Below are 57,671 nucleotides of genomic sequence, written 5' to 3' on the forward strand. Positions count from 1 at the left end.
TCGTCGCGGCCGGGGCCGTGGCGGCCGGCGGACACGCGGCGTGGGTGAACGCGCAGTGCGCCCGGGAGACGCTCGCCGACGAGGGTTTCGGCGCCGACATCTGGGCCGCCGCCGACCGCGGGGACCTCACCGTCGACCAGGCCCCGCTGGTGGTCCGTTCGCTGCTCTCGGCGGGGGTCGACACCACCGTGCACGGTCTCGGCTGGGTGCTCCACGGCATGGCCACGCACCCCGACCAGTGGGACCGCTACCGCCGCGACCCGGCCCGACGACGGGTGTGCTTCGACGAGGCGGTCCGCTGGGGCTCCCCGGTGCAGACGTTCTTCCGCACCGCCGAGGTCGACGTGCCGATCGGCGACACCGTGGTGCCGGAGGGGTCGAAGATCCTCATGTACCTCGGGTCGGCGAACCACGACCCGCGGCACTGGGACGGCCCGCAGCGCTTCGACCTGGACCGGGACCCGTCGGGCCACGTCGGCTTCGGGTTCGGGCTGCACCAGTGCGTCGGGCAGCACGTCGCCCGCCTCGAGGCCGACGCCCTGCTCGCTGCCCTGGCCGACCGCGTCGAGCGGATCGAGCCCGCGGGCGACCCGGTGCGGCGGGCCAACAACACGATGCGGGAGTGGGCCTCGCTGCCGCTGCGGCTGCACCCGTCGTGACGGAACCGCCGACGGTCGCCGCGCCGTGGTGGAGACAAGGGGAATCGAACCCCTAACCCCCGCCTTGCAAAGGCGGTGCTCTGCCAATTGAGCTATGTCCCCGTGGAGGGTCAGGACGCGCGCGTCGCCTCGCGCCAGACCTCCGCCGCCGGGCGCTCCTGCTGCTTGCGCCGCACGAGGTGGGCCACCCCGTACGCCGCCGCGACGATCACGACCAGCTTCTTCACGCCACCACGCTAGCAGCCCCCACCGGCACCCGTTCTGCGATAGGACTCGGGGGACGACGACGTCGACCGCCCCGGGAGGGCTCATGGCGCACGCCTACGTGGTGGGCACGTTCGACACGAAGGGCGACGAGCTCCGCTACGTCGCCGACGCGATCCGGGCCGCAGGGCACGAGGTGACGGCGGTCGACGTCGGGACCTCGGACCCCGACGCCCGGCGGGCGGACGTGACGCCCGCCGAGATCGCCGATCGCAGCGCCTTCACGGGCGACCGGGGCACGTCCGTGGCCGCGATGACCGAGGCGTTCGAGCGGTGGCTGCCGGAGCAGCACCCCGACGGGGTGATCGGGCTCGGCGGCTCCGGCGGCACCGCGCTGATCACGCCGGCGCTGCAGCGGCTGCCGGTGGGCGTCCCGAAGATCGTGGTGTCGACCGTGGCCTCGGGGAACACCGCGCCGTACGTCGGCTCGTCCGACATCACGCTGATGTACTCCGTCACCGACGTCGCCGGGCTCAACCGCATCAGCCGCGTGGTCCTGTCGAACGCCGCGCACGCCCTGGCGGGGGCGTTGTCCGCGCCGCCGGTCGAGGCGGTCGACAAGCCGGCCCTGGGGCTGACGATGTTCGGGGTCACCACGCCGTGCGTCACGGCCGTGACCGAGCAGCTCGCCGACGCCTACGACTGCCTCGTCTTCCACGCCACCGGCACCGGCGGGCGGGCGATGGAGAAACTGGTCGACGACGGGCTGGTCGCCGGGGTCGTCGACGTCTCCACCACCGAGATCGCGGACCTCGTGGCCGGCGGGATCATGGCGGCGACCGAGGACCGCCTCGGAGCCGTCGCCCGACGACGGGTCCCGTGGGTCGGCAGCGTGGGCGCGCTCGACATGGTCAACTTCGGGGCGCCCGACACCGTGCCCGAGCACTACCGCGGCCGGACCCTCTACGAGCACAACGCGCAGGTGACCCTGATGCGCACCACCCCCGAGGAGTGCCGCGCCGCCGCGCGCTTCCTCGCGGCGGGGCTCAACGCCTGCGAGGGCCCGGTCCGCCTGGTCTTCCCGACGGCGGGTGTCTCGGCCCTCGACGTCGCCGGCGGCCCCTTCGCCGACCCCGAGGCGACGACGGCACTGCTCGAGACCCTCCGGTCCGCACTGCGGCAGACCGACGACCGGCGGCTCGTCGAGACCGATCTGCACGTGAACGACCCGGCGTTCGCGGCGACGCTGGTCGAGAACCTGCACGACGTGATGCGAGAGGGAGCCGAATGAGTCGGCAGGAGATCGTCGAACGGTTGCGCGAGAAGGTGGAGCGCGGTGAACCGATCGTCGGAGGCGGCGCCGGAACGGGGTTGTCGGCGCGGTGCGAGGAGGCGGGCGGGATCGACCTCATCGTCATCTACAACTCGGGGCGCTACCGGATGGCGGGCCGCGGATCGCTCGCCGGACTGCTCGCCTACGGCAACGCGAACGAGATCGTGGTGGAGATGGCGGCGGAGGTGTTGCCCGTCGTCCGACACACCCCGGTACTCGCGGGCGTGAACGGCACCGACCCGTTCATGCTGCGTGGCCGATTCCTCCGTGAACTCGCCGACCTCGGCTTCGCGGGAATCCAGAACTTCCCGACCGTCGGCCTCATCGACGGCACCTTCCGCGCCAATCTCGAGGAGACCGGGATGGGGTTCGCCCACGAGGTGGACCTCGTCGCCGCGGCCCGCTCCCACGACCTGCTGACCACGCCCTACGTCTTCTCCGCCGACGACGCCCGCGCGATGGCCCGGGCCGGGGCGGACGTGGTCGTCTGCCACATGGGCCTCACGACGGGCGGATCCATCGGCGCGGAGACCGCGAAGTCGCTGGACGACTGCGTCGCCCTCACCGACGAGTGGGGCGCCGCCGCCCGCGAGGTCCGCGACGACGTCCTCGTCCTCGTGCACGGCGGCCCCGTGTCCGCGCCGGCCGACGCCGCGTACGTGCTCGAGCGCGCGACGACCTGCCACGGTTTCTACGGCGCCAGCAGCATGGAACGGCTGCCCACCGAGGAGGCACTGACCGCCCGCACCCGGGAGTTCACGGGACTTCGCCTCCCGACGAACTGACAGCGCGTCCGGCTCGTGTGAGGCTCACGACTCCCGCATTTCGTGCCACTGACGGGTGAGATACCCCCGGCCGCTCGCGTGGTGGCGAATTCTTGCTAATGTGAAAGTGTCGGATTCCAATTCGGCCGCATTTCCCCCCGCGAGCACGACCATGACTTCCGAGGAGTACCGCCAGATGGCCCAGAAGACCGTCGTCACGTTGGTGGACGACCTGACCGGTGAGGAGTCCGAGGACATCACGACGGTCGAGTTCGCACTCGACGGCGTGACCTACGAGATCGACCTCGACGACAAGAACACCGCCGAACTGCGGGACACGCTCGCGCAGTACGTCGCGGCGGCACGGCGCACGGGGGGACGTCGCGCCGGCGCCACCGGACGGCGACGCTCGGGTGGTGCCGGGACCGGCACCCCGCGCGCCACCTCGCCCGGCGGGTATGACCGCGAGACCTCCAAGCAGATCCGCGAGTGGGCCCGGAGCGAGGGGTTCGAGGTGTCCGACCGCGGCCGCGTCCCGAACAACGTCGTGGAGGCCTGGGAGGCCCGCGGCAAGAACGGCACCACGGCAGCCGCGTTCTCCGGCTGACACGCCGAACGCCGAAGGGCCCCGGAGCACGGCTCCGGGGCCCTTGGGCGTGTCTGCGGGGAGTGGGCCCAGATGGATTTGAACCATCGACCTCGTCGTTATCAGCGACGCGCTCTAACCAACTGAGCTATGGGCCCGAACGGTGACGAGGTTACCGGAGGGTGTCCGGGTCCCCCGCCACCGGGGGTGGTCCTCAGTCCCGCTCGGAGAGCGTGACCTCGATGCCGCCGGCGACGTCGGCGGAGATGTTGTAGATGAACGCCGAGACGCTCGCGAGCGCGGTGAACAGGATCGTGTTGACGACGCCGACGATCGCCGCCACGCCGAACACGCCGCCCGCGGTGATCAGCTGTCCCCCGCCGCCCCCGTCCGAGGTGAGGTCCTGGTAGGTGCCGTTCAGCTGCGCCCAGACGCCCATGCCGTCGAGGACCGCGTAGAGCACGCCCACCGCGAACATCCAGACGAAGAACAGCGCCACGCCCAGCACCAGGGCGAGCTTGAGGACCGACCACGGGTCGAAGCGCTTCACCTGCAGGCTCGCCCGGCGGGGCACCTTGCCGCGGACCGGCCGGGCGCTCGGGAGGTCGTCGTCGTCGAGCGCGTCGAATTCGGGCTCCGGCTCGCGGCGCGATCCGGTCCGCATGCCGAGCTGCTCCGGGGAGAGCTGGTTGGTCGGGGCGTCGATGAGCGCCGTCGAGGAGCGCTGACCCTGGCCCCCCGCCGGACCCTGACCCGGTCCCCCGGGCCGCGGCGTGCCGGCGGCCGGGGTGCCCGGACCGGGGGCGGTGCCGGGGGTCGACGAGGGCGGGGCACCCGTCGGGAGCGGGCCCGTCGGCGGACGCCGGTCCGACGCCGGGGCCTCGCCCCGCGGCTCGCCGTCGCGGCCCGACGACGGGGCCGGTTCCGCCGTGCCGCGCGCGCCGGAGCGCTGCCACGGCGGCGGCGGGCCGCCCGCCGGGGCGGACCCGCCCTTGCCGGGCGCGTCCTCACCCGTCGCGCTGGTGACGATCGTGTCCTCGGCGGAGGCGGTGCCCTTGCCGGCCGGTGCCGCTCCGCCCTTGCTCTCGTCCGGTGTGCTCACGTGGCTCGTTCCGTCGTCGGGTCGGGAGGAGGGTCCGGGGCCGGCCCCGTCCCTCACAGCAGCGTGTCGGGCGCCTGGTCCGGGCCGCCGACGTCCGGGTCGGTGGCGTTCTCGGCGTTGCGGGCCACGGCGAGCAGGGTGGCGTTCTCGCCGAGGTTCATCAGGCGGACGCCCTTGGTCTGGCGGCCGGCCTTGCGGACCTCCCGTGCCGTGGTCCGGATGACGCCGCCGCTCGAGGTGATGGCGTACAGCTCGTCCTCCAGCTCCACGATGAGGGCGCCGACCAGGGTGCCGCGCCGCCGGTCGTACTGCAGCGTCAGCACGCCCTTCCCGCCGCGGCCCTGCACCGGGTAGTCCTCGATCGGCGTCCGCTTCGCGTAGCCGCCACCGGTCGCGACCAGCAGGAACGTCCCGTCGCGCACCACGCCCAGCGAGAGCAGCTCGTCGCCGGAGTTGAAGCGCATCCCCATCACGCCCGATGTCGCGCGGCCCATCGGGCGCAGAACCTCGTCGGTGGCCGAGAAGCGGATCGACTGGCCCTCGGCGGAGACGAGCAGCAGGTCGTCGTCGCCGGAGCAGAGCACGGCCCCGACGAGCTCGTCGTTGTCCCGCAGGTTGATGCCGATCAGGCCACCGGAGCGGTTGGAGTCGAAGTCCGAGAGCTTGGACTTCTTCACCAGGCCGCTCTTCGTGGCGAGCACCAGGTAGGGCGCCGCCTCGTAGTCGGTGATCTGCATGACCTGGGCGATCTGCTCCTCGGGCTGGAACGCGAGGAGGTTCGCCACGTGCTGGCCGCGGGCGTTGCGCGTCGCCTCGGGCAGCTCGTAGGCCTTGGCCCGGTACACGCGGCCCTTGTTCGTGAAGAACAGCAGCCAGTCGTGCGTGGAGCAGACGAAGAAGTGGGCGACGATGTCGTCCTGCTTGAGCGTCGCGCCCTGCACGCCCCGGCCGCCGCGCTTCTGGGCGCGGTAGAGGTCGGTCTTCGTGCGCTTCGCGTAGCCGGTGCGCGTGATGGTGACGACGACGTCCTCGACGGCGATGAGGTCCTCGTCGGCGACCTCGCCGTCGTAGCCCAGGAGCCGCGTCCGGCGGTCGTCGCCGTGCTTCTCCACGATCTCGCCGAGCTCGTCGCGGACGATCTGCCGCTGGCGCTCGGGCCGGTCGAGGATGTCCTGCAGGTCGCGGATCGTCTCCTCGATCTCGGCCAGCTCGTCGATGATCTTCTGGCGCTCGAGGGCGGCGAGGCGACGCAGCTGCATGTCCAGGATCGCCTGCGCCTGGATGTCGTCGACCTCGAGGAGCTCCATGAGGCCGGTGCGCGCGACGTCGACGGTCTCCGAGCTGCGGATGAGTGCGATGACCTCGTCGAGCGCGTCGAGCGCCTTGACCAGGCCGCGCAGGATGTGGGCGCGCTCCTCGGCCTTGCGCAGGCGGTACCGCGTCCGCCGGACGATGACCTCGATCTGGTGGCGGATCCAGTGCCGGATCAGCTGGTCGAGCCGCAGCGTGCGCGGCACGCCGTCGACGATCGTCAGCATGTTGACGCCGAAGCTGAACTGCAGCTGCGAGTGCTTGTAGAGGTTGTTCAGCACCACCTTGGCCACCGCGTCGCGGCGCAGGGTGATGACGATGCGGCGGCCCACGCGGTCCGAGGACTCGTCGTTGATCTCGGCGATCCCGGTGACGCGGCCCTCGCGGACCATCGTCGCGATCGACTCGATGAGGTTGTCCGGGTTGACCTGGTAGGGCAGCTCGGTGACGACGAGGGTCGTGCGGCCCTTCGTGTCCTCCTCGACCTCCACCACGGCCCGCATCCGGATGGAGCCGCGGCCGGTGCGGTAGGCGGACTCGATGCCGTCCTTGCCGACGATGAGACCCGCCGTCGGGAAGTCGGGGCCCTTGACACGCTCCATGAGCGCCTCGAGGGTCTCCTCCTCCGAGGCCTCGGGGTGGTCCAGCGCCCACGTGGCGCCCTCGGCGACCTCGCGCAGGTTGTGCGGCGGGATGTTGGTCGCCATCCCGACCGCGATGCCGGCGGAGCCGTTGACCAGGAGGTTCGGGAACCGGCCTGGGAGGACCGCGGGCTCCTGGGTGCGGCCGTCGTAGTTGTCGACGAAGTCGACGGTCTCCTCGTCGATGTCCTGCAGCATGGCCATCGCGAGCGGCGTCAGCCGGCACTCGGTGTAGCGCATGGCGGCCGCGGGGTCGTTGCCCGGCGAGCCGAAGTTGCCCTGGCCGTCGATCAGCGGGTAGCGCATCGACCACGGCTGGGCGAGGCGCACGAGGGCGTCGTAGATCGCCGAGTCGCCGTGCGGGTGGTAGTTGCCCATGACGTCGCCGACGACGCGCGCGCACTTCACGTAGCTGCGGTCGGGGCGGAACCCGGAGTCGTACATCGAGTAGAGGACCCGGCGGTGCACCGGCTTGAGGCCGTCCTCCACCAGCGGCAGCGCGCGCCCGACGATCACGCTCATGGCGTAGTCGATGTAGGAGCGCTGCATCTCCTGCTGGATGTCGACCGGCTCGATCCGGTCGCCGGAACCCGGAGGCAGCGTCGTCTCGGTCACGCGGTGTCCACTCCACTCCTGAGCGCCCCCGGGGCGCGGCCGGTCACCGCGTCGAACACATCAGGGGCGTGCCCGTCCGCCGGACGCCGACACGCCGGGCCCGACACCCTCGATTCTACCGAGCGCGGGGACGATCACGTGGGCGCCCCGCGCAGGTTCCCGCCGGTCAGGTGCCGTGCGTCGGCACGGGGGCCGCCTCCGACCGGACGAGGTCCGCCTCACGCTCGACCGGGAGGAAGAGGACGTTGCGGCACCCGTCGTCGACACGGCGCGGCGCCCACCGTCCCCGCCAGGTGCGCGGGAGGTAGTCGAGCCCGGTGAGCTCGTCGACCACGTCCGCAACCGTCGCCCCGAACCGGGCGAGGTGGCGGTCCTCCAACTCGAGCATGAGGACGGGCCGGAAGCGCTCGAGCGTCGTCGCCGAGCCGGCCAGCAGGGTCGCCTCGGCGCCCTCGATGTCGACCTTCACCAGGTCGAGCCGCTCGAGCCCGGCCCCGGCGACCAGGTCGTCGAGTGTCGTCACCGCGACCGGCACCTCGTCGTGGCGGGCGAACTCGGCGTTCGAGCCGAGACCGACCGCACCCGTCGTCAGGAAGGCCCGGCCGTGGACCGGGAGCGGCCCGCGGCGCGGCAGCGACAGCGCCCCGTTCCCGGCGACCGCGCCGAGCGCGGCGCGGTGGACGGTGACCCGGCCCGCGGCGAGCAGCCGGCGGGTGGCCTCGACGAACGCCGCCGGGCCGGGCTGCGGCTCGACGGCGTGGACGTGCCCGCGCGGGCCGACCAGTCCGGCGAGCGTCCACGTGTAGAGGCCGAACTCGGCGCCGACGTCGACGCACACCGATCCCGGACCGACGAACGCCGCGAGCCCCGTGACCTCGTCCTCGAGGAACCACGCGTGCGGTGCCACCGTCCGTAGCAGTCGGCTCAACCCAGCGGTGGGGTCCACTGCGCCATGCCCTCCCCCCGACACGTCCGGACGGACGCGCCGGGGGGAGGGTAGCGATCGACGTTTCCCGTGGAACGACGCCCGCGACGATCAGACGTCGAGGAAACGGACGTCCTTGGCGTTCCGCGTGATGAACGACCGTCGGGACTCGACGTCCTCGCCCATGAGCACGCTGAACAGCTCGTCGGCGGTGGCGGCGTCGTCCAGCGTCACCTGCATCATCAGCCGGGTCTCCGGGTCCATCGTGGTCTCCCAGAGCTCCTTGGCGTTCATCTCGCCGAGGCCCTTGTACCGCTGGATGCCCTCGTCCTTGTTGATCTTCTTGCCCGCCGCGCGCCCGGCCTCGAGCAGCGCGTCACGCTCGCGGTCGGAGTACGCGAACTCCGGCTCGGCGTTGCGACCGCCCCACTTGATCTTGTACAGCGGCGGCATCGCGAGGAACACGTGGCCGTTCTCGATCAGCGGGCGCATGAACCGGAACAGCAGTGTCAGCAGCAGCGTCCGGATGTGCTGGCCGTCGACGTCGGCGTCGGCCATCAGCACGATCTTGTGGTAGCGCAGCTTCGTGAGGTCGAACTCGTCGTGGATGTTCGTGCCCAGCGCCGTGATGATCGACTGGACCTCGTTGTTCTTGAGGACGCGGTCGATCCGGGCCTTCTCGACGTTGATGATCTTGCCGCGGATCGGCAGGATCGCCTGGAACATCGAGTCGCGGCCGGACTTCGCGGAGCCGCCCGCCGAGTCGCCCTCGACGATGTAGACCTCGCTGCGCGACGGGTCGTTCGATCGGCAGTCGGCGAGCTTGCCGGGCAGGCCACCGAGGTCGCCGGCCGTCTTGCGCCGCACGAGCTCCCGGGCCTTGCGGGCCGCCATGCGCGCCTGCGCGGACCCCACCGCCTTGTTGATGATGGTCTTCGCGTCGGCCGGGTTGCGCTCGAACCAGTCGGCGAGGTGCTCGTTGCACACCCGCTGGACGAAGGACTTCACCTCGGTGTTGCCGAGCTTCGTCTTCGTCTGGCCCTCGAACTGCGGCTCGGCCACCTTCACCGACACGATCGCGGCGAGGCCCTCGCGGATGTCGTCGCCGGTCAGCGCCGGGTCCTTCTCCTTGATGAGCTTCTTGTCGCGCGCGTAGCGGTTCACCGTCGTGGTGAGCGCCGCGCGGAAGCCCTCCTCGTGGGTGCCGCCCTCGGTGGTGTTGATCGTGTTGCAGAAGGTGTAGACCGACTCGGAGTAGCCCGAGTTCCACTGCATCGCGACCTCGACCTGGTGGCCGGTGCCCTCCGCGGTGAAGCCGACCGGCTTCTTGTGGATCGGGTCCTTCGAGTGGTTGATGAAGGCGACGAAGTCCTCGAGGCCGCCCGGGTAGTGGAAGGTCCGCTCCTTGACCTTCGCGACGTAGCCCTCGGCGTCCGGGGTGTCGTCGACCGTCTCCCCGTCCTCGGTCTCGGGCTTGCGCTCGTCGCGCAGGTTGATGGTCAGCCCCTTGTTGAGGAAGGCCATCTCCTGGAGGCGCCGCGAGATCGTCTCGAGGTTGTACGTCGTGGTCTCGAAGATGTCCGGGTCAGCCCAGAACGTGATCGTGGTGCCGGTCTTCTTCGTCTTCCCGGCCTCGGTCAGCTTGCCGGGGACCGAGTGGTCGTAGTGCTGGGTCCAGATCTGCCCGTCGCGGTGGATCTCGACGTCGAGCGCCGTGGAGAGCGCGTTCACGACGGAGACACCGACCCCGTGCAGGCCACCGGAGACCGCGTACGACTTGTCGTCGAACTTGCCGCCGGCGTGCAGCACGGTCAGCACGACCTCGACGGCGGGCTTCTTCTCCACCGGGTGCTCGTCGACCGGGATACCGCGCCCGTCGTCGGTCACCGAGATGCCGCCGTCGGCCAGCATCGTCACCGTCACCGACGAGGCGTAGCCCGCCATCGCCTCGTCGACCGCGTTGTCCACCACCTCCCAGATGAGGTGGTGCAGACCGCGCTCGCCGGTGGACCCGATGTACATGCCGGGCCGCTTGCGGACCGCCTCGAGCCCCTCGAGGACGGTGATGGACGACGCGCTGTAGTCGTTGTTCTTCTTCGCCGCAGCCACGAGCCTCGGAGTCTCCCTACGTCGAGCGCGGGCGAGAGATCGCCCGGACGTCCACTCCAGTCTACTGGTCCACCCCCGCGGGAATGGCCCGGACGGCATGTTGAGCGCGTCGCAGAGCGCCTGGGCGCGTGAGGGGAGGGTCCGGACGGCGGGTCGGGCGGTCATCGGGCGCCTGGGCGCGGTCAACGGGCGCTGAGAGGCCCGACGCGCCATCCGGGTCAGCCGTACGTGTCGCGGGGCCCGCGACCCGACACGTGGCGCGGACCGCGCCGCCAGCTCGGCGCCGTCGGGCCGTGGATGCGCATGGCCTTCACGACGTCGGGTCCGAGGCCGGCGGCGATGCGCCCGAGGAGCTGGCGCTGCAGCAGCCGCAGCTGGGTCGCCCACGCCGTCGAGTCCGCCTGCACGGTCAGCTCCCCGTCGCGCAGCGCCGTGGGCGTCGCGTGCTCGGCCACCTCCTGCCCCACCAGCTCGGCCCACCGCCCGAAGACCGACCCGTTCGCCAATCGGGGCGCCCAGCCCCGCTGGGTGGAGAGCCGGGAGGCGAGCCGGCCGAGCGTCTGCGGGTCGCGGTCGTCCGCGCCCGGGCCGGACCACCGGCGACGGCGACGGCGGGTCCCGTCGGCCGGGTCGCGGCGGGCGGCGCGCCGGGGCCGGCCCGGGGTCACCCCGCGCTCCGCCTGCTGGGCCCGGGCGGCCGCCAGGGCGGCGCGGGCGATGTCGGCGCCGCGCGGACGCTCGGGGTCCGACCCGTGTGGGTCGGTCTCACCGGACTCGATGGGCTCCTCCGTACGACCACCCTCCGTGGCGGACGTTGCTCCGGACGAGGCGACGCGCGGCCCGAGTCGGGCGGGCGGGAGGACGACGGGGTCCGCCTCCGTGGTCGGGGTGTGGACGGCCAGGTCCGCCACGTCGAGCAGCCCCTGCAGGTCATCGGCCGGATCCGGTCGGCTGCGACGTCCCGGACGACGCTTCGGGGCCGAGTTGTCCACAGCATCCACAGGTCTGTCCCCAGCTCGTCCGCCGTCTTCACCGATTCGGCTCATCAGGAACCACCCCCGTCGACCGTCACGACGCCACTCCATCACGCACGGTGCCCGCCTCGATCACGTAGCGTGCACCACTCAGCACGGCGGGCACATCGTCGTCCACCGCCGCCGTCACGAGGACCTGCTCGGCCCGCGCGGCCGTCCGCGCGAGGGCGTCCCGGCGGCGGGCGTCGAGCTCGGCGAAGACGTCGTCGAGGACCAGGATCGGCTCCGACCCCTCCTCGCGGAGCAGCTCGAATCCGCCGAGGCGCAGCGACAGGGCGAGCGCCCAGGACTCGCCATGGCTGGCGAACCCCTTGGCCGGCCCCTCCCCGAGCGAGAGGTCGAGCTCGTCGCGGTGGGGCCCGACGAGGCACACCCCGCGCTCGATCTCCTGGTCGCGCCGTCGGCCGATCTCCTCGAGCAGCGCGATCTCCACCGCGGCGGCCAGCTCCGCGTGGGCGGCGCCCCCGGTGACGTCGTCCTGGCCCTCCACGGTGCCCGCGAGCTCGTCCACCGCGGCGACCCGCGAGCGGTAGCGCGCCCCGACCGGGACGGACTCGGGCGCGACGGAGGCGTAGGCCGCCGTGACGTGGGGGGCCAGCGCCGCGGCCAGCTGGATGCGGCCGGCGGTCAGCGCGGCGCCGGTGCGGGCGAGGTGGCTGTCCCAGACCTCGAGGGTGCCGGCCTCCCGGGCCCCGCGCGCCGACCGGGCCGACTTCAGCAGCGCCGACCGCTGCCGCAGCACCTTGTCGTACTCCGCCCGCACACCGGCCCACCGCGGCGCCCGGGCGACCAGCAGCTCGTCGAGGAACCCGCGGCGCTCGCCGGGGTCGCCCCGGACGAGCGCGAGGTCCTCCGGCGCGAAGACGACGGTGCGGACGATCCCCAGGATCTCGCGGGCCCGGGGCACCGGCGACCGGTTGACGCGGGCCCGGTTGGCCTTCCCCGGCTGGATCTCCACCTGGACGGTGAGCTCCCGGCCACCGTTCACCACGGTGGCCCGCACCTGCGCGGCGGCCGCCCCGCGCCGCACCAGCGGGGCGTCGGACGACACCCGGTGCGACCCCAGCGTGGCCAGGTAACCGACGGCCTCCACGAGGTTCGTCTTGCCCTGGCCGTTCGCCCCGACCAGCACGGACACCCCGGAGGAGAACGTCAGGTCGGCCTGGGCCCACGACCGGAAGTCGGTGACCGAGAGCTCCCGCACGTACACCTGTACTCCCGTCGCTGCGCTCGCCCCGGCGGCGGCCCTAACCGCCCGTCGGCGGCTCGTTCGCGGCCTCGCCCGCCTTGTGCACGGCGTGGCCGCCGAACTGGGCCCGGAGCGCCGCCACGGCCTTCATCGCCGGGGAGTCGACCTGGCGCGAGGCGAAGCGGGCGAACAGCGCCGCGGAGATCACCGGCAGCGGCACCGCGTGCAGGATCGCCTCGTCGACCGTCCAGCGGCCCTCGCCCGAGTCCTCGGCGTAGCCGGTGATCTCGTCCAGGTGCGGGTCGGCCTCGAGCGCGCGGACCATGAGGTCGAGCAGCCAGCTCCGCACCACGGTGCCGCGGCTCCAGGCCTTCATCACCGCGCCGACGTCGGTGACCGGCCCGCCCGCGCTCAGGAGCTCGTAGCCCTCGGCGTAGGCCTGCATGAGGCCGTACTCCACGCCGTTGTGCACCATCTTCGCGTAGTGCCCGGCGCCGACGGGCCCGGCGTGGGCGAAGCCCTCCTCGCGCGGACCCTCCGGACGCAGCGCGTCGAACACGGGCATGAGCCGCGCGATGTCCTCGTCGGAGCCGCCCGCCATCAGGCCGTAGCCCTCGGTGCGACCCCAGATGCCGCCCGACACCCCGCAGTCCGCGTAGTGGACGCCGTGGCCCGCGAGGCGCTCGGCGTGCACGGTGTCGTCGGTGAAGCGGCTGTTGCCGCCGTCGACCACGAGGTCACCCGACTCGAGCAGCCCCGCGAGGCTCTCCACCGTCGAGTGCGTCGGGGCCCCCGACGGGACCATCAACCAGATCGTCCGCGGCGCCTCGAGCGCCTTCACCAGCTCCTCGAGGGACTGCACGTCCCCGGAGCCGTCGTTCGCGTAGCCGACGACCTCGTGACCGGCGGCACGCAGCCGCTCGGCCATGTTGCCGCCCATCCGACCGAGCCCGACCATTCCCAGCTGCACCGCGATCCGCTCCCTGTTCTGACGTGGGGTCGAGCTCCGCTGCGTCTCCCCCGGCGTGGCCGTCCCGGTGTCCTACCCCGGATCGGGGTCCGCGGACCGCGCCGCGGGTCCCGGGTCGGCGGATCAGCCGGGCAGCCGGACCGGCATCAGCAGGTACAGGTAGCCCGGCCGGGGCTCCGGCAACTCGGCGTCCGTCTCCGGCCCGGGCTCGACCGCCGTCGCCCCGGCCGGCTCGTCGTCCGACCCGCCCTCGCCCGGCGCGGTGGCCGGACGCAGCAGCGCGGGCCGGCTCGGCGTGGTGAAGGACAGGTGGGCGTGGTCGGCGCCCAGGGCCCCGAGGCCGTCGAGCAGGTAGCCCGGGTTGAACGCGATCGTCAGCGGCTCGCCGGCGAACGAGCAGGGCAGCTGCTCCTCGGCGCTCCCCTCGTCGTCGCCGCCCGCGGTCAGCCGCAGCGAGCCCTCGTCGAACTCGAGGCGCACCTGCGTGCCGCGCTCGGCCACCAGCGAGACGCGCTTGATGGCGTCGACGAGCGGCGCGATCTCGACGACCGCCGCCGAGGTGTGCTCCTTCGGCAGCAGCTGGCGGTAGCGGGGGAACTCCGCGTCGAGCAGGCGGGTGGTGGAACGGCGGCCGCCCCCGGAGAGCCCGAGCAGCCCGTCACCGCGGCCGAGCGCGAGCTCGATGGTGCCGCCCGCGGAGGTCAGCGTCTTGGCCGCCTCGGAGAGCGTGCGGGCGGGCGCGAGGATCGCCGTGGGCTCGCCGTCCGCACTCGCCGGGTTCTCCCCGGGCTCCCACGTGAACTCCCGGACCGCCAGCCGGAACCGGTCCGTCGCGGCCATCGTCAGCGCGGACCCGTCGATCTCGACCCGGATGCCGGTGAGCATGGGCAGCGTGTCGTCCCGACCGGCGGCGACCGCCACCTGCGAGACGGCGCGGGCGAAGACGTCCGGGGCGAGCTCGCCGACCACCGGCGGCATCTCGGGCAGCTGCGGGTAGTCCTCGGCCGACATCGTCGGCAGGGTGAACCGGGCGTTGCCGCAGCTCAGCGACGCGCGCGGTCCGTCGACGGTGAGATCGACCGGGTGCGGCGGCAGCGAGCGGGTGATGTCGGCGAGCAGCCGCCCGGAGACGAGGGCCCGGCCGCCGTCGCCGATCATCGCCGGGACCTCGACGCGGGCAGAGACCTCGTAGTCGAACCCCGAGACGGTCAGCGTCCCCTCGTCGGACGCGTCGAGCAGGATCCCGCCGAGGACCGGCACGGGCGCACGGCTGGGCAGGCTGCGCGCGACGAAGGCCACCGCGTCGGCGAAGGCGTCGCGCTCCACGCGGAACTTCATCGGTGCTCTCCTGACGTCGGGACGGGCGTGCTGCCTGCAGGCCCCGGAGCTCGTCGGCCCCGGATCCGGGCAGGTCGTCACGGTAGAGCGTGCCAGGGGGGTCCGACACTCCGGCCCTGTGCAGCATCCGGCGGTGCGATCGCTCCCCAACCCCTGTTCTTCAGGAGTTCTCTGTAAGAGAGAGAACAGGAGTGACAGTAGGTCCTGTGGGCGCTGTGGAGCACCGCCGTCGATGCAGGTCGGGTGCTGCCACCCCATGTGGAGCGACGTGGGTCGTCCGTCCCCGGATCCGGGGACGGACCGGCGTGTCAGGTGGACGGAGGTCGGGCACCCGCCGCCGCCCACCGTTCCGTCCACCCACCGCGGCCGTCTGTCCACAGACTTGTCCCCAGCTGTGGGTCGATCGGGAGTCGAACGATCGCGCAGCGCGACGAGGGCGCGATGAGCGGTGATCCACCCGCGGGCGCCGGGCGAGCGGTGGCGCCGATCGTGTCCCGGTGTCGCCCGCCCGGTCGAGGTATGTCCGGTTCGCGCTCACGCACCGTCGATCTGAACCCCGTCCCGGGCGCGCAGCGTGGTCGCGCGCGCCGGGAGGGTGGTGGCAGCCGGTGGCCGGTGCCGCCGGCCCGCCGCGGGACGCGTGTGCCGTCGACGGTGGTCGCAGCGGTGTCGACGGGCGGTGGGACACGCCGTCGGACCGTCGAGACCACCGGATCGGGGGACGGAGCGGCCCGCCGCGCCCGGGCCGCGCGGCGCGAACGGACCCGTCGTCGGGAAGGCTCGTCGAGGCCGGGCTGCGTCCGCTAGGAGAGTGACGGGAGGCAGTCCGACCAGCGCGCCGGGATGCCTGGTGTGCGTCTCGCACGGAAGGCGGGAGGGCCGCATCCGCCGTCGGGGAGCCGTCAGCTGCGGGCGCGCTGCTTGATGCGCGCGGTGAGCTCCTGGACCTGCTCGTAGGTCCGGCGCCGCTCGGCCATCTCCTTGCGGATCTTCTTGTCCGCGTGCATGACGGTCGTGTGGTCGCGGTTGCCGAACATCTGACCGATGCGCGGCAGCGAGAGGTCGGTCAGCTCGCGGCAGAGGTACATCGCGATCTGCCGGGCGAGGGCGAGGGCCTTCGTCTTGCCGGGGCCGGTGAGGTCGTCGATCGAGACCGCGTAGAACTCGGCGGTGACCGCCATGATCGTGGGCGCCGTGATCTCGGACTGCCGGGAGTCCGGGATGAGGTCGCGCAGCACGATCTCGGCGAGCTGCAGGTCGATCGGCTGCCGGTTGAGCGAGGCGAACGCGGTCACGCGGATCAGCGCGCCCTCGAGCTCGCGGATGTTGCGCTCGATGCGGTCGGCGATGAACTCCAGGACCTCCGGCGGGGCCGCCATCCGCTCGCCGGCCGCCTTCTTGCGCAGGATCGCGATCCGCGTCTCGAGCTCGGGCGGCTGGATGTCGGTGATCAGGCCCCACTCGAACCGCGTGCGGAGACGGTCCTCGAGGGTCTCCAGGCGCTTCGGCGGCCGGTCGGAGGAGACGACGATCTGCTTGTTCGCGTTGTGGAGGGTGTTGAAGGTGTGGAAGAACTCCTCCTGGGTCCCCTCCTTCCCCTCGAGGAACTGGATGTCGTCCACGAGCAGGACGTCGACGTCGCGGTAGCGCCGCTGGAAGGCGACCTTGCGGTCGTCGCGCAGCGAGTTGATGAAGTCGTTCGTGAACTCCTCGGTCGACACGTACCGCACCCGCATGCCGGAGAAGAGGCGCTGGGCGTAGTGGCCGACGGCGTGGAGCAGGTGGGTCTTGCCGAGGCCGGAGTCGCCCCAGACGAACAGCGGGTTGTAGGCCCGCGCGGGTGCCTCGGCGACGGCGACGGCCGCCGCGTGCGCGAAGCGGTTGGAAGCCCCGATGACGAAGGTGTCGAAGAGGTACTTCTCGTTGAGCCGCGTCTGCGACCGGGGCGCGCCCCGGGCACCGTCGGAGGGGATCTCGGGCTCGGGGCGCCCCGGGCCGGCCGCGCGCGACGGGCTCCAGATCTCGTGGACGGCGGCGAGGCCGTCGCGGACCTCGTCGACCTCCTCCTCCGGGTGGGAGCGGTCGGGGTTGTTCGTCACCCGCCCCACTCCGGCGGCCGCGGCGATCGCGTCCGCGCGGTGGGAGCGCTCGCCGCCGGTGAGGTAGCCGGTGTCGGGCCCGCCGTCGTCGTAGGCCGGACGGGAGTAGCCGTCCCCGGCGTAGGACCCGGACGCCGGCGTGGCGAGGCGGGGCAGCGGCGAGGTCTCCGGGCCGGTGCCGTGGTCGCCGCCGCGGGAGCCGTGGTCGACGCGCACGGCGAGCTGGACCGGCCGCCCGATGCGCCGCGAGAGGGCGTCGACGATCGGGTCGCGCAGGACCCGTTCGATCGCCTCCTTCGCGAACTCGCTCGGGGCGGCGAGGAGCGCGGTGTCGTCGAGCAGCCCGAGCGGGCGCGTCACGCGGATCCAGGCGCGCTGCTGCGCCGAGAGCGGCGGCCGGTCGGCCGGGTCGGCGGACGGCGCGGTGAGCTCCGCGACGACGCGGGCCCAGGTCTCGTCGAGATCGGAGAGCTGATCCGTCATCGGTGCCCTCCCCTACGGTTCCGTCCCCGGGCGCGCGTCCACAGGCTTGTCCACAACTGTGCACGACGACGGGTCGCCGACCGCGCGGGGCCCCGCCCCTGGGGTTCCCACCGATTACTGCCGCTCGACGCGGCCGTTCCTGCGTCCGGTCCCGCCCGCTGCGCCCGCCGCGTCGCCGGCCACGGGCCGATCGCTCGGCGGTGCCCGGTCCGTCGCGGGGGTGCCGGACGCTAACAAGGGGGCCTGCCCGCCCACAACCTCGGGGTGCGGCCACCACGATCTCCCACGGCTCCCGCCGTCGTCGCAGCCGGGGCCGGGGTCCGGGGCGGGGGTGCGGCTGGGCTACTCTGGTCGGGACCGGATCCGGGTCCGTCGTGCCAGGGGTGAGCCCTGGTCGTCCCGACGTGCCCCGGAACACCCGCGCTCCCCCACGACGTTGGGGTGAGCCGACGCAGGAGTTCTCAGTCGTGGCCAAGGGCAAGCGCACGTTCCAGCCGAACAACCGTCGTCGGTCGAAGACCCACGGCTTCCGGCTGCGCATGTCGACGCGCGCCGGCCGTGCGGTGCTCGCGAACCGACGCCGCAAGGGCCGCGCCGAGCTCTCCGCCTGACCCTCCGCGACGAGCCGGTCGAGGTCCGTGCGTGCTGCCCCCGGCACACCGCGTCCGCCGGCCCGACGACTTCCGGCTCGTCCTGCGCCGTGGGCGCAAGGCGGGCCGTCGTCGGTTGTCGGTGCACGCGCTCACGCCGGACGGCAGCCCGGGCCCGTCCCGGGCGGGCTTCGTCGTGGGCCGTGCGGTCGGGAACTCCGTCGTGCGGCACCGGACCACGCGACGGCTGCGTCACCTCGTGGCGGAGCGGCTCGACGCCCTGCCGACGGGCACGCTGCTGGTCGTGCGGGCGCACCCGCCGGCGGCCGGTGCGACGTCCGCGGAGCTCGCGGACGACCTCGACGCCGCCCTGCGCCGACTGGACCTGCGACCGCGGTTGACCGTGGTGACGTCGGCCTGACGCCGACGCGGGGTCCGGTCCCGACGGCGGGCTCGGCACGCGATCGGGCCGGGATGGTCGCCCTCGACCGCCACCACGGGCACCATGGAGTGCGACCGCGCGGTGGATCGGTGAGAGACGAGGACGACGTGAGCGAGCCCGGGACCGGAGCGGAGGTCGCGCAGGCGCCGACGTCGCCGCGCCCCGGCCCCGCCGCCCGGGCCCTGATCGCCGTCCTGGGCGTCTACCAGCGGTGGATCTCCCCGATGTTCCTGCCGCACTGCCGCTTCCACCCCACCTGCAGCGCCTACGCCGTCGAGGCGCTCCGCGTGCACGGAGTGGTGCGCGGCACCGTTCTCACCGTCGTGCGACTGCTGAAGTGCGCGCCCTGGCACCCTGGTGGCCTGGACCCCGTGCCCCCGCACCGTCGTCGCCGTCCGGAGACCCCTGACTCCGGGCGCACCGCCCCCCGGGGAGCCGGAGCCCCCACCAGCGAGGAGCAAGCGTCGTGCTGAACTTCATCTACTACCCGGTGTCGGCCATCCTGTGGTTCTGGCACAAGGTGTTCGGGTTCGTCCTCGGCGCCGACAACGGGTTCGCGTGGGCGCTCTCGGTCATCTTCCTGGTCTTCACGCTGCGGGCGCTGCTGTTCAAGCCGTTCGTCAGCCAGGTCCGCTCGATGCGGAAGATGCAGGAGTTCCAGCCGCAGATCAAGAAGCTGCAGGAGAAGTACAAGAACGACCGCCAGAAGCTCGCGGAGGAGATGCAGAAGCTCCAGAAGGAGCACGGCGTCAACCCGCTGGGCGGCTGCCTGCCGGTCCTGGTGCAGGTCCCGGTGTTCATCGGGCTCTTCCACGTGCTCCGCGGCTTCCGCACCGACTACGCCTACAACTACATCTTCAGCTACGACGACATCCGGTCGTTCGACAACGCGACGCTCTTCGGTGCGAAGCTGTCCGACGCGATCAGCGGCAACCTGCAGGCGGTCGGCCACTTCTCGCTGAACTTCGGCGAGTTCAACGCCCACGTCATCCCGGTCGCACTGCCGCTGATGATCATCGCCAGCGTCGCGACCCACTTCACCGCCCGCGTGTCCGCCGCCCACCAGTCGCCGGCCGCGGCCGCGAACCCGCAGGCCGCGATCATGCAGAAGCTGACGATGTGGCTGTTCCCGCTCGGCGTGCTCGTCTTCGGTGTCTTCTTCCCGATCGCGATCCTCCTGTACTGGCTCTCGAACAACTCCTGGACGCTGGCCCAGCAGTACTTCGTGTACAGCCGGATCGCCAAGGAGGAGGCGGAGCAGCGGGAGCAGGCCGCGGCCCAGCGCGACCTCCTGGCCCCCCGGCCGGGCCAGAAGCCCAACCGCGTCGCCGCGACCAACGGCCACGTCGCGGTGGACGACGAGCCCGTCGACGCCCCCGCGGAACCCGTGGACGCCCCGGCCGAGAGTGCTCCGAGCAAGCCGCGTCCGGGTGCCCGGCCGGTCTCCGGCAAGAGCAGCGGACGGTCGGCGCCCGGCAAGGTGAACTCGCCCGCGGCGAAGAACGGTGGCGCGCCCAAGGGCCGCGGGTCCGGGCAGCTCGCCTCGTCGCGCCCCGGCAAGAAGTCCAAGAAGCGTCGCTGACGCGTCGGCGCGTCCCAGCACCCAGACCCACCCGCCCGGCGGTCGTCCCTCGCCCCCAGAGGATCGGTCTCCGGGACCCGGAGGGGCCGCAGCACGCGGCCCCGGCGAGAGGAGACAAGCGTGTCCGAGACCCTGGAGTCGGACGGCCGGGCCGGCGAGAACGGCGCCCCCGTCGCGACGGAGGGCGGCCCCACGTCCCAGGACGTGCTCGTCCGCGAGGGTGACATCGCCGGGGACTACCTGGAGCGGCTGCTCGACATCCTCGACTTCGACGGGGACATCGACCTCGACGTCGAGGCCGGCCGCGCCATCGTCAGCATCGACGGCGGCAAGGACCTCGAGAAGCTCGTCGGCCAGCGGGGCGACGTGCTGGAGGCGCTGCAGGAGCTGACCCGGCTCGCCGTCCAGCAGTCCACGGGGACGCGCAACCGCCTCATGCTCGACATCGCGGGCTGGCGTTCCCACCGGCGCTCCGAGCTCACCGACCTCGGGCGGCGGACGGCCGAGGAGGTGCGCGACTCGGGCGAGAGCCAGAAGATGCGCCCGATGACGCCGTTCGAGCGGAAGATCGTCCACGACGCCGTGGCCGGCGTCGAGGGCGTCCACAGCGAGAGCGAGGGCGAGGAGCCGCGCCGGCGCGTGGTCGTCCTCCCTGGCCGGTCGTGACCTCCGGCGCCGTCGCCGTTTCACGTGGAACGGGCGACCGGTCGTGACACTCGGCGAGCAGGACCGTCTCGAGGGCCCGTCCTCGCCGACCCAGGAGGCCGTGGAGCTCTTCGGGGACGCGCTGCCCCGGGCCCGCCGGTTCGCCGAGCTGCTGGCCGGGCCGGGGCGGGAGCAGGGGGTCATCGGCCCGCGGGAGCTCCCCCGCCTCTGGAACCGCCACCTCGTCAACTCGGCGTGGGTCGGGACGGTCGTCCCGGAGAACGCCTCCGTCGTCGACATCGGCTCCGGCGCCGGCCTCCCGGGCATCCCGCTGGCGCTCGCCCGGCCGGACCTCCGCATCACGCTGCTGGAGCCCATGGCCCGCCGCGTGGCCTGGCTCGAGGAGGTCGTCGAGGCGCTCGGGCTCGACGTGGCCGTCCGGCGTGGGCGCGCCGAGGAGCGGGAGACCCGGCGTGCGGTCGGCGAGTTCGACGTCGCGACGGCCCGCGCGGTGGCACCCCTCGGCCGGTTGGCGGCGTGGTCGCTCCCGCTCGTGCGCCCGGGTGGGACACTGGCGGCGCTCAAGGGAGCCAGCGCCCAGGACGAGGTGCGGCGGGACGCCGTGGAGCTCCGGGCGGCGGGTGGCGGCGACGTCGAGGTCGTCACCACCGGCGCGGGAGACGCACTGACGCACATCGTGGTGGTACATCGGACCGAGCGGCGCACGGCTGCCGGCTCGGGGCCCGGTGGTGGGCGCCGTGGTCGTGGCAGGAAGGATCGATCCTCGTGACCGAAGGACAGGCCGTTCCACGTGAAACGCGCTCGCGGCCGGACCGCGGGAGCGCCGAGAAGGTCCGGGAGGCCGTCAGCGAGGCGGTGTCGACCGTCGGCGCGGCCGGGGTGCTCGGTGCGGGCGAGGTGATCTACGGCGACGGGGGCGGCATGACCCCGATCGCCGAGGAGGCCGCCCGGGCCGCCCGCGTGCTGCACCCCGAGGACCACCGGATGCCGCGGCCGTCGCGCCGCCGGGTCATCACCGTCGCCAACCAGAAGGGCGGCGTCGGCAAGACGACGAGCACGGTCAACCTCGCCGCGGCGCTGGCGCTGCACGGTGCCCGCGTCCTCGTCGTCGACCTCGACCCGCAGGGCAACGCGAGCACGGCGCTGGGGGTCGACCACCGCAGCGGGACCCCGTCGATCTACGAGGTCCTCATCGGCGAGCTCACCCTCGACCAGGCCGCGCAGGTCTGCGACCGCTCCGCCGACCTCCTCTGCGTGCCCGCCACGATCGACCTGGCCGGCGCGGAGATCGAGCTCGTGTCGATGATGAACCGCGAGTCGCGGCTGCGGCAGGCGCTGTCCACCGAGGCGCTCGACCGCCTCGACGTCGACTACGTGCTCGTCGACTGCCCGCCGTCGCTCGGGCTGCTCACGCTGAACGCGATGGTGGCCGCGCCCGAGGTGCTCATCCCCATCCAGTGCGAGTACTACGCGCTCGAGGGGCTCAGCCAGCTGCTCAACAACATCGGGCTCGTGCAGTCGCACCTCAACCCGCGGCTGCACGTCTCGACGATCCTGCTGACGATGTACGACGGCCGCACCAAGCTCGCGGACCAGGTGACCCACGAGGTCCGCAACCACTTCGGCGACCTCGTCCTGCGGACCGTCATCCCCCGCAGCGTCAAGGTCAGCGAGGCGCCGGGCTTCGGGCAGACCGTGCTGACGTACGACCCGGGCTCGCGGGGCGCGATGAGCTACCTCGACGCCGCCCGCGAGTTCGCCATGCGGGCGGCCGTCGCCGAGCGGCGCGCCGGCGCGAACGCGGGTGAGCGGGCGTGACCGAGCGGCGCGGAGGACTGGGGCGCGGACTCGCCGCGCTCATCCCGACGGGACCCCCGGACGGCGGCACCGATACGCGGGCCGGCGTCGGCAGCCGCGCGGCCGACGTCGTGATCGGGCAGCGCACGCGGAACGAGGTCCCGGGGTCGGACCGGACTCGCCCGGGCGCCGTGGACGGCGGTGCCGTCGCCGGCGCCGTGTATCGCGAGGTCCGCGTCGACGGCATCCGGGCCAACCCGCGGCAGCCGCGCACCGTCTTCGACGAGGAGGCGCTCGCCGAGCTCGAGCACTCCGTCCGCGAGTTCGGTCTGCTGCAGCCGATCGTCGTCCGCGAGCTGGACGCCCCGATCACGGGCGACGCGGGGGTCGAGGTCACCCACGAGCTCGTCATGGGCGAGCGTCGCTGGCGGGCGGCCCAGCGCGCGGGACTCGCGCACATCCCGGCGATCGTGCGGAAGACGTCGGACGACGACCTGCTGCGCGACGCCCTGCTCGAGAACATCCACCGGGTCCAGCTGAACCCGCTGGAGGAGGCGGCGGCCTACCAGCAGCTGCTGACCGAGTTCGCCGTGACGCACGAGCAGCTCGCCGACCGCATCGGCCGCAGCCGGCCCGCCATCACCAACACCATCCGCCTGCTGCGACTCCCGGTCGCGGTGCAGCGCCGGGTGGCGGCCGGGGTGCTCTCCGCCGGCCACGCGCGTGCCCTGCTGGGCATGGAGGACACGGCGGCCCAGGAGGAGCTCGCGGCGCGCATCGTCGCCGAGGGCATGTCCGTCCGTGCCGCCGAGGAGGCGGTGACGTTGGCGCGCGGCGAGCGCGAGCCGGCGGCCAAGCGGCGCTCGCCCGCCCGCAAGCTCCACGCGCCGGGGCTGCAGGACCTCGCCGAGCGGCTCTCCGACGCCTACGACACCCGCGTCAAGGTCGAGCTGGGTCAGCGCAAGGGTCGGATCGTCGTGGAGTTCGGCTCGGTCGACGATCTGGAGCGCATCGCGGCGCTGATGAACCAGAAGGGCTTCCCGGGCCCGTCACCCTCGGAGTGATCCACGAGGGCTGCAGCGGCGATCTCAGGGCGCCCTGAGATCGCCGCTGCGCTCGCTCGTCAGGCGGACCGCTCCGCCGCCCGACCGACGGCACGCTCCACGAGGAGCCCGAACACCTCACCCAGGTCGAGCCCGGCCGCCGCGATCGCGCGCGGCAGCAGGGAGGTGTCGGTCAGTCCGGGCGACACGTTGACCTCGAGGACCTGGACCCGCCCGTCCCCGTCCACGATCACGTCGGTCCGCGACAGGTCCCGCAGGTCGAGGGCGCGGTGGGCGGCGACGGCCGTGTCCGCCACCCGGGCGGCCACCTCGTCGTCGAGCCGGGCCGGGCAGTGGAACCGGGTGAGGCCGGCGGTGTACCGGGCGGTGTAGTCGTAGACCCCGCTCTCCGGGGCCACCTCCACGGCCGGGAGCGCGACCGGGCCGTCGCCGGTGTCGATCACCGACACCGCGAGCTCCACCCCGTCGACGAACCGTTCCACGAGTACGGTCTCCGAGTAGGCGAGGGCGCCCACCATCGCGGACGGCAGGTCCGCGGCGTCGCGCACCACCTGGGCGCCCAGCGCCGAGCCACCCTGGTCGGGCTTGAGCATCAGCGGCAGTCCGAGCCGCGCCACGAGCGCGTCGAGGACGGCGCCCGCCCCGAGCTCGCGGAACGTGGCGTGCGGCAACGCCACCCACTCCGGGGTGTGCAGTCCGGCCCGCGTCAGCTCGGCCTTGGCGCTCGGCTTGTCGTGCGCCCGGCGGCACGCCCGCCCGTCCGTGCCGACGAACGGCACGCCGAGCAGCTCCAGGACGCTCTGCACCGCCCCGTTCTCGCCCTCCCCGCCGTGCAGGGCGACGACCACGGCGTCGGGGCGGGTGTCGCGCAGCCGGCCGAGCAGGGCGGCGTCGGTGTCCCACTCGTCCACCGTGGCGCCGGCGTCGCGCAACTCGGCGGCGATCCGGCGGCCGGACCGCAGCGACACGTCGCGCTCGTGGGACAGGCCGCCGGCGAGGACGGCGACGGTGCGGTCGATCACGATCCCGGACCCTAGTCCGGGGTCGTGATCCGTCGTCGGGGAGTCAGGCGGTGTCGACCGAGGGGGCCTGCGGCCCCGGCGTTCCCGACGACGGGCGGGCGCCGGTCGCGCCCGACCCCGAGAGCCCGAAGGTGCGGAGCACCTCGAGCTCGCCGTCGAGCACGCCCGCCAGGCGCCGTACGCCCTCCACGATCCGCTCCGGCGGCGGGTAGCAGAACGACAGCCGCATGTGCCGGGCGCCGGAGCCGTCGGCGTGGAAGCCGGTCCCGGACGCGTAGGCGACACGCGCCGAGATCGCCCGCGGCAGCATCGCCCGGGTGTCCACGCCCTCGGGCACCGTGGCCCAGACGAAGAACCCGCCCCGGGGCCGGGTCCAGCGGCAGCCCTCGGGGAGATGCGTCTCCAGGGCGCCCAGCATCGCCTCGCAGCGCTCCCGGTACATCTCCCGGAAGGACTTCACGAGGCTGCGCCAGTCGTGCGTCGCGAGGTAGCGGGAGACGACGAGCTGGGTGAACGCGGGCGGGCACAGCGTGGCCGACTCCGCGGCCAACACCAGCTTGTCCCGGATCCCGTGCGGCGCGAGCGCCCAGCCCACGCGCAGCCCGGAGGCGAAGATCTTCGAGAACGAGCCGAGGTAGACCACGTTCTCCGGGTCCAGGGACCGCAACGACTCGTAGGTCTGCCCGTCGAAGCCGAGCAGGCCGTACGGGTTGTCCTCGACGATGAGCACGCCGTAGCGGCGGCACAGCTCGACGACCGCGGCGCGGCGCTCGGGGGCCAGCGAGACGCCGACCGGATTGTGGAAGTTCGGCACCGTGTAGAGGAACTTCGCGCGCCGCCCCTCGCGGACGAGCCGCTGCAGGGCCTCCTCGAGCGCGGCGGGCACGAGCCCGTCGTCGTCCATCGCGACGTGCCGGACCTCGGCCTGGTAGGCGGCGAACGATCCCAGCGCGCCCACGTAGGACGGCGACTCGGCGAGGACGACGTCGCCGGGGTCGACGAACAGCCGGGTCAGCATGTCGAGCGCAGACTGCGAGCCGACGGTCACCACCACGTCGTCCGGGGCGAAGCCGCCGGTAGCCGCGAGGGAGCCGGCCTCGAAGGCCATGACCTCCCCGATCTGCTCCCGCAGCACGGGCACGCCCTGGGCGGAGCCGTACTGCAGCGCGGCCTGCCCCTCGCCGGCGATCAGCTGGCCCACCTCGACGGCCAGCGAGTCCAGCGGCAGCGCCGCGAGGTTGGGCATGCCGCCCGCCAGCGAGACCACCTCGGGTCGGCTGGCCACGGCGAACAGGGCCCGGATCTCGGAGGCGGTCATCCCGGTGGTGCGGGCCGCGTAGCGGTCCAGGTGGAGGTCGCCGGTCGTGCCCGCCGCCGCGTCCGCTGCCGCCGCCGCGCCGGCCCCGGGGAGGGCGTCGGGTCGGGGGGCGGGGGACGTCGGCGTCATCAGCGACTCTCCGTGATCATCTTCACGACAGGGATCATCGCGACTGTACGCGTCGTGTCCGCGCCCCCGGAGCGAGCGTCGTCACGCCGCGCGGACCATCCGTCGCTCCGCCCGCCCCGGTGCCCGCTTCCCCCGACCCGGGCGCCCGTATTGTCGAGAGCGGCACGGGAGAGTACGCATGCCAACGCCGGGTCGGGAGCCGCAACGCCGCGGGATCCGCACCGGATCGTCGTCGTGGGAACGGGAGTGTCGGTGTCGCGAGAGTGCGTGGGGGTCACCCTCGACAACATCGAGGAGCTCCCCAAGGGCTGCCGTCGATGCGTCTACTGGGAACTCGCACCGCACCTGGGCAGCCAGGCCGAGGAGTTCGGCACCCTGGAGCTGGAGAAGGAGGCCTGGGTCTCCGGCGTCCTGCTCGAGTGGGGCTCCTGCGGTCGCATCGCCCACGTCGACGGGGTCCCGGCCGGCTACGCCTTCTACGCCCCGCCCGCCGCCGTGCCGCGCGCCGCTGCGTTCCCCACCGCGCCCGTGGGCGCGGACGCCGTCCTGCTGTGCGGCCTGCACGTGGTGCCGGACTTCGCCGAGGTGGGGATCGGGCGGATGCTCGTGCAGGACGTCGTCCGGGACCTCTCCCGGCGCGGCGTGAAGGCGCTCGAGGCGTTCGGTGACGCTGCGGCGCGCCCGCGCGGCGAGGCCCACGGCCGCACCGCGGAGGACTCCCCGAGCTGCGTGCTGCCGGCCGCGTTCCTGCGGGCCGTCGGCTTCAAGACGGTCGCCCCGCACCACCGCTGGCCCCGCCTGCGCCTCGAGCTGCGCACCGGGTTCTCCTGGAAGGAGGACGTCGAGGCGGCGATCGCCCAGCTCCTGGGCTCGGTGACGGTGACGACGGCGCCTGCGGCTCCCGTGGGCGCCCCGGCGCCCCGGTAGGCCCTCCCGCCACGCATGAACGGGCCGTTCATCACGGGAGATCGTGACGAACGGCCCGCTCGCGGACGGTCAGGCCCCGATGGGGCTGCCTTCCTCGCGCTGGAGGATGTCGGAGAACGTGAACGTGCCGGTCGGCTTGTCGTTCTGTCCCAGCAGGTAGAGCCGCTTCACCGCCACCAGGATCCCCTCGGCGACGACGTCACGGAACGCCGGGTCGAGCAGGGCCGCCCGGTCGGAGGCGTTCGTCAGGTAGCCGATCTCGACCCGCACGGCGGGCATCCGGGTCAGCCGCAGGAGCTCCCACGGGCGCGGGTGCACCCCGCAGTCGGTCATCCGGGTCCGGGCCAGGAGCTCCCGGTGGATGTAGCCCGCGAGCGCCTCGCCGACGGTGGAGGTGGCGCCGGTCCCGGTGCCGAAGTGGAAGGCGGCGAGCCCGTTGGCGGCCGGGCTCGGGTTCGCGTCGACGTGCAGCGAGAGCACGACGTCGGCGCCCGCGGTGTTCGCGAAGGCCGCGCGCTCGGCGTCGCTCGGGCAGTCCTGCGGGCCGTGGGAGAGCAGCGCCTCCATGCCGGCCGCGGACATCCGGCCCTCGAGCCGGCGGGCGATGTCGGACACCAGCCCGGCCTCGGTGACCTCGCCAATCGCGCCACCGGGGTGCGAACCGCCGTGACCCGGATCGATCACGATGCGCTTGCCGGAGAGCCGCGGCCCCGCCTTGTGCAGGCGCTCCTGCTCCCGCAGTAGGCCCGGACGCCCGCCGGTGACCTTCCGGCCGAGGTAGCCGAGGTGACGCAGCGTGCGGGGCCCGCAGATGCCGTCGGGCGCCATGCCGTAGTCGCGCTGGAAGCTCCGCAGGGCCTGCTCGGTCTGCCGGCCGAACGCACCGTCGGCCCGCCCGGAGTCGTACCCCAGCTCGAGCAGCCGCTCCTGGAGGGCGAACACGTCGTCGCCGGTCATCATGTTGCTCATCTGCAGGCAGAGCATGCGGTCGCCCAGCGACCAACGGGCGTCGCGCAGGGCGCGGTACGTCGCCGGGCCGACGACACCGTCGGTGATCAGGCCGCGGTTCTGCTGGAAGGCGCGCACCGCGTCCTCGAGCGCCGAGTCGAACAGCGCCGCGTCGAAGACGCTGTGCGCCGCGTCGGCGGGCTCGAGCAGGCCCAGGCCCTCGAGCGCTGCGCGGACCTCGGCGACCGCCGGACCGGTGTCGCCGCGGCTGAGCAGCTGCATTCGGTTGCTCCCGTCCTGTCCGGTCACCCATCGGTGGGCCCGACCCTCGTGGAGGCGGCAACGGTGTCGCACCGCCGACGTGTCCCGCCGGTTTCACCCGTGCCTCATTGTGCCCTGCCGCCCCGCACACACCCGGCAGCGGGCCCGTGCCGGAGGGTCACGGTTCGGGCGCGGGCGGCCGCGGACACGACGACGCCGGGCCCGGACGAGGTCCGGACCCGGCGTCGGGGACGTGCGTGGGATCAGGCGAGCACGTCGGAGAGGTCGTTGAGCAGCGCGGCCTTCGGCTTCGCGCCCACGATCTGCTTCACCGGCTTGCCGCCCTGGAAGACGATCATGGTCGGGATCGACATGACCTGGTAGTCACGCGCCGTCGCCTGGTTCTGGTCGATGTCCAGCTTGGCGACGGTGATCTTGTCCCCGTGCTCCAGGGCGATCTCCTCGAGGACCGGGGCGACCATCTTGCACGGACCGCACCAGGTCGCCCAGAAGTCGACGACGACCGGCTTGTCGCTGTTCAGCACCTCGTCGGAGAACGTGGCGTCGGTGACGTTGATCGGGCTGCCCATGGGGGCTCCTTCCGGACGGAACGGATCGGGACGTTTCTCAGGACGCCGGGACGGCGTCGAGCTCGGGGCTGAGCTCGGTGCCGGCGCCGGGCTTCGGCGAGGTGTCCGGGACGGACGTCGCCGGGTTCTCGGCGAGCCAGCGCTCGGCGTCGATCGAGGCCGTGCAACCACTGCCGGCGGCGGTGATGGCCTGCTGGTAGGTCTTGTCGGTGAGGTCGCCGCAGGCGAACACGCCCGACACGTTCGTGTAGGTGCTGGGGTGGGCGACGTGCACGTACCCCTCGTCGTCGAGGTCGACCTGACCCGCCACGAGGTTCGACCGCGGGTCGTGGCCGATCGCCACGAACATGCCGGTCGCCTCCAGGGTGTCCTCCTCGCCGGTCACCAGGTCGCGCACCCGGACCCCGGTCACGGAGTTCTCGCCGAGCACCTCGGTGACCACGGCGTTCGTCCGGAAGCGGATCTTCTCGTTGGCGCGTGCCCGCTCCAGCATGATCCCGGAGGCGCGGAACTCCTCGCGGCGGTGCACGATCGTCACCGATCGGGCGAACCGGGTGAGGAACGTCGCCTCCTCCATCGCGGAGTCGCCGCCACCGACGACCACGATGTCGTGGTCGCGGAAGAAGAATCCGTCACAGGTGGCACACGCGGAGACGCCGTGGCCGAGCAGGCGCTCCTCGCCGGGCACGCCCACGTACCGCGGGGCGGCGCCCATCGCGAGGACGACGGCGCGGGCGGAGTGCTGCTCCTTGCCGACGCTGACCGTCTTGACGTCGCCGGAGAGGTCCAGGGCGTCGACGTCCGCCGGGCGCAGGTCCGCGCCGAAGCGCTCGGCCTGCTTGCGCATCTGGTCCATGAGATCCGGGCCCATGATGCCCTCGGCGAACCCGGGGTAGTTCTCGACCTCGGTCGTGGTCATGAGGGCCCCGCCGAACTGGCTGCCCTCGAAGACCACGACGTCGAGCTGCGCCCGGGCCGCATAGGTCGCCGCGGTGTACCCCGCCGGTCCGGAACCCACGATGATCACGTCGTGGATGGTCTGGTCACTCACGCCCGCTGAAACGTCGCCCACGTCCCCAGGATTCCCCACCCGGTGTCGTCCACCCCACTCACCCGCCCACCGTCACGTCGCCGAGGGTGTCCGGGGACCCCGGGGCGCAGGCCGGACCCACCACGAGGAGGCGGAACCGGGCGGCCCGTCCGGTCGCGAGGACGTAGAGCGTGCCGGGCCGGCCGTCGAGCACGACGGCCCGGCTCCCGAGCGGCACGGTGCCCGCGGGCTCGCCGTGCGCGACGAGGCAGGCGGTGCGGGCGGCGGGAGCGGCCGTGCCGTCCCGGGCACCCAGGCCGGAGCGCAGGGCCCGGGGCAGATCCCCCGAGGTCAGGACGACGGGTGACCCGGTCGCGGGGGCCGCCGTCGGGGCGGCGGCGGGGGGTGTCAGTCCCCCGCCGGACCCGAGCACCACGACGGCGAGCACCGCCGCGGCCGCCGCCGTGCTGACCGCCGCGGCGACCCACCGGCCACGGGGCACCCGGACCCGCCGTCGGGACGGCAGCGGGGACGGCGCCGAGGACGGCGCCGGGGTGCTGGTCGCGGGCCCGGCCGCCCGCTCGGCGGCCACCGCGGCCAGTAGCGAGGCGGTGAGATCGGGCGGGGCCGCCGGACGGGGTGCGGCCGCGAGGTCGGCGCGGGTGCGGTCGAGGGCGGCGAAGAGGTCCTCCTCGCCGGGGCGGGGGGAGCCGCCGTCCCCGTGGCGCGCGGCGGCGTCCGCGGCGTCCCCGCCACGGGCGCCGGGCGCGGGGTCGGTCATCGGTCTCCTCCTGACGGGCTGCGCACCTGGCCTCCCGGGGCTTGGACGCCGCCGGGAGCCGGATCGTTCCCGACGATCCTCGCGCCCGGTTCCCGTGCCGTGTCGTACTCCGGGCGGAGATGGCCCAGCAACTGGGCCAGGCGGTACCGGCCACGGGCGGCGCGGCTCTTCACCGTGCCCTCCTTGATCTCCAGCACCGCGGCCGCCTCCGCCACCGTCATGCCCTCCATGTCCAGGAGCACCACGGCGGCCCGCTGGGCCAGGGGCAGCCGCCCGAGCGCCTCCTCGACGGCCAGGACCCGCTCCCGGTCGAGGATGGGATCCCGGTGCAGCGGCAGGTCGACGGCCTCCGTGAGCGGCTCCGCGGCGCGGGTCCGTCGGCGGCGCAGCCGGTCGAGGCTCCCGTGGTGGACGATGCGGTGCAGCCAGGTGTTCACGGTGGCCTCGCCGCGCCAGCGCGCCGCGTTGCGATACGCCGAGATCATGGCCTCCTGCACGACGTCCGAGGCGTCGTGCGAGTCGCGCAGGATGCGGGTGGCGAACGCCCACAGCCGCTCGGAGTAGCGCCGGACGAGCTCGGGGAACGCGTCCGGGTCCCCGGCGACGTGCGCGGCGAGCAGCGCCTCGTCGGAGCGGGTGTCGGCCACGGGACCGGACGCTAGGCGGCCGGTCCGCGGGGCAGGGGCGGTTCCGGGAAACCGCTCCGCCGGCGGGGCCTCAGCTGCCCCCGATCACCGTCACCTCGGCGATCTGGCTGGCGTACTGGCCGTCGGACTGGCCGAGGGCGGTGATCCACACCAGCAGGTTCGAGGTCGGCGCCCCCGCCTGCAGCGGGATCGTCGTGGTGTCCCCGGAGACGGTGCCGGTGCCGAGCACCTGGGTCTGGGCGAGCGGCAGGTTCGGCGCGGCGGCGGACCGGATCTCGATCGTGGTGCCCGGGCTCGGGGACCGCACGACCACCTGCGTCGGCCGGCTCGGCGTCCGGAACGTGGTCATCAGCCCGATACCGGGCTTGAGGGCCGGGAACTGCTGCCGGTAGTCCGACGTCGCCCACGTGGTCGAGGGGTCGTTGTCGGCGGCGCGGCCGACCCGGTCGGGGTTGTCGGGGTTCCCCGACGGGTCGTAGACGGCGATGCTCGCGAGCTGCACCGGCCCGCTCGGCGCGGCCGGGACCGACGGCACGGCCGGTGCCTGCGACGCGGACGGGGCGGCCGCGGGGGCGGTCGTCGGGATCACGAGCGGCGGGCCGGACGACGGGCCGCCGCCGAGCAGCGACACCGCCTGGAACGCGACGAACGCGACGATCGCCAGGACCGCGACCACGAGGAGCGTGACCCCGATCCGCAGCTTGCGACGGGTCTCGGGGTCGCGCCGTTCGCCGTCCTCGTCGTCGGGGTGCCACACCGCCCCGTCGTCGTCGGCGAGCTGGACGCCGTCCTCGGTCAGCGGCAGGAGCACGCCGTCGTCCTCGGCGCCCTCGCGCAGCTGGCGGACCAGGCCGTGCACCGCGGCGGCCGTCCGGATCCCGCCGGTGGCGTCGAGCGTGCGGTCGACGAGCGCCGCGAGCCCGACGGGCAGGGCGGGTCGCAGGTCGCGCACCGGGGCGACGCCGCCCGCGGCCGTGCGCGGGGCGGCGGTCAATCCGGCCGGGGTGGCGCCGTCGATGGCGGGCCAGCGCCCGGTGAGCAGCAGGTAGAGGATCGCGCCGAGGCCCCGGACGTCGTCGTCGACCTCGGCGTCGCCGCGCGGCATCGGGAACGCGAGCCGGGCGTTGGCGCGGGCGGTGACCCGGACCCGCTGGGGATGGTCGAGCCCGAGGACGAGCCCGGCGCGGTGCGCGTCCGCGACCGCCTGGGCCAGCGGCTCCACCACCCGCAGCGCCGCGCTCGGCGAGAGCGGGCCGCCGGCGACGAGCTCCGCGAGGTCCCGGCCCGGGGTCCACTCGGCCACCGCCGCCCCGAGGACGCCCTGGGGCAGCCGGCTCGAGCCGGGCTGGATGACGTCGAGCACGCGGGCGGCGTGCCGGTGGGCGAAGTGGGCCGACCGGGTCGCGCGGGAGAGCGCCGAGGACGCCCGGGCGTCGGCCTGCCAGCCGCCGACCAGCAGGGTCATGGCCACGTCCCGCTCGAGCGTGGTGTCCCGCGCCTTCCACAGGGCAGCGTCGGCGGCCCGGTCGCGCCCGACCTCGGCCACCAGCCGGTAGCGGTCCGCGATGACGGTGCCGGGCACCAGGGCGCCGCGGGGCCCGACCGGGATCGGTCCGGAGGACGGCGGGCGCGGACCCGGGGGCGGGCTCGGACGGCGGCCGCCGCGGGCGGGGGACTTCGTCCGGCCCCCGGTCCCGCCCCGGCGGGCGCCGTCGGGCAGGAACGTGGTGGGGCCGTCGATGCCGGGCGCGGCCGCCACCGGCGGGACGGCGGTGGTCGGCTCGTCCCCGACGGAGGTCGCGGGCTCCTCGGCGGGTCCGGCCGGGCCCGAGCCGTTCGCGACGGGTGCGGCCGCGGCGCCCGCCCCGGTACTCCCGGGCGTGTCCGCGGCGTCCTTCCCGACGACGGGTGCGTCGGAGCCGGCGGGCGCGGCGCCCTCGGCCGGGTCGGCGACCGCACCGGACCCCGGGCGCCCGGCGGACGGGCTCGGCACGCGCCGTGCGCTCACCGCCTCGTCCACCCCGTCACCTCCGGGCTCGCCCCACCCGCGCCACCACTCCCACCCGGGAGTACGTCACCGGCGAGAGTACGGGACACCGGGTCCCCCGTCGTGGACGCAGGCCCGCGCGCGACACCTGTCACCGCGGCGCAACCCGTCCGTGGGTGGGCGGGTCCGACCGGGGGTCAGCGACCGACGAGCCGCCGCAGCCGCGACACCACCGGGTCCAGCTCGGGCACGCGCAGCAGCCGCATGGCGACGACCAGCACGACCAGCGACACCGTGCCGCCGATGCCGACCGTGAGCCAGGCGCGGGTCACCGCGCCGCCGCCGGGCAGCACCCGTTCCAGCAGGGTCACCAGCAGCACGGCGACGAGGACGGACATCACCGAGGCGAGCCCCGTGAGCAGCATCGTGCGCAGGACCCGTCGGGTGTCGAGGCGGCCGAGGCGGAGCCGGAGCCAGACGTCGCCGACCACCAGGCCCACCACGAACCCGAAGGCGTTGACCGCGGCGAGGCCGAGCACCACCTGGTCGGGCGCCAGGAGCACGGGGCACAGATAGGCCAGCGGCACCTTGACCACCGTCATCACGACCATGATCAGCGTCGGGGTCCGTGCGTCGGCCATCGCGTAGAACACGCGCAGCTGCAGCATCACGACCGCCATCGGCAGCAGCCCGAACGCCGAGCACGCCAGTGCGGTGCCCAGCGTGCCCGCGGACGCGGCCCCGGACTTGCCCAGCGAGAACATGGCGATCCCGAGCTGGGTGCCGAACACCGTGAGGATCGCACTGATGGGCAACAGGGTGACCGTGGACAGGCGCGATCCCAGCGACAGGTCGGCCACCACCTGGTCGATGCGCCCGTTCGCGGCCGCCGCGCTCATGCGGGGCATCAGGGCCGTCAGCAGCGACACCCCGAGCACGCCGTAGGGCACCTGGATCAACAGGTTGGCGTAGGCGTAGATCGCCGGACCGCCGGAGTCGGAGGCGAACGCGACGCGGGTGATCACGGTCAGGCCGATCTGGCTGACGATCACGTACCCGATCACCCAGGCCGCGAGGCCGCCGAAGGCCGACAGCCGATGGTCCCACCCGAAGCGCCACTGCCAGCGGAAGCCGGTGCGGCGCATGGCCGGCAGCATCACGGCCGCCTGGAGGGCGATCCCCAGCGTGCTGCCGACGCCCACCACCAGCAGCTGTGTCGTGGTGATCGTGTCGCCGGGCGGGCTCGGCAGCACCCAGTAGATCGCGAGCGCGATCAGACAGACGACGTTGTTGAGCACCGGCGCCCACGCCGCCGGACCGAACACGGCCCGCGCGTTGAGGATGGCACCGAACAGCGCTCCCATCCCGTAGAAGAAGATCTGCGGGAGGAGCAGGTAGGCGAACCGGGCGGCCAGCTCGACGTCCTGCGGGTCGGAGATGTACGGCCGCACGAGCAGCGGTGACGCCACCGTCGCGAGCGCAGTGGCGCCGAGGAGGACCACCGCGGCACCGGAGAGCAGCTTCTGGGCGAAGGCGTCGCCGTCGTCGCCGTCCTCCTTCGCGGCGCGGACCAGCACCGGGATGACGACACTGGTGAGCACGCCACCGAGCAGCAGCTCGAAGATGATGTTCGGCAGCGTGTTCGCGATGTTGAACGAGCTGCCGACGAGGCCGAGCCCGAGGGTCGCGGCCAGCGCCAGGGTGCGCAGGAAGCCGGTCAGGCGGCTCACGAGCGTCGCGATCGCCATGCCGCCGGAGGCCTTCACCAGCGAGGAGTCGTCGCGGTCGTCGCTCGGGTCGCGGGGGGCCGGGACCGCGGAGGCGTCCTGCTCCAACGGGGGCCGGGGCAGCAGGACGGTCTCGTCGCGCGAGTCGCCGACGGTCCAGGAGGCGAGCGGGGCCGCCCGCACGGTGGCGGCGTCCACCCCGGGCAGCGCGCCGAGCCGGGTGGTCGCCTCCTCGACGCGCGCGGGCGGCCGGCCGGTCCGCGGTGACGGCTCGGTCGGCACCGCGCGGGCGGGCACGGTGACGGCCTCACGGGCGGCGATGGGACGCGTGGCGCCCGCGTCGGGGGGTCGCGGCGGCGCGACGGGGCCCGGGGGCGGGCCGGCCGCGGTGGGGCCGGGCTGCGGAGGACCGGGCTGGGGAGGACCGGGCGGTGGGGGCGCGGCGTGCGCGGGTCCGGGGTGGGCGGAGCCGGGCTGTGCCCGGGGCCGGGTGGCCCCCGGAGGGACCGGGCCGGGCGTCGGGGTGGGGCCGGGCATCGGTGCGGCCCCGGGCGGCGGGACCACCGTCGGGGTGGCCGCTCGGGCCGCCTCCGCCGCGAGGGCCTGGTCGCCGGGCGCCCGCGGCGGGGTGCCCGGGCGGTCCGGCGGGGTCGGTGCCCGGTGCTCGTGGTCGCCGGGGTGCGCGGAGGGACCCGGACCGGGTCGGCCGGGGGGCGGGCCGGCAGGACGTCCGGCGGGCGGGACGGGCGGGCCGGGCGGGCGCACCGGGTCGGGTCCGACCGGGGCGAGCGGGAGCGGGCCGCCGGCGGGGCCACGCGCGGTGGGCCGGGTGCGGGCCGCGGGGTCGTCCCCGGGCGGGCCCGGCGGACGGCGGGGAGGTGGCGCGTCGTCGACCGGGGCGGGGGGCGGGGGCACGACGACGTCGTCCGGGGCCGGGGAGGTGTCCGCGCCGGACCCGGGGCGTACGGGCCGGGCGCTCATCGCGCCTGCAGGGTGCGGTCGTCCGTCGTCGCCGCGTCCGGATCCGTCGGCGTCCCGGGGCGTCGTCTGCGTCGGGACTTGCGTTCCCGCCGCGCCGCGCGGACCCGCAGCGCCACCCGCAGGCTCGCCAGGATCACCAGCACGACGGCTGCGGACGCGGTCAACCACACCGTGATGGTGCCGTAGGCGGTGGATCTCAGCAGGAGACGAGCCGTGGATCCGAGCGACTTGCCGCCGGGTGTGAGGGCGGTCGCGTCGATCGTGAACTGCCCGGCCCGCTCGACGTCGAGCGCCACCTGGAACTGGTAGCTGCCGAAGGCGGGCACCTGGTGCACGGCGACCGGGGAGGCCCGCACCCCCGGCGTCGGTTCGAGGGCCACCGAGACGTCGACCGCCACGGGCAGCTGGTTCTCCACCGTGAGCAGCAGCGGGGCGTCGCTCGAGCCGAGCGAGTAGGTGCCGGCGGGCTGGATCACGCGCACCATGCCGCGCAGCGTGCGCATCTGGGCGACGACGTCGTCGGCCGCCGCCCGCTGGAGGGCCGGATTCCCCCGTCCGGCCGCCGAGAGGCTGCGCAGCAGCGCTCCCGTGAGCGGCTGCACGAACTCGGCCGGGGTGGGGGCGCCCGCCCGGTCCTGGCGACTGGCGGCGAGCAGGTCGCGCTGGTCGTCCCGCACGCCGCGGATCTCGTCGAGCACCGCGCCCGACTGGTCCGACACGGCCGCCCGGTTCCCGGGCCCGAGCGCGACGGCGGGCGTGGCCGGGTCGGCGGCGGCCCGCGCGACGAGGGTGCCGACGTCCACGGGGGCCGCCAGCCCCCGCCGGCTCAGGTCGGTGATCCCGGTGAGCAGGGCCGAGGCGGCGTCCGCGTCGACGTCCCAGACGGCGGGCGGCGCGAGGACGGTCGGGGCGGGGACCGTGGGGGCGGTCACGGAGCGCGGGGTGAGGCCGCGCAGGGCGGCGACGGCGAGGGCGTCCTGCGTCGCGAGGGCGCCGTCCGCGGGCGTCGGGTCCCCGGTGCCGGGGTCCGCGGTCGGGGCGAGCGCGCGGTCCGCCAGCGGATCGGTCCCGACGGCGAGCGGGCTGCTGCCCCCCGTCCCGCCCCCGAACCGGCCGACCCCGCCCGGAGGGACACCGCCGGTGAGCGTGGACCCGTCCACGACGAGGGCCCGGGCGCCGCCGCCGGCGAGGTCGGCGAGGCTGCGCTCGTCGAGCAGCCCGCCGGCCGGGACGGTGGTGTCGGGGACCGGGGTCACCCCGAGGAGCTCGGCGGTGCGCTCGGCCCCGAGGGTGCGGGCGGCCGTGGTCAGGTCGCTCATGTTGCCGCGGCTGGTCGCGAGCAGGTCGGCGTCCGCGTACGGGAGGGCGATCACGCAGCGGCCGACCGCGGCGGCCCGGACGGCCGCCAGCCACTGCCCGGCGACGGTCGCTCCGGCGCCGGGCCGGGGGCCGGTGGGGCTGGTGACCTCGTAGCCCGCGCTCATGTCGCGGGCGGTCTCGAGCAGGTCGGCGTCGACGGCGAGGCAGGTGGCGGCCGCGGCCGGGCTGCCGAGGGGGGCCGCGCGGGTGAGGGCCGCGACCAGCCCGCCGAGGCGACCGGTCGGGGCGAGGGAGGTGGCGAGCGAGTCGTCGGCGAGCAGCGGCGGGGCCCCGGGCGGCACCGGGAGCCGCCGGGGCCGGTCGGTCAGCGGGTAGAGCAGCGAGACCGCGGCCGGGGTCGTCGGGGTCGCCGCCGGCCGGCCCGGGAGCCCGGTGACCGGGAGCAGGAGGTTCTCCGCGGCGACCCGCTCCGGCGTGCCGTTGCCCGGGGTGCCGTTCGCCTCCACCACGAGCGGGTAGACGCCCGGTCCCGGCAACGCCAGCGTCGCGAGCGGGATGCGCAGCGTCACCGGCGCCGAGTCGCCCGGGTCGAGCTGCCCGGCGACCGGCGTGAACGGCGGCGGGGTGGCCGCGGCATCCGGGGAGATCGCCCCGTCGAGGGCCGCCCCGACCTCGGGGTCGGTGCCGACCGCGGCGCCGCGTTGTGCGCGAAGCCCCAGGTCGCGGACGGGGACGGGGCCGCGGTTGGTCAGCCGACCGGTGACCGTGAGGTCCCCCGAGTCCGGCCCGACGACCCGCGGGGCGGCGTCGAGGCTCAGCTCCACCGGTCCCGACGACGGGCCCTGCGCGGGTGCCGGCGCGGAGGCCCGTGCCGGGCTCGCGGCGGCGAGGGGGGCCCAGCCCGCCGTCGTCAGGACGAGCGCCAGCACCGCGGTCACGAGAGACAGGAGGGTCCGCGGGGCCCCTCCTGCGATCACGCGGACTCCTCCAGGATCTCCGCCGCCAGCCGGACGAGGCGGCGCTCGTCGGCGTAGGCGAGACGTGAGCCGAGCTCGGTGAGCGGGACCCAGGCCACCTCGGTGACCTCGACGTCGGCGTCCGAGAGCTCCCCGCCGCGGGCCGCGAGCAGGAAGTGCTGCACCGTCTTGTGCACCCGGCGGTCCTCGGCCACGAACCAGTAGTCGATGCTGCCGAGCGGCGCCTGCACGGCGGCGATGATGCCGGTCTCCTCCTCGACCTCGCGCACCGCGGCCTGCTCGGCCGTCTCGCCCTCCTCGATGTGCCCCTTGGGCAGCGACCAGAGGAGCCGGCCGCGGCGGTCGAGCCGTCCGATCAGGGCCGCGCACCCGCGCTCGGCGTCGACGACCAGGCCGCCCGCGGAGAACTCGTCGACCGTCCGCATCCGCCGCCGCGGACCGCGCCGACGGCGGTCGGCGGGTCGACGTGGCGACGGGGGCATTCCGCGATGGTACGGCCGACCGTGCCGGTGCGGGACCACGGACGAGGCCGACGAGGGCTCCTCACACGGTGGTGGTGGCCGCCGCGGGACCGGGCGCGGGTTAGGCTGTCCCGCCGTGCCCGCAGCATCCCGGATGGCCGCCCAGGCCCCTCCACCCGCCGTCGAGAAGGCCGGAAACGAGCAGCAGCAGCCCGTGGACGCCGGTCAGACTGCCGTGGTGGAGCTCCTGCGGTACTCGCCCGTCGCCGACGAGCTCGGCCGGCGCTTCGCCGACGCCGGGCACCGGCTCTACCTGGTCGGGGGCAGCGTGCGTGACGCGCTGCTGGGGCGGCTCTCGAGCGACCTGGACTTCACCACCGACGCCCGCCCGGCCCAGGTGAAGCGGATCGTGTCCGGCTGGGCCGAGGCCGTCTGGGACACCGGGATCGAGTTCGGCACGATCGGCCTCGCCCGCCACGGGGTCACGCTCGAGGTGACCACCTTCCGGGCGGACACCTACGACGGCGTGTCCCGCAACCCGGTCGTGGCGTTCGGCGACACCGTCGAGGGCGACCTGGTCCGCCGCGACTTCACCGCGAACGCGATGGCCGTGTCGCTGCCCGACCGGACCTTCGTCGACCCCTGCGGTGGCCTCGCGGCCCTGGCCCGCGGCGTGCTCGACACCCCGATCGAGCCGGAGCGGTCCTTCGACGACGACCCGCTGCGCCTCCTGCGCGCCGCCCGGTTCGTCTCGCAGCTCGGCTTCACGGTCGCCCCGCGGGTCCGGGAGGCCATGACGGCGATGGCGCCGCAGCTGGGCCGCATCACCGCCGAGCGGGTCCAGGCGGAGCTCTCGAAGCTGCTGCTCGGGGCGCACCCCCGGGCGGGCATCGAGCTGATGGTGGACACCGGGCTGGCCGACGTGGTGCTGCCCGAGGTGCCCGCGATGCGCCTGGAGATCGACGAGCACGCCCAGCACAAGGACGTCTACGAGCACTCGCTCACCGTCATGGAGCAGGCGATCGACCGGGAGACCGACGGCCCGGACCTGACCCTGCGCCTCGCCGCGCTGCTCCACGACATCGGCAAGCCCGCCACCCGCAAGGTGGAGCCGGGCAACCGGGTCAGCTTCCACCACCACGAGGTGGTCGGCGCGAAGATGACCCGCAGGCGGCTGCGCGAGCTGCGCTACCCGAAGCAGCTCATCGACGACGTCTCCCAGCTCGTGTTCCTGCACCTGCGCTTCCACGGCTACGGCAAGGGCGAGTGGACCGACTCGGCCGTCCGGCGCTACGTGACCGACGCCGGACCGCTCCTCGACCGGCTCCACCGGCTGGTGCGCTCGGACTCCACGACGCGCAACAAGCGCCGCGCGGCCGCCCTGCAGCGCACCTACGACGACCTCGAGGAGCGGATCGCCCGGATCGCCGAGTCCGAGGACCTTGCGCGGGTGCGCCCGGACCTCGACGGCAACGCGATCATGGAGCTCCTCGGGGTGGAGCCCGGACCCGTCGTCGGGAAGGCGTGGCGGCACCTCAAGGAGGTGCGGCTGGAGCGTGGGCCGCTCGACCGCGACGAGGCCGAGGCGGAGCTGCTCGCGTGGGCGCGGGCGGAGGGGATCCTCGACGCCTGAGGCGTCCCCCGTGGCAGCGGAGCGTCGTTGCTGTCATCCAGTGGCAGGTTCTCCACATCGTCGACGGTCAATGGAACCGATCGGGGCGGGCGGGAGTCCGAGCCCGTGTGATCACCTATCGCTTCGGCACCGGACGCGGGCCGGTCCACCACCACCGCTCCCCGCCGGACCGTGCCCTGGCGGGAGCGGGCCCGGACGCCGTCGCGCTGGACTTCGACGGGGACGGCCGGGTCGACGACGCACTCTGGGACACCGACGGTGACGGCGAGGCCGACCGCGCGGTGCTCGACCTCGACGACGACGGCCGCCCCGAGCGCGTGTTCGCCGATCCCTCCGGGCGCGGGGTGTGGAACGAGGCCGTGAGCCGGACGGTGGCGTTCACCGACGTCCGCGGCCGCGCCGGCTCCACGTCCGCCGCCGTCGACACCGACGGAGACGGCGTTCCCGACGGCGGGTGGGCGGAGGTCGACCACGATCCCGTGACCCGGGAGATGGTCTGCGACCTCGACGGGGACGGGCGGGCCGACCAGCTGCTCGTCGACCACGACGGCGACGGGCGCGCCGAGGCCGCCTACGGCGCGTCGGAGCCCGAGGGGTCGGGTCGCTGGGACGTGCTGCTGGCCGACACCGACGCCGACGGCACCGCCGACACGGAGATCGCCGAGGACGCCTCGGGGTGGGTGCCGCCCTGAGCGGGGACGACCGCCCCGCCGTCGGGACCGCGCGTGTCGCCGACCGGGACGCCGCGGCGCAGCGCGATCTCGTGCACCGCGAGACCGAGGAGGTAGAGCCCCGCCGCGAGGAGGACGAGCGTGGCCGACCGGCCGTCGGGCGGGCTGAGCAGGGCCGCGGCGGCGACCGCCGAGACGTAGGTGACGTTGAAGACGGTGTCGGCGAGCGCGAAGACGCGGCCGCGGCGGGCGTCGTCGACCTCGCGCTGCACGGCGGCGTCGGCGCAGAGCTTGATGGCCTGACCGACGAGGCCGAGGACGAAGGCGGCGCCGAGGATGGACGGGAGGGTCATCGGCAGTCCGAGCCCGACCAGCGCGGCGACGGCGAGCCCCAGCATCACCCGGACGGTCGCCGGTCGACCGATCCGGGCGGTGAGCCACGGCGTCACCACGGCGGCCACGCCGAGCCCGGCCGCCGCGGCGACGACGGTCTCGCCGAGCCCGGCGACGCCGGCGTGCAGCGGGCCCCAGTCGGTGAGCCCGTTCCGCATCAGCAGCAGCATCACGAGCGTCGCGACACCGAAGGCCAGCCGGTGGGCCGCCACGGCCCAGAACGCGGCCACGACGCCCGGAGCGTCCCGCGCGGCGCGGGCCCCGTCGACGAGGCCCAACGCCACCGCCTTCACGGCCCGGGCAGCCTCCGAGGGGTCGTCGGGGCCGAGCGCGCCGGGGCGGAAGCCGACGGCCACCGCGACGATCACCACCGACCCGAGCACCGCGGCGGCCGCGGCGATCCCGGACTGCCGGTCCCCCGCGCCGATGAGGCCGGTCACGACGAACGCGCAGGCGGCGCCGGCGGCCGCGGCGACGGCGCCGCCCGTCGTGACCAGCGAGTTCGCGGCCACCAGCCGCCGCGGCGCCACCACGTGCGGCAGCGCGGCCGACAACCCGGCCTGCACGAACCGGCTGACGCCGATCGTCGCCAGGGCCCCCAGGTAGAGGGCGGGGCCGCTGATCCCCGCGGCGACCACCGCCGCCGTCCCGAGGGTCAGCACGGCGCGCACCCCGCCGGCGACGAGGAACACCCGGCGGCGGTCCCAGCGGTCGAGCAGGGCACCGGCGAACGGCCCGACCAGCGAGTACGGGAGCAGCACGACGGCGAGGCCGAGGGCCACGAGCACCGGGTCGGACTGGCGCTCCGGGTTGAACAGCACGGCGCCGCCGAGCGCGGCCTGGAAGACGCCGTCGCCCCACTGCGCGCCGAGCCGGACGGCCAGCAGTCGGAGGAAGCCCGGGTGCGCGGCGAGGTCCCGACGACTGGCGCGGCCACGCCGCGGCGGCGGCCGATCGGTCGAAACGGGCACGACCGACCACGCTACGCGGACCGCGTCGCGGCCGGGAGGGCGGCGGTCGCCCGTCCGGGCCACCTCTCCGGCCGGACAGGTGACGTGGGCGCCGACCCCGGCCGGTCGGGCTGACCGCACCCGGACGGTGGTGTCACGATGGGGTGGTGGCCGAGGGAACGCGGGACGAGCCTGCCGAACGGTCGGCGTACTCGGTGGAGGCCGGCACGCTGCTGGTCGCCGCCCCCTCCCTCACCGACCCGAACTTCGTGCGGACGGTCGTGTTCGTGATCGACCACCGCCGCGAGGGGACGCTCGGTGTGATCCTCAACCGCCCGAGCGAGGTCGCGGTCTCCGACGTGCTCCCGACGTGGGGCCCGCACACCACGCGCCCGAGTGCCGTGTTCGTCGGCGGCCCCGTCGAGCAGAAGACCGCGCTGTGCCTCGCCGCGCTGCGCACCGGGGAGGACCCGGCCGGGACGCCGGGCGTGGTCGGGGTGCGCGGGCCGGTGGCGCTGGTCGACCTCGACGGCGACCCCGCCGCGCTCGCCCCGCGGGTGCGGGGGCTGCGGGTGTTCGCGGGCTACTCGGGGTGGGACCGCGGGCAGCTCGCCGGCGAGATCTCCCGTGGCGACTGGTACGTGGTGCCCGCGCTCCCCGACGACGTGCTCGCCCCGGCCCGCTACGACCTGTGGGGCGGCGTCCTGCGCCGCCAGGGGGTGCCGCTCGCGCTCCTGGCCACGCACGTGACGGAGCCGAAGCGGAACTGACATCGGATGGACGGGCCGGTCGTCCGGTCCGGTGCGCGGACGGCTCGTTCGCTCCCGGCGGGGGGTCGGCGTCCGGCGTAGCGTCCCCGGGCGTGCGGATCACGCGTGAGACCCCGGGACCCGGCCAGGAGTCGGTGTGGGACTACCCCCGCCCGCCGCGGACCGAGCCGGACCGTCGGCGCTGCGTGATCACCCACGCGGGCACCGTCGTGGTGGACACCGACGACCTGGTCCGCGTGCTGGAGACCAGCCACCCGCCGACCTTCTACCTGCCCCGTACGGCCTTCGCGGAGGGCGTGCTGCGGCCCGCCGAGCGGCGCACGGTGTGCGAGTGGAAGGGGACGGCGCGGTACGTGGACGTGGTCGCGGGCGGGGCCACCCTGGCCGACGTCGGCTGGTGGTACCCGGAGGGCGACGTCAGCGCCACCTACCCCGAGCTCGCCGACCGGGTCGCGCTCTACCCGGCGCCGTTCGACGAGATCACCCTCGACGGCGAGCGGGTCGTCCCCCAGCCGGGCGGCTTCTACGGCGGGTGGATCACCGCCGACGTGGTGGGCCCGTTCAAGGGCGGGCCCGGCTCCTGGGGTTGGTGAGGGGGCTGGTGAGCGGGGTCCGGACGGGTCAGGCCCCCGCGCCCTTCGGGCAGATCGCGCACGACCCGGCGCAGGCCGAGCGTGCCTCGGGACCACAGCTGTCGTCGGGAACGTTCTGCGGCAGCGAGCAGGGCTGGGCGGGGCGGCTCTCCGCCTCGAGGGTGGCCTCCCGGTCGGCCTCGGCGTAGCGGCCGCCGAGGACTCCCCCGACGCCGAGCAGCACGAGCAGGGCGAGGGCGCCGACGACGAGCAGGGTCACGGCCGCGGCGGTGACCGGGCTGAGCAGCGCGGTGACGCCTCCGAGCAGGCCGAGCACACCGGCGCCGACGAAGGCGGGCGCGGCCACCCGGTTGGCGCGGCGGAAGGCGTCGACGCGGGCCATGGTCCAGCTCGTGCGCACGCCGATCACCCGGTTGCGCGGCAGGCGCTGCGTGGCGGCGAGAACTCCGACGACGCCGACGACGAGACCCGCGAGGATGAGCACGGCGGCCAGGACGGGGACGACCATGCCCCCAGAGTAGGCTCGGTGGTCGAATCGCCGGTCCCCGAGGGACCCGGCCCCGCCCCGGCTGTGGATCCCGCCGGAGGCCTGTGGTGACCAGGAGGAACGCCGTGACCGCCCAGCCCGACGTCGCCCGGCGGGAGGCTCTCACGCCGCCCTACCGGTACACCGCCGAGCTGGCAGGAGAGATCGAGGCCCGCTGGCAGGACCGGTGGGAGGCCGAGGGCACGTTCGAGACGCCGAACCCCTCGGGCCCGCTCGCCGACGGTCGCACGCTGGACCCGGCCGAGAAGTACTACCTGATGGACATGTTCCCGTACCCCAGTGGCGCGGGGCTGCACGTCGGGCACCCGCTGGGCTTCATCGGCACCGACGTCCTCGGCCGGTTCCTGCGCATGACCGGGCGCACCGTGCTGCACACGATGGGCTTCGACGCTTTCGGGTTGCCGGCCGAGCAGTACGCGGTGCAGACCGGCACGCACCCGCGGACCACCACCGAGGCGAACATCGAGCGCTACCGCGCGCAGATCCGTCGTCTCGGGCTGGCGCACGACAAGCGGCGGTCGGTGTCCACCACCGACGTCGGGTTCTACCGGTGGACGCAGTGGATCTTCCTGCAGATCCACGGTTCGTGGTTCGACGTCGCGCAGAACCGGGCGCGCCCGATCACCGAGCTCGAGGCCGAGTTCGCGGCGGGGACGCGCCCGGTGCCCGGCGGTCGGTCGTGGTCGGAGCTGACCCGCCCCGAGCAGGACCGCGTCCTGGACGGCTACCGCCTGGCCTACCTGGCCGACGCTCCCGTGAACTGGTGCCCGGCGCTCGGCACGGTGCTCTCCAACGAGGAGGTCACCGCCGACGGACGCTCCGAGCGGGGCAACTTCCCCGTCTTCCGGCGGAACCTGCGCCAGTGGATGATGCGGATCACCGCCTACGCCGACCGTCTCGCGGACGACCTGGACGGCGTCGACTGGCCGGACTCGGTCAAGGCGATGCAGCGGAACTGGATCGGCCGCTCGCAGGGCGCCACGGTGCGCTTCCGCAGCGGCGAGCACGTCCTCGAGGTCTTCACGACGAGGCCTGACACCCTGTTCGGCGCGACCTACATGGTCGTGGCGCCGGAGCACCCGCTGATCGACGCGATCGTGCCGGACGCGTGGCCGACGCTCGCCGACGAGGCGGAGCTGGACGGTCGCTGGACCGCCGGCGCCGCGACCCCGGCCGAGGCGGTCGCGGAGTACCGCCGCGTCGTGGCCTCGCGCTCCGACCTGGAGCGCCAGGAGGCCCGCGACAAGACCGGTGTCTTCACCGGGGCGTGGGCGATCAACCCGGTCAACGGCGAGCCGCTGCCGGTGTTCGTCGCCGACTACGTGCTCATGGGCTACGGCACCGGCGCGATCATGGCCGTCCCCGGCCAGGACCAGCGCGACTGGGACTTCGCGTCGGTGTTCGGCCTGCCGATCAAGCGGACGGTGCAGCCGCCGGCGGACTTCGAGGCCTCGGGTGGCGAGGCGTACACGGGGACCGGGGCGGCGATCAACTCGTCGAACGCCGAGATCTCCCTCGACGGGCTGGGCGTCGACGAGGCCAAGGCGTCGATCATCGCGTGGCTGGCCGAGCGCGGCGACGGCGAGGCCGTCGTGCAGTACAAGCTGCGCGACTGGCTGTTCAGCCGCCAGCGCTACTGGGGCGAACCGTTCCCGGTCGCCTACGTGGCCGACGGCGAGTCCGACGGCGGGCCGTCGATCCCGCGCGCCCTGCCCGACTCCGACCTGCCGGTGCTGCTGCCCGACGTCGACGAGTACGCCCCGAAGACGTTCGCGCCCGACGACCGTGACTCGGCGCCGGAGTCCCCGCTGGCCCGGGCCACCGAGTGGACGTCGTTCGCCGAGGACCTGGCGTCCGACCCGGAGCGGGGCTGGGCGGAGTACGTCCGCGAGACGAACACGATGCCGCAGTGGGCCGGCTCCTGCTGGTACCACCTGCGCTACCTCGACCCGACCAACGAGCAGCGCTTCGTCGACCCCGACGTCGAGCGCTTCTGGCTCGGGCCGCGGCCCGACGTGTTCGGCCCGGCCGACCCCGGTGGCGTCGACCTCTACGTCGGCGGCGTCGAACACGCGGTGCTGCACCTGCTCTACGCCCGGTTCTGGCAGAAGGTGCTGTTCGACCTGGGCCACGTCTCGGCCTCCGAGCCGTTCCGCCGCCTGTTCAACCAGGGCTACATCCAGGCGTGGGCCTACGTCGACGCGCGCGGGGTGTACGTGCCGGCCGAGGAGGTCGTCGAGGGTCCCGACGGTGGATTCACGTGGAACGGCGAGCCCGTCACCCGCGAGTACGGGAAGATGGGCAAGTCGCTGCGCAACGTGGTGACCCCGGACGACATGTGCGCCACCTACGGCGCCGACACGTTCCGGCTCTACGAGATGTCGACCGGACCGATGGAGGCCTCGCGCCCCTGGTCGACCCGCGACGTCGTCGGCTCGCAGCGCTTCCTGCAGCGGGTGTGGCGGCTGTTCGTCGACGAGCAGGACGGGTCGCTGCGGGTCTCGGACGCCGAGCCGTCGGACGACACGCTGCGGCTGCTGCACCGCACGATCGACGGGGTGCGCGCCGACTTCCCGGCGCTGCACTACAACACCGGCGCGGCGAAGCTCATCGAGCTGTCCAACCACCTGACGAAGGCCTATCCCGACGGCGGGTGCCCCCGGTCCGTCGCGGAGCCGCTGGTGCTCATGCTGGCCCCGCTGTGCCCGCACCTGGCCGAGGAACTGTGGTCGAAGCTGGGCCACCCGTCGTCGCTGGCGTACGCGGACTTCCCGGTGGCCGACCCGGCCCTGCTCGTCGAGGACTCCGTCGAGTACCCGATCCAGGTCAAGGGAAAGGTCCGCTCGCGGGTCACCGTGGCCGCCTCGGCGAGCGAGGACGAGGTGCGGGCCGCCGCCCTCGCCGACGAGAAGGTCGTCGAACTCCTCGCCGGTGCGGAGCCGCGCAAGGTGATCGTGGTGCCGGGTCGTCTGGTGAACGTGGTGCCGTAACCGGCTCCCCCCGCGTGAGGGGAACCCCGGTGCCATAAGAGCGCTCGGATCCTCCCCTCACGACGGCGGGTGGATCCGATCTGGCCCCGGCTGCGTCACCAGGACGTGCCGAGGAAATCGAAGGTCGACTGGCAGGCGGTCCGTGATGCCGCGCCGCACGGGGTGGCGCGGACGGCGGAGCTCCGCGAACTGGGTGTCGCGGCCGGCACGATCGCCGGCCGCACCCGCTCGGGGCAGTGGGAGCGCGGCTCCCGTGGCCAGATCCGGTTGCGGACGGGTCCCCCGACGACGGAGGAACGGCTCGACGCGGCGCTGCGACTGGCCGGCCCGGATGCCGTGCTCAGTGGGGCGGCCGCCTGTCGGTTGTACGGGCTCACGAAGCTGCCCGACGCGGGGACGATCCTGGTGCTCGTGCCTCACGGGAGGCGACGACAGGACGCCGACGAGGTGCACCTGGAACGCACGCACCGCCCGCCGCCGGCGGTCGTGCGCAGCGGCTTCCCGTGCGCTCCCCTGGAGCGGGCGGTGCTGGACGCCGCGCGCCACATGGTGCGGCTCGACCCGGTGCGATCCCTCCTCGCGGAGGCGGTGCAGCGCCGGTTCACCACGGTGGCGCGTCTCACGGAGGAGCTGGACGCGGGCACGCGCCGCGGCACCCGCTTAGCCCGCATCGTGCTCGGGGAACTGGCCGACGGGGTGCGGTCGGCGGCTGAGTCGTGGGCCCGGGAGATCGCCCGCGAGATGGAGCAGGAGGGCTTCCCGCCGATCGAGTGGAACCGTGCGATCCACCTGGAGTCGACGGGCGCGTTCCTCTTCAGCCCGGACGGGTGGATCGACGAGGTCGGGGCGGCGTGGGAGATCGAGTCGGTCGAGTACCACCTCGACCCGGAGGACCAGGAGCGCTCATACGCGCGCCGCGCCCTGATGAACACTCACGACGTGGTCCTGGTCGAGCACCGGCCGAAGCTGCTCCGGACGAATCCGTCCCAGGTGAAGCGGGAGGTCCGGGAGGCCTACGAGCGGGCTCTCCGCCGTCCACGCCCGCCGCTCGAGGCCCGTGCGCCACGGTGAGGGCTCCCCTCACGCTCGACGGTCGTACGCCGGCGAGCGTGAGGGGAGGAATCGAGCGCTCTTAAGGCACGAGGGTTCCCCTCACGCCATAGGGGGCACTGTCACTCCTCGCCGCGGATGAACGACTCGACGGCGTCGTAGGCCACGGAGTCCCGGTACTGCACGGGCGGCGACTTCATGAAGTACGACGACGCGCCGAGCAGCGGGCCGCCGAGGCCGCGGTCGAGGGCGATCTTCGCGGCGCGCACGGCGTCGATGATGATGCCGGCCGAGTTCGGGGAGTCCCAGACCTCGAGCTTGTACTCCAGCGACAGCGGCACGTCCCCGAAGGCGCGCCCCTCGAGGCGGACGTAGGCCCACTTGCGGTCGTCGAGCCACGGCACGTGGTCCGACGGCCCGATGTGGACGTTGTCCTTGCCCATGTCGCGGTCGACCTGCGAGGTCACCGACTGGGTCTTCGAGACCTTCTTCGACTCCAGGCGCTCGCGCTCGAGCATGTTCTTGAAGTCCATGTTGCCGCCGACGTTGAGCTGCATCGTGCGGTCGAGCTGGACGCCGCGGTCCTCGAACAGCTTGGCCAGCACCCGGTGGGTGATGGTGGCGCCGACCTGGGACTTGATGTCGTCACCGACGATCGGCACGCCCGCGTCGGTGAACTTCTGCGCCCACTCCGGGTCGGACGCGATGAACACGGGCAGGGCGTTGACGAAGGCGACCCCCGCGTCGAGCGCGCACTGCGCGTAGAACTTGTCGGCGTCCTCGGAGCCCACCGGCAGGTAGGAGACGAGCACGTCGGCGCGCGCCTCGCGCAGCGCCGCGACCACGTCGACCGGCTCCTCGTCGGCCTCGGTGATCGTCTCGCGGTAGTAGCGGCCGAGCCCGTCGTAGGTGTGGCCGCGCTGCACGGTGACCCCGGTCGGCGCCACGTCCGCGATCTTGATCGTGTTGTTCTCGCTGGCCGTGATGGCCTCCGCGAGGTCCTGCCCGACCTTCTTGGCGTCCACGTCGAACGCTGCGACGAACGTCAGGTCGCGGACGTGGTAGCCGCCGAAGTCGACGTGCATGAGACCCGGCACGCGGGCGGCCGGGTCGGCGTCGGCGTAGTACGTGACGCCCTGGACCAGCGACGCGGCGCAGTTGCCCACGCCGACGATGGCCACTCGGACCTGACCCATGGATGGTCTCCTTCACTCGTTCACGACGACGGGTCGGCCCGTCGCCTCGTCGATGGCGGTGCGGCTCAGCGACCGCTCGTGGTCGATGAGCTCGTCGAGCCAGCGGACCTCGCGCTCGGTGGTGTCCAGGCCGATGCGGTGCAGTTCGCGGGTGTAGCGGTCGATCTGCTCGCCGGCGCGGGTCAATGTCGAGCGCAGTCCCTCCCGGCGCTCCTCGACGCGGCGCCGGCGGCCCTCGAGGATGCGCATCCGCACCTCGGCCGGGGTGCGGGAGAAGAACGCCAGGTGGACGCCGAACCCGTCGTCGTCGTAGGCGTGCGGACCGGCCTCGCCGAGCAGCTCGTCGAGCCGGTCCTTGCCCTCCGCGGTGATCTCGTAGACCTTGCGGCCCCGTCGGCCCCAGGAGCCGCGTTCCTCGCCCGCCGGTGCCTGCTCGATGATCAACGCGGCGCGTTGCAGTCGACGCAGGGTCGGGTACAGGGACCCCCAGGAGAACGCACGCAGCGGCCCGAGCCGCGCGTGCAGCTGTTTGCGCAGCTCGTACCCGTGCATCGGTGCCTCGTGGAGGAGGCCCAGGACGGCGAGTTCCAGCACCGTGGGCTCCTTCCCGCTCGCGTGGCCCGGCGGCGCGACCATATCGCGGCGATACATCGGGGCGCCCCCCGCGACGATCTCGTCACACCGTGACCGGCGCGCTCCGGCCGGTCGCTGGTTACGCTGACGGCCGTGCGAAATCCCCGCCAGGTCGTCGACTACGCGCTGCAGCGTCGCGCGCACCTCGCCGACGTGGCTGCGGGACGGACGTCCACCGAGGACGCCTGTGACGCCGGGGCCTACCTGCTCCAGGCCGCCTCGTACCACGGCACGGCCACCCCGACGCCGTGCCCGCTGTGCCGGCGCGACGAGCTGGTCAACGTGTCCTGGGTCTTCGGCGACCGGCTCGGACCGGTGTCCGGATCCGCCCGTTCGGCCGACGAGATCGCTCGGTTGGACGACGCGGCCGGGGAGTTCACGGTCCACGTGGTGGAGGTCTGCCGTACGTGCCGGTGGAACCACCTCGTACAGTCCTACGTCTTGGGAGCGGACGACGCCTCGGGATCGGGTCGCCGTCGGCGTCGGACGGCTTCGCCCTGACGCCGCGGTGGGCGTGACCGGACGCGGAGTCCACGCCCGGCCGAGATGTCCCTGGGAGGCGCCACGTGACCGACGACCGTCGTGAGGACCGTCGTCCCGTCGGCGGCTCCGCGCCTCCGACCGCCGCGCCCCCGGCGCCCGGCGGACCCCGCGGGAACCTGCCGCCCGGCTGGTCCCCCGTGCCGCCCTCGGGCCGCCCCGGTCCGGGCGCCCCGAGCGGTCGTCCTCCGCAGAACGGCCAGAACCCCCAGAGCCCGCAGAACGGCCGCGGCGCCCCCGGTCCCGCGCCGACCCGCGTGGGCCCGACGCCCGGCGCGGAGCCGGGCCGACCCGCCGTCGGGAACGGGCAGGCCGCTCCGGGCGCGACGCGCGTCGGCGGGCCGTTCCCCGACACACGCGCTCCCGGTGGCGAGCCGCGTCCGGAGCCGCGCCTGCTGACCCACGACGGCTCGCGTCCACTGGCCACGGCCGGCGCGCCCGCCGGAGCCGCCACCCGTGTCGGCGCGCGTCCGGGGACCGCGCCGACGGCGGCCACCGACGTCGTGCAGGGCACGGCGGCCCCGTGCCGCAGCGGGGTGCGCACCCCCCCGCCCGCCGGGCCCCCGCCCGGACGCGGGGACGACGACGGGTCGGCGCCGGATCCGAAGCGCCGCGGGCGCCGGATCCGCCGGATCGTCTACGTCCTGGTCGCCCTGCTCGTGCTCGGCCCGCTGGTGGCCTTCGCGATCGGGTGGATCGTCTTCCGCATCCCGAGCCCGGACGACGCGACCAACAACCAGGTCGCCACCATCGCCTACTCCGACGGCTCGACCCTCGCGAGCCTCGCGCAGGCCGAGGGCAACCGGATCAAGGTGCCGCTCTCGCAGGTCCCGCTCCCGGTGCAGCACGCGGTGGCCTCCGCCGAGGACCGCAGCTTCTACACCAACTACGGCTTCGACCCCATCGGCATCGCCCGCGCGGCCTGGAACCAGGCGCAGGGCGGGGTCGGCGGCGGCTCGACCATCACCCAGCAGTACGTGAAGAACGTGCTGGTGGGCGACGAGCACTCCTACTGGCGCAAGTACCGCGAGGTCGTCATCGCGGCGAAGATCAACCAGGAGGAGTCGAAGGACCAGATCCTCGAGAACTACCTGAACACGATCTACTTCGGCCGTGGCGCCTACGGCATCCAGGCCGCGTCGCAGGCGTACTTCGGCCGGGACGTCTCGACGCTGAGCCCCAGCGAGGGCGCGATGCTCGCCGGGCTCATCCAGGCGCCGTCGAAGTGGGACCCCGCGGTCGACCAGGCCGGCTCCCAGCAGCGCTGGAGCTACGTCCTCGACGGCATGGTCGAGCAGAACTGGCTCTCGCGCGCCGACCGGCAGACCGCGGTCTTCCCGACGACCATCCCGCCGGCCAAGGCCCGCACCGGCATCCCGGGCAACGACCGCGGCCACATCGTCACCGCGGTCAAGGACGAGCTCGCCTCCTACGGCATCACCGAGCAGCAGGTGAACCAGGAGGGGCTCAAGGTCGAGACGACCATCGACCCGAAGCTCCAGCAGCAGGCGGCCGACGCGGCGGCGAAGACGCTCGACGGCCAGCCGGCCAACCTGCGGACCGCCCTGGTGTCGGTGGACCCGCAGAGCGGTGCGATCAAGGCGTACTACGGCGGCACCGACGGGCAGGGGTTCGACTACGCCCAGACCTCGCGGCAGCCCGGCTCGTCGTTCAAGCCGTTCGTGCTCCTCGCCGGGCTCGAGAAGAACCCGCCGATCGGACTCGGGACCACCTTCGACGGCTCGACGCCGCAGACGATCGCCGGGACCAAGGTCGAGAACTCCGACGGTGAGAGCTGCCCGAACTGTGACCTCAAGACGGCGATGACGCTGTCGATCAACACCGTCTTCTACCAGCTCGGTGTGCAGGTCGGTCCCCAGAAGGTCGCCGACGCCGCCCACCAGGTCGGTGTCGCCGCGGAGCTGCCCAACCCCAGCGGCGGCATCTCGATCGGTGACAAGGAGGTCCGCCCGGGCGACATGGCCTCGGCGTACGCGACCTTCGCCGCCGACGGCGTCTACCACAAGCCGCACCTGGTGACCCGCGTGACGACCGCCGACGGCCGCGTCCTCTTCGACGGCGGCACCCCGGCCGGCGAGCAGCGGATCAGCCAGCAGCTCGCCCGCAACGTCACCGAGTCGATGCTCGACGTCGCCTCCCACTCCCAGATCCCGCTCTCGGCGGGCCGCCCGGTCGCCTCCAAGACCGGCACCGTGCAGTCGTCGGTGAAGGGCCAGAACAACGACGCCTGGACGATCGGCTACACGCCGCAGATCTCGACGGCGGTGTGGGTCGGGACCGACGACAACTCGCCGATCAAGACCTCCGGCGGCGCCCCGATCTACGGCCGCGGCGTGCCCGGCCAGATCTGGCAGCGGTTCATGAACCAGGCCCTGCGCAACGACCCGATCCAGCAGTTCTCCGACTTCAAGGCCCTCGGCACCCCGGTCGCGCCGCCGAAGCCGCCGCCCGGCCAGGACCCGAACAACCCGGACGGGCAGCAGAACGGCCAGTACTGCGTCGACGGGGTCTGCGTGAACTACCCCAACGGGCAGAACGGCAACGGCGGCAACAACAACGGCAACAACAATGGCAATAACAACAACAACGGCAATAACAACAACGGCAACAACAACGGGAATAACGGCAACAACGGGAACAACAACAAGAATAAGAACAACAATCCCGACAACGGCGGCAACGGGAACGACCCCTTCAACCTGGGCAACTGACCCGCGTGTCCGCTGAGGCTCCGCCGACCCGCAACCGGACGCACGACCCCGAGTCCCTCGACGCCACGTCACGGGTGCTCCCCGCGCACGACGACGGGTTCGTCCGGGCGGCGAGCGCCGCGGTCGGGGGCCCGGTCGGGGCACACGCCGTCGTCGGGCGGGCGAGGTTCTTCACCCCGCTGCGGGTGGTCCTGCTGCTCGCGACGATCGTGCTGGCCCTGGGCTGGTTCGCGAAGGCGCCGTGCCTGCAGCAGTACGTCGACGGCTCGGGGCAGACCCAGCTCGACTGGCGCGACAGCCGCCAGTACGTGGCGATGTGCTACTCGGACACGGTCCCGCTCTACACGGCCGAGCGGCTCGACGAGGGCGGCGTCCCCTACGTGACGAGCTGGGTCGACCAGCGCGACGACGGCACGACCCAGGTGCGGTACATGGAGTACCCGGTGCTCACCGGGTTCTTCCAGTGGATGAACGCACGGCTGACGGCGGGGTGGCTGGCGCTCGGACTGCCGGCGGCGCTGCCCGTCGTCGTCTACTTCGACCTGTCCGCGTTCTGGCTGGCGCTCGCGTGGCTCGGCGTCGTGTGGGCGATGGTGCGGCTGCGGCCCGGGCGACCGTGGGACGCCGCGATCGCCGCCGTGTCGCCGCTCGTCGCCGTCCACGCCTTCACCAACTTCGACACCCTCGCCGTCGCCGGGGCGACCCTCGGCCTGCTCGCCTGGGCGCGGCGACGACCCGCCGTCGCCGGACTCCTGCTCGGGCTCGGGGCGGCGGCCAAGCTCTATCCGCTGTTCCTGCTCCTCCCGCTGCTCCTGCTGTGTCTGCGGGCGGGGCGGATGCGGGCCTGGTGGACCGTCGCGCTCACCGGGGTCGGCGCCTGGGCCGTCGTCAACGTGCCGGTGGCGGTGCTCGCGCCCGCGGGCTGGTGGGAGTTCTTCCGGCTCAACTCGACCCGGGCGGCGGACCCGGACTCGCTCTACAACATCGTCGCGGGCCTCACCGGCTGGTCGGGGTTCGACGGGCCGCTGTCCCCCGGGCAGACGCCGTCCGTGCTGAACGCGGTGACGGCGGTGCTGTTCGCGCTGTGCTGCGTGGCGGTCGCGGTCCTCGTGTGGCGCGCCCCGGTGCGGCCGCGCCTGGCGGCGATCGCGTTCCTCGTGGTCGCGGCGTTCCTGCTCACGAACAAGGTGTGGAGCCCGCAGTACTCGCTGTGGCTCGTCCCGCTGGCCGTGCTCGCCTACCCGCGGTGGAAGCCGCTGCTCATCTGGATGGCACTCGACGCGTTCGTGTGGGTCCCGCGGATGTACTACTACCTCGGCATCGCCAACAAGGGCCTGCCCGCACCGTGGTTCTACGGCGCGGTGGTGCTGCGCGACCTCGCCGTCGTCGCGATCGCGCTGCTGGTCGTGCGCAGCGTGCTGCGCCCGGAGCTCGACCCGGTGCGCCGGCGTCCGGGCCGACCCGGGCCGGCGCGGGTCGGGTCCGACCCCGACGGCGGGGTGCTCGACGGGGCACCCGACGCGGCCTGGTTCCGGCGCCGCCGCGGCGATCGTGGTGTCAGCGGCACCCCGGCGAGCGACCGGCCCCTCGTCGACGCCACCCGATCCGGGAACGTCCAGGACCCGCCCGGCCCAGGCCCGGGCGCACCCGCCGTGCCACGACCGTGACGGTTCGGTGATGGTCGCGTCACCTCCGGAGCAACCCGTCGTTGGGGTTCTCGTCGTCCTCTCCCGGGGCCCGCGCACGGGGCATGTGCTGGGTCGGGGTGGACGGCGGGGCAGCGTTGTTCTGAGAAGGGGTCGAAGCTGATGGGTGCGCGGTTCTCGCGTCTGGTGTCGGTCGCCGCTGCAGGAGGCGTCCTCACCGGGTCGCTGTTGCTCGGAGGCGGCGCCGCGCTCGCGGCGCCCGTGGCGCCGGCCGCGCCCGGTGAGGTCGTCCCGGCCCGGTGTGGCCAGACGGTGCAGGCGAGCCCGGGCGACTCGGTCCAGGTCGTCCCGCCGCTGGGCGCCTCGTTCCTCGTGCCGATCACCTCGGCCGCCGGCCCGCTGCAGTCGATCACGCAGCCGCTGACCGGGCTGCTCTGCCGCGTGCAGGTCCAGCTCGTCGAGCCGGTCGCCACCGCCGCGTCCGTCGTCGTGCCGCCGGCCGCGCCGCTCGCGAGCGCGGCCGCGTCCGCCGGTCGTGTGCTCGCTCCGCAGCCCGCCGCACCGGCCCCGGCCGCCACGACCCCGACCGCCGCGGCGGTGGCCCCGGCCGCCCCGCCGGCGGCGGTGGCCCCGGCGCCCGCGCTGCCCCCGGCCGCGCTGGCCGCCGCGCCCGCGTTCGCGCCGTCGTTCAACGGCCTGCCCTCGTCGTTCCTCGGCGCCGCCCCGGCCTCCGCGCCGGCCGGCCTCGCCGCGTACGACCCCGGGCAGCTGCTCGGCTCGGCGTTCCCGGGCCTCAAGGCCGGCGCGCCCGCGTACCTCGGCTACGACCCGGCGAGCGCGGTGACCACCGCCAGCCAGGTCCAGGCCCTGCCGGTCGACGGGCTGTCCGGCGGGACGGGCGTTCCCGTGATGCTCGCCGTGCTCGCCCTCGCCGGTGTCGCCGCCTTCGTCGTCCGCGCGATGGTGCTCCGCCGCGCGGCCGCCGCCGCCGCGCCGGTGGAGCCGCAGGACGGGCCGGCGGACGCCGACTACGCCGTCGGCTCGCTGGAGGAGCTCACCGCGGTGCACGGCGAGGCCCCGCGGTCGCCCGCGGTCGGCTTCCCGGCGGCGCGGTTCGACGCCGACGGCACCGAACTGACGGGAACCGCGCGCCACTGAGCTGCGTCGGAGCCCATGAGGGAGCAACTCGGGCGGGTCGGGGTCATCCCCGGCCCGCCCGAGGTCGTCCTCGGGGTCGCCCGTAGACTGGTCGGACCGAGTTCCCTCCTGCCACGGATCGTCCGTGGCCACCAGTCCATAGGAGGTGAGTGGTACTCGTGCGCCACTACGAAATGGTCGTCATCCTCGAGCCCAGTCTCGACGAGCGCACCGTCGCCCCGTCCCTGGAGACGTTCCTCAACGTCATCCGCAAGGACGGCGGCACCGTCGAGAACGTCGAGGTCTGGGGCCGTCGACGTCTCGCCTTCGAGATCGAGAAGAACGCCGAGGGCATCTACGCCGTCCTCGACGTCAACTGTGAGCCCGCCACCATCAAGGAGATGGACCGGCAGCTCGCGCTGAACGAGTCGGTGCTGCGCACCAAGGTCATGCGTCGTGACCCGAACGCCGGAGCGCGTCGGGGCAAGGCCGGCGCGAGCTAATGGCCGGCGACACGGTCATCACCGTGGTCGGCAACCTCACCGCCGACCCGGAGCTGCGCTTCACGCCGTCGGGCGCCGCCGTCGCGAACTTCACCGTCGCGTCGACCCCCCGCACCTTCGACCGCCAGAGCGGCGAGTGGAAGGACGGGGAGGCGCTCTTCCTGCGCTGCAACATCTGGCGCCAGGCTGCCGAGAACGTCGCGGAGTCTCTGACCCGCGGAGCGCGTGTGATCGTGTCCGGTCGCCTCAAGCAGCGCTCGTTCGAGACCCGTGAAGGGGAGAAGCGCACCGTCATCGAGCTCGAGGTCGACGAGGTCGGCCCCTCGCTGCGGTACGCGACCGCGTCGGTGACCAAGGCCAGCCGCTCCGGCGGCGGTGGAGGTGGCTTCGGCGCCTCCAACGGCGGCGGCGGTTACTCCGGCGGCGGTGGTGGTGGCGGGTACGGCGGCGGTGGCCAGTCCGGCCCGGCCGACGACCCGTGGGCCTCCGCGCCCGTGGCCGGTTCCTCCGGCGCCGGCGGGTACGACGACGAGCCCCCCTTCTGACGTACGCCAATCCCCAGAATTCGGCTAGGAGAAAGAAACACCATGGCGAAGCCGCCGGTGCGCAAGCCCAAGAAGAAGGTCTGCGCGTTCTGCAAGGACAAGAACCAGCTGATCGACTACAAGGACACCAACCTCCTCCGCAAGTACATCTCGGACCGCGGCAAGATCCGCGCCCGGCGGGTCTCGGGCAACTGCTCGCAGCACCAGCGGGACGTCGCCGTCGCCGTGAAGAACTCGCGTGAGATGGCGCTGCTGCCCTACACGTCGACCGCTCGCTGAGGAAGGGGACCCACGCGATGAAGCTCATCCTCACCGCCGACGTCGCCAACCTCGGTGGCCCCGGTGACCTCGTGGACGTCAAGGACGGCTACGGACGCAACTTCCTGCTGCCCCGCGGGCTGGCCATCGTCGCCACCCGCGGCGCGATGAAGCAGGTCGAGACCATCCGCCGCACCCAGGAGGGCAAGCGGATCCGCGACCTGGACCACGCCCGCGAGATCGCCGGCGAGATCCAGGGCCTCGGCAAGGTCACC

At 74.0% G+C, this 57,671-nt stretch carries 51 protein-coding genes and 2 tRNA genes (2 of these 53 only partly in view); 26 read left to right on the forward strand and 27 right to left on the reverse strand.

Going from position 1 to position 57,671, the window contains the following annotated elements; translation table 11 throughout:
* Positions 1-659, forward strand: the 3' portion of a protein-coding gene (locus A3CO_RS0100865) for a cytochrome P450 (protein WP_018330345.1). 550 nt of this gene lie to the left of the window's left edge; 659 of the gene's 1,209 nt are visible here — the last part of the coding sequence; its start codon lies beyond the left edge, outside the window; the stop codon is at positions 657-659.
* A 26-nt stretch (positions 660-685) separates the two neighbouring features.
* Here A3CO_RS0100865 and A3CO_RS0100870 read toward each other — a convergent pair.
* Positions 686-761: transfer RNA gene (locus A3CO_RS0100870), tRNA-Ala, on the reverse strand.
* An 8-nt stretch (positions 762-769) separates the two neighbouring features.
* Positions 770-886: a DLW-39 family protein gene (locus tag A3CO_RS38865; RefSeq protein WP_018330346.1), complete on the reverse strand. Its 117-nt coding sequence runs from the start codon at positions 884-886 to the stop codon at positions 770-772.
* A gap of 83 nt (positions 887-969) precedes the next feature.
* Here A3CO_RS38865 and A3CO_RS0100880 point away from each other — a divergent pair, with 83 nt between their 5' ends.
* From A3CO_RS0100880 to A3CO_RS0100890, 3 genes are all read left to right on the forward strand, one after another.
* Positions 970-2,154, forward strand: a complete 1,185-nt coding sequence (locus A3CO_RS0100880) for a Tm-1-like ATP-binding domain-containing protein (RefSeq protein ID WP_018330347.1) — start codon at positions 970-972, stop codon at positions 2,152-2,154.
* Positions 2,151-2,981: a phosphoenolpyruvate hydrolase family protein gene (locus A3CO_RS0100885; RefSeq protein WP_018330348.1), complete on the forward strand. Its 831-nt coding sequence runs from the start codon at positions 2,151-2,153 to the stop codon at positions 2,979-2,981. The genes A3CO_RS0100880 and A3CO_RS0100885 overlap by 4 nt, the downstream gene beginning before the upstream one ends.
* A gap of 175 nt (positions 2,982-3,156) precedes the next feature.
* Positions 3,157-3,567: a histone-like nucleoid-structuring protein Lsr2 gene (locus A3CO_RS0100890; RefSeq protein WP_018330349.1), complete on the forward strand. Its 411-nt coding sequence runs from the start codon at positions 3,157-3,159 to the stop codon at positions 3,565-3,567.
* Between the two features lie 63 nt (positions 3,568-3,630).
* Here A3CO_RS0100890 and A3CO_RS0100895 read toward each other — a convergent pair.
* The 10 genes from A3CO_RS0100895 to dnaA all read right to left on the reverse strand — a co-directional run bounded on the left by A3CO_RS0100895 (position 3,631) and on the right by dnaA (position 17,362).
* Positions 3,631-3,704, reverse strand: a tRNA-Ile gene (locus A3CO_RS0100895).
* Between the two features lie 56 nt (positions 3,705-3,760).
* Positions 3,761-4,648, reverse strand: coding sequence for a DUF3566 domain-containing protein (locus tag A3CO_RS39270; protein ID WP_018330350.1), 888 nt, complete (start codon positions 4,646-4,648; stop codon positions 3,761-3,763).
* A gap of 53 nt (positions 4,649-4,701) precedes the next feature.
* The gene (gene gyrA / locus A3CO_RS0100905) at positions 4,702-7,215 is read right to left on the reverse strand and encodes a DNA gyrase subunit A (RefSeq protein ID WP_018330351.1); all 2,514 of its coding nucleotides are present in this window, start codon (positions 7,213-7,215) and stop codon (positions 4,702-4,704) included.
* Between the two features lie 166 nt (positions 7,216-7,381).
* On the reverse strand, positions 7,382-8,122 hold the full coding sequence (locus A3CO_RS29420) for an FkbM family methyltransferase (protein ID WP_018330352.1): 741 nt from the start codon (positions 8,120-8,122) through the stop codon (positions 7,382-7,384).
* A gap of 129 nt (positions 8,123-8,251) precedes the next feature.
* Positions 8,252-10,249 carry a DNA topoisomerase (ATP-hydrolyzing) subunit B gene (gene gyrB / locus A3CO_RS0100915; protein WP_018330353.1) on the reverse strand — a complete coding sequence of 666 codons (1,998 nt, stop codon included), beginning with the start codon at positions 10,247-10,249 and terminating at the stop codon, positions 8,252-8,254.
* Between the two features lie 218 nt (positions 10,250-10,467).
* Entirely contained in the window at positions 10,468-11,028 is a 561-nt protein-coding gene (locus A3CO_RS0100920; RefSeq protein WP_051085816.1) for a DciA family protein, read from the reverse strand.
* A 289-nt stretch (positions 11,029-11,317) separates the two neighbouring features.
* Positions 11,318-12,493, reverse strand: coding sequence for a DNA replication/repair protein RecF (gene recF, locus A3CO_RS0100925; RefSeq protein WP_018330355.1), 1,176 nt, complete (start codon positions 12,491-12,493; stop codon positions 11,318-11,320).
* A 37-nt stretch (positions 12,494-12,530) separates the two neighbouring features.
* On the reverse strand, positions 12,531-13,442 hold the full coding sequence (gene gnd, locus A3CO_RS0100930) for a phosphogluconate dehydrogenase (NAD(+)-dependent, decarboxylating) (protein ID WP_018330356.1): 912 nt from the start codon (positions 13,440-13,442) through the stop codon (positions 12,531-12,533).
* Positions 13,443-13,565: 123 nt separating this feature from the next.
* Complete coding sequence (gene dnaN, locus A3CO_RS0100935; RefSeq protein ID WP_018330357.1) at positions 13,566-14,780, reverse strand: DNA polymerase III subunit beta; 1,215 nt, start codon at positions 14,778-14,780, stop codon at positions 13,566-13,568.
* Between the two features lie 902 nt (positions 14,781-15,682).
* Positions 15,683-17,362 (reverse strand): chromosomal replication initiator protein DnaA, encoded by a 1,680-nt coding sequence (gene dnaA, locus A3CO_RS0100940; RefSeq protein ID WP_026204155.1) that lies wholly within the window; start codon positions 17,360-17,362, stop codon positions 15,683-15,685.
* A gap of 467 nt (positions 17,363-17,829) precedes the next feature.
* Between dnaA and rpmH the strand changes: the two genes are divergently transcribed.
* The 8 genes from rpmH (at position 17,830) to A3CO_RS0100980 (ending at position 23,503) form a co-directional block, all read left to right on the forward strand.
* On the forward strand, positions 17,830-17,973 hold the full coding sequence (gene rpmH / locus A3CO_RS0100945; protein WP_018330358.1) for a 50S ribosomal protein L34: 144 nt from the start codon (positions 17,830-17,832) through the stop codon (positions 17,971-17,973).
* Between the two features lie 31 nt (positions 17,974-18,004).
* Positions 18,005-18,373 (forward strand): ribonuclease P protein component, encoded by a 369-nt coding sequence (rnpA, locus tag A3CO_RS0100950; RefSeq protein WP_018330359.1) that lies wholly within the window; start codon positions 18,005-18,007, stop codon positions 18,371-18,373.
* A gap of 128 nt (positions 18,374-18,501) precedes the next feature.
* A complete protein-coding gene (yidD, locus tag A3CO_RS0100955; protein ID WP_018330360.1) occupies positions 18,502-18,867 on the forward strand; it encodes a membrane protein insertion efficiency factor YidD in 366 nt (121 codons plus the stop codon).
* A complete protein-coding gene (gene yidC / locus A3CO_RS0100960) occupies positions 18,861-19,976 on the forward strand; it encodes a membrane protein insertase YidC (RefSeq protein WP_018330361.1) in 1,116 nt (371 codons plus the stop codon). Before yidD ends, yidC begins: the two co-directional genes overlap by 7 nt.
* Positions 19,977-20,096: 120 nt before the next feature.
* Positions 20,097-20,642 (forward strand): Jag family protein, encoded by a 546-nt coding sequence (locus A3CO_RS0100965; RefSeq protein WP_018330362.1) that lies wholly within the window; start codon positions 20,097-20,099, stop codon positions 20,640-20,642.
* A 43-nt stretch (positions 20,643-20,685) separates the two neighbouring features.
* A complete protein-coding gene (rsmG, locus tag A3CO_RS0100970; RefSeq protein WP_018330363.1) occupies positions 20,686-21,411 on the forward strand; it encodes a 16S rRNA (guanine(527)-N(7))-methyltransferase RsmG in 726 nt (241 codons plus the stop codon).
* Between the two features lie 152 nt (positions 21,412-21,563).
* Positions 21,564-22,460 carry a ParA family protein gene (locus tag A3CO_RS0100975; RefSeq protein WP_051085817.1) on the forward strand — a complete coding sequence of 299 codons (897 nt, stop codon included), beginning with the start codon at positions 21,564-21,566 and terminating at the stop codon, positions 22,458-22,460.
* Positions 22,457-23,503 carry a ParB/RepB/Spo0J family partition protein gene (locus A3CO_RS0100980; RefSeq protein ID WP_018330365.1) on the forward strand — a complete coding sequence of 349 codons (1,047 nt, stop codon included), beginning with the start codon at positions 22,457-22,459 and terminating at the stop codon, positions 23,501-23,503. Before A3CO_RS0100975 ends, A3CO_RS0100980 begins: the two co-directional genes overlap by 4 nt.
* A gap of 59 nt (positions 23,504-23,562) precedes the next feature.
* Here A3CO_RS0100980 and A3CO_RS0100985 read toward each other — a convergent pair whose 3' ends face one another.
* Both A3CO_RS0100985 and A3CO_RS0100990 read right to left on the reverse strand, forming a co-directional pair.
* Positions 23,563-24,525: a D-alanine--D-alanine ligase family protein gene (locus A3CO_RS0100985; RefSeq protein WP_018330366.1), complete on the reverse strand. Its 963-nt coding sequence runs from the start codon at positions 24,523-24,525 to the stop codon at positions 23,563-23,565.
* Between the two features lie 43 nt (positions 24,526-24,568).
* The gene (locus A3CO_RS0100990) at positions 24,569-25,972 is read right to left on the reverse strand and encodes an aminotransferase-like domain-containing protein (RefSeq protein WP_018330367.1); all 1,404 of its coding nucleotides are present in this window, start codon (positions 25,970-25,972) and stop codon (positions 24,569-24,571) included.
* Positions 25,973-26,224: 252 nt separating this feature from the next.
* On the opposite strand from A3CO_RS0100990, the gene A3CO_RS0100995 reads away from it, so the two are divergent.
* The gene (locus A3CO_RS0100995) at positions 26,225-26,899 is read left to right on the forward strand and encodes a GCN5 family acetyltransferase (protein WP_026204157.1); all 675 of its coding nucleotides are present in this window, start codon (positions 26,225-26,227) and stop codon (positions 26,897-26,899) included.
* Between the two features lie 69 nt (positions 26,900-26,968).
* On the opposite strand, the gene A3CO_RS0101000 is transcribed toward A3CO_RS0100995, so the two are convergent.
* From A3CO_RS0101000 to A3CO_RS0101040, 9 genes are all read right to left on the reverse strand, one after another.
* On the reverse strand, positions 26,969-28,129 hold the full coding sequence (locus tag A3CO_RS0101000) for an N-acetylmuramoyl-L-alanine amidase (protein WP_018330369.1): 1,161 nt from the start codon (positions 28,127-28,129) through the stop codon (positions 26,969-26,971).
* A gap of 242 nt (positions 28,130-28,371) precedes the next feature.
* Positions 28,372-28,698 (reverse strand): thioredoxin, encoded by a 327-nt coding sequence (gene trxA, locus A3CO_RS0101005; RefSeq protein WP_018330370.1) that lies wholly within the window; start codon positions 28,696-28,698, stop codon positions 28,372-28,374.
* A gap of 37 nt (positions 28,699-28,735) precedes the next feature.
* Positions 28,736-29,749, reverse strand: coding sequence for a thioredoxin-disulfide reductase (gene trxB, locus A3CO_RS0101010; protein WP_018330371.1), 1,014 nt, complete (start codon positions 29,747-29,749; stop codon positions 28,736-28,738).
* Between the two features lie 58 nt (positions 29,750-29,807).
* Entirely contained in the window at positions 29,808-30,509 is a 702-nt protein-coding gene (locus tag A3CO_RS29425) for a hypothetical protein (RefSeq protein WP_018330372.1), read from the reverse strand.
* Positions 30,506-31,156, reverse strand: a complete 651-nt coding sequence (gene sigM / locus A3CO_RS0101020) for an RNA polymerase sigma factor SigM (RefSeq protein WP_018330373.1) — start codon at positions 31,154-31,156, stop codon at positions 30,506-30,508. The genes A3CO_RS29425 and sigM overlap by 4 nt, the downstream gene beginning before the upstream one ends.
* Before the next feature lie 70 nt (positions 31,157-31,226).
* The gene (locus A3CO_RS0101025; protein WP_018330374.1) at positions 31,227-33,176 is read right to left on the reverse strand and encodes a protein kinase family protein; all 1,950 of its coding nucleotides are present in this window, start codon (positions 33,174-33,176) and stop codon (positions 31,227-31,229) included.
* Positions 33,177-33,340: 164 nt separating this feature from the next.
* Positions 33,341-35,851 (reverse strand): murein biosynthesis integral membrane protein MurJ, encoded by a 2,511-nt coding sequence (gene murJ, locus A3CO_RS29430; RefSeq protein ID WP_018330375.1) that lies wholly within the window; start codon positions 35,849-35,851, stop codon positions 33,341-33,343.
* A complete protein-coding gene (locus A3CO_RS0101035; protein ID WP_157646908.1) occupies positions 35,848-38,148 on the reverse strand; it encodes a DUF6049 family protein in 2,301 nt (766 codons plus the stop codon). The genes murJ and A3CO_RS0101035 overlap by 4 nt, the downstream gene beginning before the upstream one ends.
* The gene (locus A3CO_RS0101040; protein ID WP_026204159.1) at positions 38,145-38,630 is read right to left on the reverse strand and encodes an NUDIX hydrolase; all 486 of its coding nucleotides are present in this window, start codon (positions 38,628-38,630) and stop codon (positions 38,145-38,147) included. The genes A3CO_RS0101035 and A3CO_RS0101040 overlap by 4 nt, the downstream gene beginning before the upstream one ends.
* Positions 38,631-38,763: 133 nt before the next feature.
* Between A3CO_RS0101040 and A3CO_RS0101045 the strand changes: the two genes are divergently transcribed.
* Positions 38,764-40,242 (forward strand): CCA tRNA nucleotidyltransferase, encoded by a 1,479-nt coding sequence (locus A3CO_RS0101045; RefSeq protein WP_026204160.1) that lies wholly within the window; start codon positions 38,764-38,766, stop codon positions 40,240-40,242.
* Between the two features lie 571 nt (positions 40,243-40,813).
* Here A3CO_RS0101045 and A3CO_RS0101055 read toward each other — a convergent pair.
* A complete protein-coding gene (locus A3CO_RS0101055; protein ID WP_157646909.1) occupies positions 40,814-42,277 on the reverse strand; it encodes an MFS transporter in 1,464 nt (487 codons plus the stop codon).
* Positions 42,278-42,420: 143 nt separating this feature from the next.
* Between A3CO_RS0101055 and A3CO_RS0101060 the strand changes: the two genes are divergently transcribed.
* Positions 42,421-43,026 carry a YqgE/AlgH family protein gene (locus A3CO_RS0101060; protein WP_018330381.1) on the forward strand — a complete coding sequence of 202 codons (606 nt, stop codon included), beginning with the start codon at positions 42,421-42,423 and terminating at the stop codon, positions 43,024-43,026.
* 92 nt (positions 43,027-43,118) lie between these two features.
* The gene (locus tag A3CO_RS0101065) at positions 43,119-43,619 is read left to right on the forward strand and encodes a DUF427 domain-containing protein (RefSeq protein ID WP_018330382.1); all 501 of its coding nucleotides are present in this window, start codon (positions 43,119-43,121) and stop codon (positions 43,617-43,619) included.
* Between the two features lie 28 nt (positions 43,620-43,647).
* Here A3CO_RS0101065 and A3CO_RS29435 read toward each other — a convergent pair whose 3' ends face one another.
* Complete coding sequence (locus A3CO_RS29435) at positions 43,648-44,127, reverse strand: SdpI family protein (protein WP_018330383.1); 480 nt, start codon at positions 44,125-44,127, stop codon at positions 43,648-43,650.
* Positions 44,128-44,231: 104 nt separating this feature from the next.
* On the opposite strand from A3CO_RS29435, the gene leuS reads away from it, so the two are divergent.
* Positions 44,232-47,156 (forward strand): leucine--tRNA ligase, encoded by a 2,925-nt coding sequence (gene leuS, locus A3CO_RS0101075; protein WP_018330384.1) that lies wholly within the window; start codon positions 44,232-44,234, stop codon positions 47,154-47,156.
* A gap of 69 nt (positions 47,157-47,225) precedes the next feature.
* On the forward strand, positions 47,226-48,227 hold the full coding sequence (locus A3CO_RS0101080) for a hypothetical protein (RefSeq protein ID WP_018330385.1): 1,002 nt from the start codon (positions 47,226-47,228) through the stop codon (positions 48,225-48,227).
* Positions 48,228-48,328: 101 nt separating this feature from the next.
* Here the strand turns inward: A3CO_RS0101080 and A3CO_RS0101085 are convergent, their stop codons facing one another.
* Complete coding sequence (locus A3CO_RS0101085) at positions 48,329-49,402, reverse strand: inositol-3-phosphate synthase (RefSeq protein ID WP_026204164.1); 1,074 nt, start codon at positions 49,400-49,402, stop codon at positions 48,329-48,331.
* Between the two features lie 12 nt (positions 49,403-49,414).
* A complete protein-coding gene (locus A3CO_RS29440; protein ID WP_051085819.1) occupies positions 49,415-49,996 on the reverse strand; it encodes a PadR family transcriptional regulator in 582 nt (193 codons plus the stop codon).
* Positions 49,997-50,128: 132 nt separating this feature from the next.
* On the opposite strand from A3CO_RS29440, the gene A3CO_RS0101095 reads away from it, so the two are divergent.
* From A3CO_RS0101095 to rplI, 8 genes are all read left to right on the forward strand, one after another.
* On the forward strand, positions 50,129-50,536 hold the full coding sequence (locus A3CO_RS0101095) for a DUF5318 family protein (RefSeq protein ID WP_018330388.1): 408 nt from the start codon (positions 50,129-50,131) through the stop codon (positions 50,534-50,536).
* Between the two features lie 65 nt (positions 50,537-50,601).
* Entirely contained in the window at positions 50,602-53,307 is a 2,706-nt protein-coding gene (locus A3CO_RS29445; RefSeq protein ID WP_051085792.1) for a transglycosylase domain-containing protein, read from the forward strand.
* A gap of 5 nt (positions 53,308-53,312) precedes the next feature.
* Entirely contained in the window at positions 53,313-54,974 is a 1,662-nt protein-coding gene (locus A3CO_RS0101105) for a glycosyltransferase family 87 protein (RefSeq protein ID WP_018330389.1), read from the forward strand.
* Between the two features lie 141 nt (positions 54,975-55,115).
* Positions 55,116-56,111, forward strand: coding sequence for a hypothetical protein (locus A3CO_RS38870; RefSeq protein ID WP_018330390.1), 996 nt, complete (start codon positions 55,116-55,118; stop codon positions 56,109-56,111).
* 149 nt (positions 56,112-56,260) lie between these two features.
* Positions 56,261-56,593 (forward strand): 30S ribosomal protein S6, encoded by a 333-nt coding sequence (gene rpsF / locus A3CO_RS0101115; RefSeq protein ID WP_230750238.1) that lies wholly within the window; start codon positions 56,261-56,263, stop codon positions 56,591-56,593.
* Entirely contained in the window at positions 56,593-57,138 is a 546-nt protein-coding gene (locus tag A3CO_RS0101120) for a single-stranded DNA-binding protein (protein WP_018330392.1), read from the forward strand. Before rpsF ends, A3CO_RS0101120 begins: the two co-directional genes overlap by 1 nt.
* A gap of 42 nt (positions 57,139-57,180) precedes the next feature.
* Positions 57,181-57,417, forward strand: coding sequence for a 30S ribosomal protein S18 (gene rpsR, locus A3CO_RS0101125; RefSeq protein ID WP_018330393.1), 237 nt, complete (start codon positions 57,181-57,183; stop codon positions 57,415-57,417).
* A 17-nt stretch (positions 57,418-57,434) separates the two neighbouring features.
* On the forward strand, positions 57,435-57,671 hold the 5' portion of the coding sequence (rplI, locus tag A3CO_RS0101130; protein ID WP_018330394.1) for a 50S ribosomal protein L9. The gene runs 216 nt beyond the window's last position; only the first 237 of its 453 coding nucleotides appear in the window; it begins with the start codon at positions 57,435-57,437; its stop codon lies off the right edge, out of view.

This window comes from Actinomycetospora chiangmaiensis DSM 45062, assembly GCF_000379625.1.
GTDB classification, from domain to species: Bacteria; Actinomycetota; Actinomycetes; order Mycobacteriales; family Pseudonocardiaceae; genus Actinomycetospora; species Actinomycetospora chiangmaiensis.

Coding starts and splice junctions, on each gene's coding strand:
- A3CO_RS0100880 (WP_018330347.1), top strand. CDS start 970: ATGGCGCACGCCTACGTGGTGGGCACGTTCGACACGAAGGGCGACGAG.
- A3CO_RS0100885 (WP_018330348.1), top strand. CDS start 2,151: ATGAGTCGGCAGGAGATCGTCGAACGGTTGCGCGAGAAGGTGGAGCGC.
- A3CO_RS0100890 (WP_018330349.1), top strand. CDS start 3,157: ATGGCCCAGAAGACCGTCGTCACGTTGGTGGACGACCTGACCGGTGAG.
- dnaN (WP_018330357.1), bottom strand. CDS start 14,780: ATGAAGTTCCGCGTGGAGCGCGACGCCTTCGCCGACGCGGTGGCCTTC.
- dnaA (WP_026204155.1), bottom strand. CDS start 17,362: ATGACGGATCAGCTCTCCGATCTCGACGAGACCTGGGCCCGCGTCGTC.
- A3CO_RS0100975 (WP_051085817.1), top strand. CDS start 21,564: ATGACCCCGATCGCCGAGGAGGCCGCCCGGGCCGCCCGCGTGCTGCAC.
- A3CO_RS0100990 (WP_018330367.1), bottom strand. CDS start 25,972: ATGACGCCGACGTCCCCCGCCCCCCGACCCGACGCCCTCCCCGGGGCC.
- A3CO_RS0101000 (WP_018330369.1), bottom strand. CDS start 28,129: ATGCAGCTGCTCAGCCGCGGCGACACCGGTCCGGCGGTCGCCGAGGTC.
- trxA (WP_018330370.1), bottom strand. CDS start 28,698: ATGGGCAGCCCGATCAACGTCACCGACGCCACGTTCTCCGACGAGGTG.
- A3CO_RS29425 (WP_018330372.1), bottom strand. CDS start 30,509: ATGACCGACCCCGCGCCCGGCGCCCGTGGCGGGGACGCCGCGGACGCC.
- murJ (WP_018330375.1), bottom strand. CDS start 35,851: ATGAGCGCCCGGCCCGTACGCCCCGGGTCCGGCGCGGACACCTCCCCG.
- A3CO_RS0101040 (WP_026204159.1), bottom strand. CDS start 38,630: ATGCCCCCGTCGCCACGTCGACCCGCCGACCGCCGTCGGCGCGGTCCG.
- A3CO_RS0101045 (WP_026204160.1), top strand. CDS start 38,764: ATGGCCGCCCAGGCCCCTCCACCCGCCGTCGAGAAGGCCGGAAACGAG.
- A3CO_RS29435 (WP_018330383.1), bottom strand. CDS start 44,127: ATGGTCGTCCCCGTCCTGGCCGCCGTGCTCATCCTCGCGGGTCTCGTC.
- A3CO_RS0101085 (WP_026204164.1), bottom strand. CDS start 49,402: ATGGGTCAGGTCCGAGTGGCCATCGTCGGCGTGGGCAACTGCGCCGCG.
- A3CO_RS38870 (WP_018330390.1), top strand. CDS start 55,116: ATGGGTGCGCGGTTCTCGCGTCTGGTGTCGGTCGCCGCTGCAGGAGGC.
- A3CO_RS0101120 (WP_018330392.1), top strand. CDS start 56,593: ATGGCCGGCGACACGGTCATCACCGTGGTCGGCAACCTCACCGCCGAC.
- rpsR (WP_018330393.1), top strand. CDS start 57,181: ATGGCGAAGCCGCCGGTGCGCAAGCCCAAGAAGAAGGTCTGCGCGTTC.